At 50.3% G+C, this 53,247-nt stretch carries 55 protein-coding genes; 25 read left to right on the top strand and 30 right to left on the bottom strand.

Going from position 1 to position 53,247, the window contains the following annotated elements; genetic code table 11:
• The 9 genes from QWI17_RS05735 to QWI17_RS05775 form a co-directional block, all read left to right on the top strand.
• The coding region (locus QWI17_RS05735; protein WP_502553141.1) for an EF-Tu C-terminal domain-related protein at nucleotides 1-141 on the top strand (141 nt) is incomplete at its 5' end.
• A gap of 162 nt (nucleotides 142-303) precedes the next feature.
• A complete protein-coding gene (locus tag QWI17_RS05740) occupies nucleotides 304-1,350 on the top strand; it encodes a LacI family DNA-binding transcriptional regulator (protein ID WP_302721555.1) in 1,047 nt (348 codons plus the stop codon).
• 220 nt (nucleotides 1,351-1,570) lie between these two features.
• The gene (locus tag QWI17_RS05745; protein ID WP_302721556.1) at nucleotides 1,571-4,390 is read left to right on the top strand and encodes an ATP-binding protein; all 2,820 of its coding nucleotides are present in this window, start codon (nucleotides 1,571-1,573) and stop codon (nucleotides 4,388-4,390) included.
• Nucleotides 4,390-5,139, top strand: coding sequence for a response regulator transcription factor (locus QWI17_RS05750; RefSeq protein WP_302721557.1), 750 nt, complete (start codon nucleotides 4,390-4,392; stop codon nucleotides 5,137-5,139). Before QWI17_RS05745 ends, QWI17_RS05750 begins: the two co-directional genes overlap by 1 nt.
• 162 nt (nucleotides 5,140-5,301) lie before the next feature.
• Nucleotides 5,302-5,556: a hypothetical protein gene (locus QWI17_RS05755; RefSeq protein ID WP_302721558.1), complete on the top strand. Its 255-nt coding sequence runs from the start codon at nucleotides 5,302-5,304 to the stop codon at nucleotides 5,554-5,556.
• A 36-nt stretch (nucleotides 5,557-5,592) separates the two neighbouring features.
• Nucleotides 5,593-7,710, top strand: coding sequence for a pilus assembly protein TadG-related protein (locus QWI17_RS05760; protein WP_302721559.1), 2,118 nt, complete (start codon nucleotides 5,593-5,595; stop codon nucleotides 7,708-7,710).
• On the top strand, nucleotides 7,707-8,723 hold the full coding sequence (locus tag QWI17_RS05765) for a hypothetical protein (RefSeq protein ID WP_302721560.1): 1,017 nt from the start codon (nucleotides 7,707-7,709) through the stop codon (nucleotides 8,721-8,723). The genes QWI17_RS05760 and QWI17_RS05765 overlap by 4 nt, the downstream gene beginning before the upstream one ends.
• A complete protein-coding gene (locus QWI17_RS05770) occupies nucleotides 8,716-9,375 on the top strand; it encodes a transporter substrate-binding domain-containing protein (protein WP_302721561.1) in 660 nt (219 codons plus the stop codon). Before QWI17_RS05765 ends, QWI17_RS05770 begins: the two co-directional genes overlap by 8 nt.
• A gap of 136 nt (nucleotides 9,376-9,511) precedes the next feature.
• The gene (locus tag QWI17_RS05775) at nucleotides 9,512-11,707 is read left to right on the top strand and encodes an FdhF/YdeP family oxidoreductase (protein WP_302721562.1); all 2,196 of its coding nucleotides are present in this window, start codon (nucleotides 9,512-9,514) and stop codon (nucleotides 11,705-11,707) included.
• Nucleotides 11,708-11,739: 32 nt separating this feature from the next.
• On the opposite strand, the gene QWI17_RS05780 is transcribed toward QWI17_RS05775, so the two are convergent.
• From QWI17_RS05780 to QWI17_RS05810, 7 genes are all read right to left on the bottom strand, one after another.
• Nucleotides 11,740-13,455, bottom strand: coding sequence for a hypothetical protein (locus QWI17_RS05780; protein ID WP_302721563.1), 1,716 nt, complete (start codon nucleotides 13,453-13,455; stop codon nucleotides 11,740-11,742).
• A gap of 67 nt (nucleotides 13,456-13,522) precedes the next feature.
• Nucleotides 13,523-14,722 carry a BaiN/RdsA family NAD(P)/FAD-dependent oxidoreductase gene (locus tag QWI17_RS05785; protein WP_302721564.1) on the bottom strand — a complete coding sequence of 400 codons (1,200 nt, stop codon included), beginning with the start codon at nucleotides 14,720-14,722 and terminating at the stop codon, nucleotides 13,523-13,525.
• A gap of 66 nt (nucleotides 14,723-14,788) precedes the next feature.
• On the bottom strand, nucleotides 14,789-16,048 hold the full coding sequence (locus QWI17_RS05790; RefSeq protein ID WP_302721565.1) for a flagellar assembly protein T N-terminal domain-containing protein: 1,260 nt from the start codon (nucleotides 16,046-16,048) through the stop codon (nucleotides 14,789-14,791).
• Nucleotides 16,049-16,062: 14 nt separating this feature from the next.
• The gene (locus QWI17_RS05795) at nucleotides 16,063-16,647 is read right to left on the bottom strand and encodes an LPP20 family lipoprotein (RefSeq protein WP_302721566.1); all 585 of its coding nucleotides are present in this window, start codon (nucleotides 16,645-16,647) and stop codon (nucleotides 16,063-16,065) included.
• A gap of 183 nt (nucleotides 16,648-16,830) precedes the next feature.
• The gene (locus QWI17_RS05800; RefSeq protein WP_302721567.1) at nucleotides 16,831-18,027 is read right to left on the bottom strand and encodes a BamA/TamA family outer membrane protein; all 1,197 of its coding nucleotides are present in this window, start codon (nucleotides 18,025-18,027) and stop codon (nucleotides 16,831-16,833) included.
• Nucleotides 18,028-18,134: 107 nt separating this feature from the next.
• Nucleotides 18,135-21,701, bottom strand: a complete 3,567-nt coding sequence (locus QWI17_RS05805) for a 3-keto-alpha-glucoside-1,2-lyase-like domain-containing protein (RefSeq protein ID WP_302721568.1) — start codon at nucleotides 21,699-21,701, stop codon at nucleotides 18,135-18,137.
• A gap of 39 nt (nucleotides 21,702-21,740) precedes the next feature.
• Nucleotides 21,741-22,112, bottom strand: a complete 372-nt coding sequence (locus tag QWI17_RS05810; RefSeq protein WP_302721569.1) for a hypothetical protein — start codon at nucleotides 22,110-22,112, stop codon at nucleotides 21,741-21,743.
• A 506-nt stretch (nucleotides 22,113-22,618) separates the two neighbouring features.
• Here QWI17_RS05810 and QWI17_RS05815 point away from each other — a divergent pair.
• The 4 genes from QWI17_RS05815 to QWI17_RS05830 all read left to right on the top strand — a co-directional run bounded on the left by QWI17_RS05815 (nucleotide 22,619) and on the right by QWI17_RS05830 (nucleotide 25,115).
• A complete protein-coding gene (locus QWI17_RS05815) occupies nucleotides 22,619-23,185 on the top strand; it encodes a hypothetical protein (RefSeq protein WP_302721570.1) in 567 nt (188 codons plus the stop codon).
• A 98-nt stretch (nucleotides 23,186-23,283) separates the two neighbouring features.
• Nucleotides 23,284-24,408 (top strand): YaaC family protein, encoded by a 1,125-nt coding sequence (locus QWI17_RS05820; RefSeq protein ID WP_302721571.1) that lies wholly within the window; start codon nucleotides 23,284-23,286, stop codon nucleotides 24,406-24,408.
• A 204-nt stretch (nucleotides 24,409-24,612) separates the two neighbouring features.
• On the top strand, nucleotides 24,613-24,855 hold the full coding sequence (locus QWI17_RS05825) for a type II toxin-antitoxin system Phd/YefM family antitoxin (RefSeq protein ID WP_302721572.1): 243 nt from the start codon (nucleotides 24,613-24,615) through the stop codon (nucleotides 24,853-24,855).
• The gene (locus QWI17_RS05830; RefSeq protein ID WP_302721573.1) at nucleotides 24,852-25,115 is read left to right on the top strand and encodes a Txe/YoeB family addiction module toxin; all 264 of its coding nucleotides are present in this window, start codon (nucleotides 24,852-24,854) and stop codon (nucleotides 25,113-25,115) included. Before QWI17_RS05825 ends, QWI17_RS05830 begins: the two co-directional genes overlap by 4 nt.
• Before the next feature lie 486 nt (nucleotides 25,116-25,601).
• On the opposite strand, the gene QWI17_RS05835 is transcribed toward QWI17_RS05830, so the two are convergent.
• From QWI17_RS05835 to QWI17_RS05850, 4 genes are all read right to left on the bottom strand, one after another.
• Entirely contained in the window at nucleotides 25,602-26,018 is a 417-nt protein-coding gene (locus QWI17_RS05835; protein WP_302721574.1) for an MAPEG family protein, read from the bottom strand.
• Nucleotides 26,019-26,062: 44 nt separating this feature from the next.
• The gene (locus tag QWI17_RS05840) at nucleotides 26,063-26,656 is read right to left on the bottom strand and encodes a DUF938 domain-containing protein (RefSeq protein WP_302721575.1); all 594 of its coding nucleotides are present in this window, start codon (nucleotides 26,654-26,656) and stop codon (nucleotides 26,063-26,065) included.
• Nucleotides 26,657-26,768: 112 nt separating this feature from the next.
• Nucleotides 26,769-27,374 (bottom strand): redoxin domain-containing protein, encoded by a 606-nt coding sequence (locus QWI17_RS05845; protein WP_302721576.1) that lies wholly within the window; start codon nucleotides 27,372-27,374, stop codon nucleotides 26,769-26,771.
• Entirely contained in the window at nucleotides 27,374-29,404 is a 2,031-nt protein-coding gene (locus QWI17_RS05850) for a protein-disulfide reductase DsbD family protein (protein WP_302721577.1), read from the bottom strand. Before QWI17_RS05850 ends, QWI17_RS05845 begins: the two co-directional genes overlap by 1 nt.
• A 195-nt stretch (nucleotides 29,405-29,599) precedes the next feature.
• Between QWI17_RS05850 and QWI17_RS05855 the strand changes: the two genes are divergently transcribed.
• A complete protein-coding gene (locus QWI17_RS05855; protein ID WP_302721578.1) occupies nucleotides 29,600-30,865 on the top strand; it encodes a TonB family protein in 1,266 nt (421 codons plus the stop codon).
• Nucleotides 30,866-30,982: 117 nt separating this feature from the next.
• Nucleotides 30,983-32,803 carry a hypothetical protein gene (locus QWI17_RS05860; RefSeq protein ID WP_302721579.1) on the top strand — a complete coding sequence of 607 codons (1,821 nt, stop codon included), beginning with the start codon at nucleotides 30,983-30,985 and terminating at the stop codon, nucleotides 32,801-32,803.
• Between the two features lie 48 nt (nucleotides 32,804-32,851).
• Here the strand turns inward: QWI17_RS05860 and serA are convergent, their stop codons facing one another.
• The 3 genes from serA to QWI17_RS05875 all read right to left on the bottom strand — a co-directional run bounded on the left by serA (nucleotide 32,852) and on the right by QWI17_RS05875 (nucleotide 37,321).
• Nucleotides 32,852-34,081: a phosphoglycerate dehydrogenase gene (gene serA / locus QWI17_RS05865; RefSeq protein WP_302721580.1), complete on the bottom strand. Its 1,230-nt coding sequence runs from the start codon at nucleotides 34,079-34,081 to the stop codon at nucleotides 32,852-32,854.
• 128 nt (nucleotides 34,082-34,209) lie between these two features.
• Nucleotides 34,210-34,938 carry a tRNA (N6-threonylcarbamoyladenosine(37)-N6)-methyltransferase TrmO gene (gene tsaA, locus QWI17_RS05870; protein ID WP_302721581.1) on the bottom strand — a complete coding sequence of 243 codons (729 nt, stop codon included), beginning with the start codon at nucleotides 34,936-34,938 and terminating at the stop codon, nucleotides 34,210-34,212.
• A gap of 52 nt (nucleotides 34,939-34,990) precedes the next feature.
• On the bottom strand, nucleotides 34,991-37,321 hold the full coding sequence (locus QWI17_RS05875) for a methyl-accepting chemotaxis protein (RefSeq protein ID WP_302721582.1): 2,331 nt from the start codon (nucleotides 37,319-37,321) through the stop codon (nucleotides 34,991-34,993).
• A gap of 142 nt (nucleotides 37,322-37,463) precedes the next feature.
• Between QWI17_RS05875 and QWI17_RS05880 the strand changes: the two genes are divergently transcribed.
• Nucleotides 37,464-38,075 (top strand): DUF922 domain-containing protein, encoded by a 612-nt coding sequence (locus tag QWI17_RS05880; protein WP_302721583.1) that lies wholly within the window; start codon nucleotides 37,464-37,466, stop codon nucleotides 38,073-38,075.
• Nucleotides 38,076-38,159: 84 nt separating this feature from the next.
• Nucleotides 38,160-38,519, top strand: coding sequence for an SHOCT domain-containing protein (locus QWI17_RS05885; protein WP_302721584.1), 360 nt, complete (start codon nucleotides 38,160-38,162; stop codon nucleotides 38,517-38,519).
• Nucleotides 38,520-38,555: 36 nt separating this feature from the next.
• Here the strand turns inward: QWI17_RS05885 and QWI17_RS05890 are convergent, their stop codons facing one another.
• The 4 genes from QWI17_RS05890 to QWI17_RS05905 all read right to left on the bottom strand — a co-directional run bounded on the left by QWI17_RS05890 (nucleotide 38,556) and on the right by QWI17_RS05905 (nucleotide 41,758).
• The gene (locus tag QWI17_RS05890) at nucleotides 38,556-39,383 is read right to left on the bottom strand and encodes a DUF481 domain-containing protein (RefSeq protein ID WP_302721585.1); all 828 of its coding nucleotides are present in this window, start codon (nucleotides 39,381-39,383) and stop codon (nucleotides 38,556-38,558) included.
• A gap of 207 nt (nucleotides 39,384-39,590) precedes the next feature.
• Nucleotides 39,591-40,082, bottom strand: a complete 492-nt coding sequence (locus QWI17_RS05895) for a helix-turn-helix domain-containing protein (RefSeq protein ID WP_302721586.1) — start codon at nucleotides 40,080-40,082, stop codon at nucleotides 39,591-39,593.
• 161 nt (nucleotides 40,083-40,243) lie between these two features.
• A complete protein-coding gene (locus QWI17_RS05900; RefSeq protein ID WP_302721587.1) occupies nucleotides 40,244-40,777 on the bottom strand; it encodes a TFIIB-type zinc ribbon-containing protein in 534 nt (177 codons plus the stop codon).
• Between the two features lie 105 nt (nucleotides 40,778-40,882).
• Nucleotides 40,883-41,758, bottom strand: coding sequence for an AraC family transcriptional regulator (locus tag QWI17_RS05905; RefSeq protein WP_302721588.1), 876 nt, complete (start codon nucleotides 41,756-41,758; stop codon nucleotides 40,883-40,885).
• Nucleotides 41,759-41,836: 78 nt separating this feature from the next.
• Here QWI17_RS05905 and QWI17_RS05910 point away from each other — a divergent pair, with 78 nt between their 5' ends.
• Nucleotides 41,837-42,373: a carboxymuconolactone decarboxylase family protein gene (locus QWI17_RS05910; RefSeq protein ID WP_302721589.1), complete on the top strand. Its 537-nt coding sequence runs from the start codon at nucleotides 41,837-41,839 to the stop codon at nucleotides 42,371-42,373.
• A gap of 73 nt (nucleotides 42,374-42,446) precedes the next feature.
• On the opposite strand, the gene QWI17_RS05915 is transcribed toward QWI17_RS05910, so the two are convergent.
• The 3 genes from QWI17_RS05915 to QWI17_RS05925 all read right to left on the bottom strand — a co-directional run bounded on the left by QWI17_RS05915 (nucleotide 42,447) and on the right by QWI17_RS05925 (nucleotide 44,805).
• On the bottom strand, nucleotides 42,447-42,716 hold the full coding sequence (locus tag QWI17_RS05915) for a hypothetical protein (protein WP_302721591.1): 270 nt from the start codon (nucleotides 42,714-42,716) through the stop codon (nucleotides 42,447-42,449).
• Nucleotides 42,717-42,841: 125 nt separating this feature from the next.
• Nucleotides 42,842-43,135: a DUF1330 domain-containing protein gene (locus tag QWI17_RS05920; RefSeq protein ID WP_302721593.1), complete on the bottom strand. Its 294-nt coding sequence runs from the start codon at nucleotides 43,133-43,135 to the stop codon at nucleotides 42,842-42,844.
• A gap of 152 nt (nucleotides 43,136-43,287) precedes the next feature.
• Entirely contained in the window at nucleotides 43,288-44,805 is a 1,518-nt protein-coding gene (locus tag QWI17_RS05925) for a reprolysin-like metallopeptidase (RefSeq protein WP_302721595.1), read from the bottom strand.
• A gap of 454 nt (nucleotides 44,806-45,259) precedes the next feature.
• Between QWI17_RS05925 and QWI17_RS05930 the strand changes: the two genes are divergently transcribed.
• Nucleotides 45,260-45,469 carry a type II toxin-antitoxin system RelE/ParE family toxin gene (locus QWI17_RS05930; protein ID WP_370659606.1) on the top strand — a complete coding sequence of 70 codons (210 nt, stop codon included), beginning with the start codon at nucleotides 45,260-45,262 and terminating at the stop codon, nucleotides 45,467-45,469.
• A 36-nt stretch (nucleotides 45,470-45,505) separates the two neighbouring features.
• Here the strand turns inward: QWI17_RS05930 and QWI17_RS05935 are convergent, their stop codons facing one another.
• A complete protein-coding gene (locus QWI17_RS05935) occupies nucleotides 45,506-45,799 on the bottom strand; it encodes a hypothetical protein (protein ID WP_302721597.1) in 294 nt (97 codons plus the stop codon).
• 182 nt (nucleotides 45,800-45,981) lie between these two features.
• Between QWI17_RS05935 and QWI17_RS05940 the strand changes: the two genes are divergently transcribed.
• Genes QWI17_RS05940 through vapC form a run of 4 tightly spaced genes read left to right on the top strand, consistent with a single transcriptional unit; the run spans nucleotide 45,982 to nucleotide 47,260 of the window.
• Nucleotides 45,982-46,227 carry a type II toxin-antitoxin system CcdA family antitoxin gene (locus QWI17_RS05940; protein ID WP_302721614.1) on the top strand — a complete coding sequence of 82 codons (246 nt, stop codon included), beginning with the start codon at nucleotides 45,982-45,984 and terminating at the stop codon, nucleotides 46,225-46,227.
• Nucleotides 46,227-46,544, top strand: a complete 318-nt coding sequence (locus tag QWI17_RS05945) for a CcdB family protein (RefSeq protein WP_302721599.1) — start codon at nucleotides 46,227-46,229, stop codon at nucleotides 46,542-46,544. Before QWI17_RS05940 ends, QWI17_RS05945 begins: the two co-directional genes overlap by 1 nt.
• 60 nt (nucleotides 46,545-46,604) lie before the next feature.
• Complete coding sequence (locus tag QWI17_RS05950; protein WP_302721600.1) at nucleotides 46,605-46,835, top strand: type II toxin-antitoxin system VapB family antitoxin; 231 nt, start codon at nucleotides 46,605-46,607, stop codon at nucleotides 46,833-46,835.
• Nucleotides 46,832-47,260 carry a type II toxin-antitoxin system VapC family toxin gene (vapC, locus tag QWI17_RS05955; RefSeq protein WP_302721601.1) on the top strand — a complete coding sequence of 143 codons (429 nt, stop codon included), beginning with the start codon at nucleotides 46,832-46,834 and terminating at the stop codon, nucleotides 47,258-47,260. Before QWI17_RS05950 ends, vapC begins: the two co-directional genes overlap by 4 nt.
• A 10-nt stretch (nucleotides 47,261-47,270) precedes the next feature.
• Here vapC and QWI17_RS05960 read toward each other — a convergent pair whose 3' ends face one another.
• The 3 genes from QWI17_RS05960 to QWI17_RS05970 all read right to left on the bottom strand — a co-directional run bounded on the left by QWI17_RS05960 (nucleotide 47,271) and on the right by QWI17_RS05970 (nucleotide 48,586).
• A complete protein-coding gene (locus tag QWI17_RS05960; RefSeq protein ID WP_302721602.1) occupies nucleotides 47,271-47,438 on the bottom strand; it encodes a DUF7079 family protein in 168 nt (55 codons plus the stop codon).
• A 125-nt stretch (nucleotides 47,439-47,563) separates the two neighbouring features.
• Entirely contained in the window at nucleotides 47,564-47,935 is a 372-nt protein-coding gene (locus QWI17_RS05965; protein ID WP_302721604.1) for a hypothetical protein, read from the bottom strand.
• Between the two features lie 168 nt (nucleotides 47,936-48,103).
• On the bottom strand, nucleotides 48,104-48,586 hold the full coding sequence (locus tag QWI17_RS05970; RefSeq protein WP_302721605.1) for a GNAT family N-acetyltransferase: 483 nt from the start codon (nucleotides 48,584-48,586) through the stop codon (nucleotides 48,104-48,106).
• 258 nt (nucleotides 48,587-48,844) lie between these two features.
• Here QWI17_RS05970 and QWI17_RS23615 point away from each other — a divergent pair, with 258 nt between their 5' ends.
• Both QWI17_RS23615 and mazF read left to right on the top strand, forming a co-directional pair.
• The gene (locus QWI17_RS23615) at nucleotides 48,845-49,075 is read left to right on the top strand and encodes an AbrB/MazE/SpoVT family DNA-binding domain-containing protein (RefSeq protein ID WP_319835119.1); all 231 of its coding nucleotides are present in this window, start codon (nucleotides 48,845-48,847) and stop codon (nucleotides 49,073-49,075) included.
• Nucleotides 49,072-49,407: an endoribonuclease MazF gene (mazF, locus tag QWI17_RS05975; protein ID WP_302721606.1), complete on the top strand. Its 336-nt coding sequence runs from the start codon at nucleotides 49,072-49,074 to the stop codon at nucleotides 49,405-49,407. Before QWI17_RS23615 ends, mazF begins: the two co-directional genes overlap by 4 nt.
• 444 nt (nucleotides 49,408-49,851) lie before the next feature.
• Here the strand turns inward: mazF and QWI17_RS05980 are convergent, their stop codons facing one another.
• From QWI17_RS05980 to QWI17_RS06000, 5 genes are all read right to left on the bottom strand, one after another.
• Complete coding sequence (locus QWI17_RS05980; protein ID WP_302721607.1) at nucleotides 49,852-50,934, bottom strand: formylglycine-generating enzyme family protein; 1,083 nt, start codon at nucleotides 50,932-50,934, stop codon at nucleotides 49,852-49,854.
• A 214-nt stretch (nucleotides 50,935-51,148) separates the two neighbouring features.
• The gene (locus tag QWI17_RS05985; protein WP_302721609.1) at nucleotides 51,149-51,415 is read right to left on the bottom strand and encodes a Txe/YoeB family addiction module toxin; all 267 of its coding nucleotides are present in this window, start codon (nucleotides 51,413-51,415) and stop codon (nucleotides 51,149-51,151) included.
• Complete coding sequence (locus tag QWI17_RS05990; RefSeq protein ID WP_302721610.1) at nucleotides 51,408-51,662, bottom strand: type II toxin-antitoxin system Phd/YefM family antitoxin; 255 nt, start codon at nucleotides 51,660-51,662, stop codon at nucleotides 51,408-51,410. Before QWI17_RS05990 ends, QWI17_RS05985 begins: the two co-directional genes overlap by 8 nt.
• Before the next feature lie 188 nt (nucleotides 51,663-51,850).
• Nucleotides 51,851-52,252 (bottom strand): hypothetical protein, encoded by a 402-nt coding sequence (locus tag QWI17_RS05995; RefSeq protein WP_302721611.1) that lies wholly within the window; start codon nucleotides 52,250-52,252, stop codon nucleotides 51,851-51,853.
• A 136-nt stretch (nucleotides 52,253-52,388) separates the two neighbouring features.
• On the bottom strand, nucleotides 52,389-52,982 hold the full coding sequence (locus tag QWI17_RS06000; protein WP_302721613.1) for a pentapeptide repeat-containing protein: 594 nt from the start codon (nucleotides 52,980-52,982) through the stop codon (nucleotides 52,389-52,391).
• Between the last annotated feature and the right edge of the window lie 265 nt (nucleotides 52,983-53,247).

Genomic DNA, 53,247 nt, shown 5'->3' on the forward strand with positions numbered 1-53,247 from the left:
GAAATGGTAATGCCTGGTGACAACGTACAAATGACTGTTACTTTGATCGCTCCGATTGCGATGGAAGACGGTCTGCGCTTCGCGGTTCGCGAAGGTGGTCGTACTGTTGGTGCTGGCGTAGTTGCCAAAATCCTCGACTAATTCTACTTTGAATTAGCGTTGAAAAGAGGTCGCTTTCGAGCGGCCTTTTTTATTGCCTGTTGCCTAGGAAATGGCGTTTTCACGGTATTTATGGTATCAATGCTAGGCTATTGAGGTGTCGTAAGAGCACTCACTACATCTTCGAAAAGGAAGCCTGATTGAATGACTAGACCCCGCACCACTAAATCCAAAAAAGTGACAATGAAAGATGTTGCCTCCATGGCAGGTGTCTCCATCATGACGGTATCGCGGGTGTTGAATAACGACAAGGTCTCGGATCAAACCTATGACCGCGTGATGGAGGCGGTAAAAAAGCTTAACTATCGATTGAATGTTTCCGCCCGCAGTTTGTCGGGATCGCAATCATACCTGCTGGGCTTTTTCTACGACAACTCGCTCGGAAGCTATATCAGCCAATATTTAATTGGTGTGCTTAAGCGTTGTAACGAGCTAGGCTACCACTTGGTGTTAGAGCCTTGCTCTTTTGGTGAGGAAAACGTCGAAACAATCATCAGCGAGCTTTCCAGTCGCTATATGCTGGATGGTGTCATCGTGCCCCCGCCTCTGAGCGAATATTTACCGCTTCTGGATGCTCTGGATGCTGCCAGTATTCGCTATGTGCGGGTTGGCCCCGGCCTTGAGCTCGATCGCTCGGCGTATGTTTCCATAGATGACTATCAGGCCACTTTTGAAATGACTGAGCACTTAATTAATGAGGGCCACCGTCACATAGGCTTTATCAAGGGCGATAGTCACCAAGGAGTAGCGGCTAACCGATTTCGCGGTTTTAGCGAGGCTTTGCTAAAGCACGGTATTGCGATAGAGGATGCCGTCGTCGCTGAAGGCGATTTCAACTTCACGGGAGGCATGAAGGCGAGCGAGGAAATTTTAGATTCCGGCCGCAAGGTGACCGCCATTTTTGCCAGTAACGACGATATGGCAAGCGCCGTTATTGCTACGGTGCACAAAAGGGGTTTGCGAGTGCCAGAAGATATCGCAGTAGCTGGGTTTGATGACACCTCTATTGCTCGCAGTATTTGGCCTCAACTGACGACGGTTAAGCAACCCATTGACGATATGTCGGCCGATTCGGTTGATCTGCTGATTGAGGCTATTAAGGCTGATCAAATATTAGGCATTAAACTCAACAAGCGCGAAATATTGCCACACTCTATTATCGTGAGAAATTCAACGCGTCCGGTAACATAAGTACAGATGGGCTGGGCTCGACCGCGTGTATGTTCTGTGACTAACCATAATGCTACCGACCTCCAGTTTATCGGTATTACAATTCTGACCTTAGCCAATTCCCTTTGCGCCGCTCTGCCGTGTTGTTTGGGCTCACGTGTGCAATAGTGTTGCGGTTAGTCGCGGTTTAGCTGCGAGTGGGTTAAGCTTTCGGTAGGGCTCATTTTGGCGACAGGGAATTATGCGCGACCTCATTTACAGGCTATTTTCCCCAACAGTATTGGCAATCGCCGTGTTGTTGGCGCTCATTGTCTACACCGTGGCGCAGCAGCGGGCGGTACAAATGCCCACCGCGCCTCAGGTCAGTGACGGTAAAATGGTGGTGGGAGCTGATCACTCCTCCAGAATTGAACTCAAGGGCAATTGGCGATTTTACTGGCAGGAGCTGCTAACACCTGAGCAGCTGCACGATGACTATGGCCTGCTCTGGGTTCCCGCGCGCTGGAACTCCCCCGAATCTGGCCTGCCTTTACCCGGCAATGGCTTTGCAACCTATGCGCTCGACATCTATTTTGAACAGCCGCCGCGCAATCTGGGGTTGCAGCTGCCCATGCTGTATCGGGCCGCTAAAGTATGGGCCAATGGGGCACCTTTGGTTCAGGTGGGGCGCCCTGCTGCGAACCCGGCTGAAGAAATACCCCGCGATGAAATTAAGCTGGTGCGTCTGCCAGAGGGCATAGGTCACCATCTGCAATTGGTAGTGCAAGTTTCAAGCTTCCATCATGTCGATGGCGGTATACATAAACCTTTTGTTATCGACAATTGGGATGTGCTGGTAACGGCGGAAAAGTGGCGTACTGTTCGCGGAATTTTTCTGATGTCGTCGACACTCACCCTGGCAATTTATTTGCTGGTTATGTGGGGCAATGCCCACGCTGGGCGCGAGTATCTTTACCTGGGGTTGGGGCTCTTCTGGTACGCCGTTCGAATATTTGGCACGGAAAAACTGATCTATTATTTGTTCCCGGGTTTTTCCGCTCAGTGGTTATTGCGTGCCGAGTATTACGGTATGTTTCTTTGCATTCCTGCTTACATGCTATTTATTCAGGCACTCTATCCGCGAGACATTAACTACTGGGTGATGCGCGCTTTTTGGTGGGTGGGCGCAGCCGCGTCAATCATTACGACAGTGGTTGATGCGCGTTGGTATACGATGCTGCGCGATCCGTTTGAGGCCTTGTGCGTCGTTTACATCGTCTATTTTATTGGCTGTCTGATTATGATCACCTGGCGGCGGCGGCCCTGGAGCGGGTTGGTGAGTTTTTTGGGGGGCGTCATTGCACTGTTATTCGTCAATGAGGTGCTGTATTACCGCGAGGTCACAGCCATTCATCTAACCCCCTGGGTCTACATATTTGTCGCCCTGACCAGTATTATTTTTCTTGGGCAGCGGCTTAACGAACTGTTGTCGATCGAGTCCGAGCAGAAAGCAGTGTTGCAAAAAGCGGTTGATGATAGAACGTTTGAGCTGCAGAGGCGCCTGGAAGAACTGGATCAGGCGCGGCGTCACGCACTCGAGTTGGCGCAAAAGCGCAGTGAATTCATGGCCGAACTGAGTCATGAGATCCGCACGCCATTGGCGGGGCTGGTCGGTGCTATGCGGCTCATGGGGCGCAAAGGCGAGTGTGATAAGACACTCGCGGGGCATGCCGTTGATGCCGGCGAATCATTGCTGGCGGTTGTTAATGAATCTCTGAGTGCGAGTGGTAGCCGAAGTGTGCGAGCATCCCGCAACGAACGCTTTGATATGGCCGGTTTATTGCGCTCGGTGGTTACTATTATGGCTGTAGCGGCTACAGAGAAAAAGTTGGCGCTCGAATTTAACATGGACGAACGGCTGGAGGCAGGACTTTGGGTAGACAGCAATCCACTCAAAATTCGCCAAATACTGAGTAACTTGCTGAACAATGCAATCAAGTTTACAGACGCCGGGGTGGTTTACATCAACACCCGGGTTACAGCGCCCACGGGTGCAGGGCGAGTCGAGGTGTGCATCGAAATCGCCGATACAGGAATAGGTATTGATGCATCACAATTAGAGGCAATCTTTGACGAGTATGTGCAGCTTGATACGGGCTCACAGGTGGTCGGTAACGGCTTGGGTTTGGCCATTTGTCGAAAGCTGGTTCGAGAGTTAGGCGGTACCATTGAGGTATGCAGTAATCTTGGGGACGGTGCTACTTTCAGATTAGTTTTACCTTTGCAGGTGGTCGATGAAAGACGTGATGGCGCCCAGTTACAGCCGAACTACACAACTGAAGCGGCGCTGCACGTGCTGGTGGTAGAGGATGACCGGGTCAATCGAACCATTGTGGTGGAGCTTATTGGTGCCGAGGGGCACCAGGTACGAGCGACGCATCACCCCGTTGAGGCTCTTAAGCTTCTGCAGCAAGAGCATTTCGATTTATGTCTTTTTGATATTCGCCTGCCGGACATGTCGGGCCTTGAGCTACTTGAGCGGGCGCGCAACCTACCGGCAGCTGAGGCGACGCTTTTTGTGGCTTTGACGGCCAATACCAGTGAGAGTGATATCGCTCAATACCGCACCGCCGGTTTTGATTTTGTTATGGAAAAACCTGTCAATAAGTCACACCTGCAATTGGTGTTATCGCGCTCAGAGAGTGGCCCGGAGCCTACAGATACGTTCTTTTTGCACTCCGATTTGATTGAGGGCGAGGGGGCGCTATTGGTTGATCGACGCTTGTGGCAGGGTATTGTCAATGATTTGGGGGCGCCGCGATCCGAGGCTCTGCTGGAGGATGCCTATGGGTCGCTGCGCGAATACGCGGAAGAGCTGGAGGCGGCACTGGGGCGTGGCAATTTTCCCGATATTCGTCACTTTGCTCATAAAATGAAAAGTGCTGCAAAATCGGTGGGCATGATCAGCGTTGCGAATATTGCTCACCATGTCGAGGCGTCGCCCGAGAGAGCCTTTAGTGCTCTGGGAAATTTAAATAATTTAATTGAGACATCTTATCAACAGATGCGCCAGGGGGCGTAGTGGCTAACAATGATATGGCTGTAGGGGAAGCTCCCAAGGTATTGGTGGTCGAAGACGAGATCACAGCGCGCAACTTGCTGGTCGGTTATCTGGAGGAGCAGGGCTGGCAGGTGGATACATTACACAGTGCGGAACAGGTGCTGAGCTCAGTAGCCGAGCATGATTACGACCTGGTGTTTCTGGATATACGCCTGCCCGCTGGCGATGGCCTGAGTCTATGCCGGGAAATTCGTACCCGTTACAGCGCTGGCATTATCTTTACCACGGCTATAGATGACCCGATTGAGCGAATAGTGGGGCTGGAGGCCGGGGCGGACGCATACTACTCGAAACCCTTACCGATGCGGGAAATGATAGCGGGGGCCAAGGCGCTGCTTCGGCGGGTCTTGCAGATCAAGCGCCTTTTAAAAGGTGCGCAGGTTGCGGCTCATCGCCAGTACCATTTTGGTGGCTGGCGTTTTGACGCCGCGGGCCAGTTATTGAGCGGGTGCGAGGATGTCAGCCTGAGCCATAATGAAACGGTCGTCTTGCGCGCTTTATGCGAACGCCCGCGCCAGCCAGTTAAGCGCGATGATTTAATGCGAGCGCTGGGCAAGTCCGACTGGCTGCCTTTTGACCGGACTTTGGACGTTCTGATTGGTCGTATTCGCAGCAAGCTGAAAAAAGTGGTGCCTGATGGCGCCAACCTCATCAGTGCCCAATACGGCAAAGGTTATATCCTGAATGCCGACGAGCTGGCGGTGGATTGATTCAGACTTGCATGTGAAATGTAATAAATTGTTACATTTGTTGCAATTTGGTGAGTTTAATTGCCAAATCTGTCACAAAAAATCTGCTAATCTGGTTTAGCTTTGTGGATGCTTACAGATATTGGGGGTTAAGCGTCCATTTCAGTCATTCGGAGAATAGCTATGAAAATGCAACAAAAAATGAAGCAACTCGGCCAGGGTATGACCGAGTACATTATCATCGTGGCGCTGATTGCCATTGCGGCCATCACTGTTTACAACCTGTTTGGTGACACTGTACGTAACCAGGTGGGTGATATGGCGGCAGAGCTTGGCGGCGGTGATTCCACCAACGAAGCTCAGGCTACCGGTGGTGCCGCTCAGGGTGAGGGTGCAGCCGACTACGGTCTGGACGACTTCACTCAAGACGATACCTAATTGACTGGCCCACATTCTCGGGCCGCGCGTTCATAGATGAACTCAATTAGATCCGATAAAGGGCAGGCCTTTATTTTCGGCCTGCTCTTTCTTGCTGTCGTGGTTATGGCCTTATTGATCCTGTACAACCAGGGTCAGCTGGTCACTAATCGCATGCAGCTGGAAAATGCCGCCGATGCCTCTGTCTATACTCAGGCCAAGCTGTCGGCGCGCAACCAGAATTTTATCGCCTACACCAACCGCGCCATGGTGGCCAATGAGGTTTCCATAGGGCAGATGTTATCGCTACTGTCGTGGGCGAAGCGGTATCAAAATACTCAGTCCTTTCTCAATTACCCCGTTTATAAAATACCCATCGCACCGCCTTCCCCAACGACGTTCCAGCAGGCTCTGCAAGCCGTAACTGTACTGCACTCTACGGTCGGTAATGTTGTTACCCCGATGGCAAAGGCCATCGTAAGCCCGTGGACCACCGTGGTTTCCTATTTTAATGCCACCATGGGGGTGTTCCAGAAAATGTTCGCGGTTTCCACTCTAGCGGCGCAAGTGGAAATGGCAATGGGGGTGGTGGAGGATCACGAAGATGATCCCAGCAACGAGCAAATGTATATACCGGCAGTGGGCTGGTTCTTTTTTACGCAAAATGCGTTGCTAACGTATTTTGGCGATGCCTTTGACCCTGGTAATCTTGTCAGTGCTCTCGGGGAGAGTGACAGTGTCAGCAGTTTTACCGCGGATGACGCCGACTTGGTCAATGACTGGCTGGGCGGGCAGGGCCTTAGGCCAGAGACCATGATCGCCAATAATTCTCCGGCCAACAGTGGCTCTTCCAGTAGTGGTGGTGCTAATTCCAATCTCGATTCCACCGCTGAAACGGAAGACAATGCGGTGGAGGCCTATAAGCGCTATGTCGCCATTGTTAATGAAAACCGAACGGACTTTACTCGGGATCGTCATTGGGAGCTTGGGATTGGGGTAGATGTACCTATTCCTCGCCTCGAGCTTTCGCTGGGCATCGTGACCCTTACAATCGATCTGGATATCAGTGTTTGGGGTGGGTTTAAAGGCGATGGTGGCACAGCTTTTATGTCGAACTCTGCCCTGGAAGATAACAGCTCTCTGGAAAAGATTGGCTGGTCCGCGATTGATGTCTATGGCTTTGGTATCGATTTTCAGTTCGCGCTTTATGTGGAAATTGAGTTGTGTTTGCCAATCGTCGGCTGTAACTCGTGGACACTTCTGGATTTGGATATTGCTATCGAGCTGGGATTCCCGTTAGGCGGCGCGACCCATCAAATTGTGGCTAAAGCCACCGATGCGAAAAAGATCATTACCGACTGGGAATCCAGTCTTATTGCGCCGGATACCCCCAAGTGGGGTGGCGATCCTGAAGATGATGTCAACGACGGGGCATTCTCGCTTTTTCATGCGCAAGCCTTGGCTTACGGCTCAATAACACCATTGCCTTCGGGTATGTATGGCACCAATACAGCCAACGATGTGACAACTAATTACCCGGGACCGCCGTCGTTTTTCAGTCTTGGTGGGTCGTTCCAGGAGTCGGGACGCAGCTACGAGTTTACAACAGCGCTGGCAAAATCACTCGATGATGTGGTGACCACAGATCACGACAATATAGGCATAAATTCCAATGACAATGATTGGGATAATGGCGACATTCAGTACACCAATTTCGATGTAAAAACCCGCTCGCGCGCAGAGGGCGATGATTACGCTGCGAATTACCAGCAGTTTATTTGGAATGATGATCGCCCGATGATGACAATCAGTTCGGCGGAAACCTATTTTAACAACCCCATGCAGGCCGATGGCAACGAACCGGCCAGTTTGTTCAGTCCTTTTTGGGATGCGCGCCTGCGTGAGCCGAGCGCCATTGCCATTTTAATCGCTACCGGTGAAATAGATTTCGAAGAAATTTTCGAAGGGTTAGGCAGCAGTGCGGTGGATATGGTGGATTGGCTGTTGCACGCGATAGCCGAGCGTCTGGTCGATACCGGCGTGGATTACTTGTTGGCCGATGTGCCGGCCCCCATGGACGATATTATTGACGATCCCATTCGAGACGCCGCGCAAGATCTTACCAGTGATGCCGTAGACTCTGTGGTAGACGAGCTCGAGGACTTCCTGCCATGACCCGGTCCGCGTTAATCCCGGCAAAACGCAATGCGGGACAGGCGATGACCGAGTTTGTGGTTAGTGTGGCCTTTATTTTTATGGTGTTGTTTGTGGTGGTGCCGCTGTTTGGCAAGATCATCGACATGAAAATGACCAACTTGCAGGCCTCGCGCTATGCGGCCTGGGAGCGTACGGTTTGGTTGCAGAGCAACAACGCCTGGAATGATAGCGGTACCGATAACAGTGGCGACTTTGTCATAAGCTCCGATGAGTTTGAAAGTGTTGCCGTGCGCAGTGATGATGACCTGCTCAATACCCTGCAAAACCGTTTTTACAATGGACAGGGGCGCGGCGAAATCAGGCCTATTGATTCATCCGATGCCCTGGGGGTAAGCGGGGACACCAGCCCCGTGTGGACCTATCCACAGTCGAAAAGAAGCATGTTTGGCGACGTGCAGCTGGAAATAGCCGAAGAAGAAACCGATAGTATCGCTTATGACGTGATTGATGCTTTGAAGTCGGTAACGAATCCTGTGGCTAGCGCGCTGGGAACACTGACGTCGGCACTGGGTGGGAGCAATGAAGATTTGCTGTCTTTTGATTACAACCTTAAGGGCTATTACTCCCCAACGTTAACCACCAGTCTGAATACCGCCAACGCCAAAGGTGGCGGCAACGGCGAGTGGGATCGCACGGGCGGGAATTGGGGGAGCGGTATTGAAGACGCTATTTTTCAGCGCTGGGATGGTGAATTTGTATCAAATTCGGCCATATTGGCCGATGGTTGGAACGCACAAAGCGTGGGCTACTATAAAGATCGCGTGGATAACTATGTACCCAGTACGGTATTTGACAATGCTCTGTTCGACGCGATTATCGATATTTTGAGTTGCCTTGAGGGCTGCTTTGCCAATAGTGCCATTGATAAGCTCGACTTTGGCGATATTGAAGTTAACCCTATGCCATTTGATGAAGATTCAGGGGCGCCGCTGGATATCTCGGAAGATGGTGGATTCTATTATTATGACTAGCAGGCTGTTGAAAAACCCCGTACGTACTCAGACTCTCAGGCTGGTTCGTAATCTAGGCGCCACTTTGACGGTGTGTGCCCACCCATCGAAAAGTGGCAACGACGAGTACGGGCCAGCCTGGAAGTCCCGCAGTGCGAGGCCTGAAGCGCACATCTGCCGCACCTTGCCTCTAGCAAAGGGAACCACCCTGTCCGTCGAGATAAGGCTCGACATCTGCACTCGGGCCTCGCTGAGCATGCAGGGGTTTTTCAACAGCCTGCTAAGGGCCATAGGTGGTTATGGGTATGGAACCGCGCTAGAGCGTTATCTCGATGAACGCGCTAATAGCGAACGTATTACTATGGTGCATGGTGACCAACCCCTGGATGTGGGCTTAAGTATGCTACTGCGCCAACGGATTGATACGCTGGTAGAAGATGAAACGGTTATGCGTCAAAAACTGGCAAATGTCAGGGTGCAGGACAAGGTGCGTTTGGCGGGTTATGTGCCAACAAGCGATCGCTTTAGTAAGGTGTATATTGCGTTTTCACCGGTCAATGAACGATCGAGCTACTACGCTGAATTGCTCACGCAAAAAATGCAGCAAATGCGTGCTAGTGGTGAGTTGGAAGAAGTGCTGGCACGTTATCATGTCACCGATTGGCGCAAGTAGTATTTGCTCCCCCTGACGGGTTGATTGAGATGTCGTCTTTGGGGCTCGCTGTACCGGGCGGTCAATGGGACAAATAGCGTATTGCACGTACACGGTTTAGGGCCTAACCTGAGGGCATTGAACCAATGGTGCATTTATGTCTTATATTGATCAGGAGCGACCGCTAAAGATTGTAGGCGGTGGTCCTAAAAAAGTCCTCTATACCTTAAAGACCATTCATCGTATTGGCCTATTGGATTCAGCTAAGGCGTTGAAAAGCCGAAATGCCTGCAAGGCCTGTGGCTTGGGCATGGGGGGGCAGCATGGCGGCATGACCAACGAGCTGGATGAGTTCCCCTCTGTATGCAACAAAAGTATTCAGGCTCAATCCACGGATATTCAGCCGCCGATCCCCGAAGCAATATTCGACCATGAGCTAAAAGACTTTAAAGAGTTGAGCGCTCATGAGCTTGAACACTTGGGGCGTCTTAACACTCCGCTGTACAAACCAAGTGGCAGTGATAAGTACCAGGTCGTTAGTTGGGATGCCGCGTTAGATCTGGCTGCAAAACGCTTTACCAAAGCTGCGCCTGAACGCAGTTTCTTTTACTCATCCGGTCGCTCTTCTAACGAGGCTGGTTTTGTTCTGCAATTGTTGGCGAGGTTGTACGGTACTAACAACGTAAACAATTGTTCCTATTACTGTCATCAGGCGACTGGCGTTGGTTTGGGCAACAGCATAGGTACCGGCACCGCCACGGTTACCCTAGAGGATTTACAACATACCGATTTGGTCTTTGTGATAGGCGCCAATCCTGCATCCAATCACCCCAGATTTATTCATCAGCTTAAAAATTGTCGCGATCGCGGTGGCAAAGTGATTGTGATTAATCCTGCCAAAGAGCCAGGGTTGGTGCGCTTTGCTGTACCCAAAAGTCCCAGGTCTATGGTCAGAGGGGGCACCTGGATTGCCTCGACTTTTGTTCAGCCCAATATTGGTTCAGATTTAGCGGTGCTCAACGGCATTGCCAAGGCATTGCTAGAGAGCGGTCGGGAGTGTGGGGCGTTTATTGAAAAGCACACACAGGGTTTCGAGCAGTACGTTGAGCAGATTACCGCGCTTCAATGGCAGGATATTGTAGCCACTTGCGGCCTCACGCGCAGCGATATGGAATCGATGGCAAACGATCTGGCAAACTCAAAGTGCGCGATATTTGCCTGGGGCATGGGAATTACCCATCACCTCAATGGCGTAGATAATGTTGAAGCCATTGCCAATCTTGCGTTGCTAAGTGGCATGTTGGGTAAGCCTGGTGCCGGTCTTTTGCCTTTACGCGGGCACAGCAACGTGCAGGGAATTGGCAGCATTGGTGTCAAGCCGGTGTTGGCTGATGATGTATTGCGCGCTATGCAGGACACCTTCTCGGTGAGTTTACCTGCAGGGAGGGGTATGGATACTTTGGCATGTTTGAATGCCGCACACGCCTCGCAAATGGATGTTGCGCTGTTGATGGGGGGAAATTTATTCTCAGCAACGCCGGACCGTGATTTCGCCCGAAAAGCGTTGGATGCTATTGGTTGTAAAATCTACTTAACGACCACCTTGAATGAAGGTCATGTTAACGGTATTGAGTCCAGTGAGGCGATTGTACTTCCGGTAACGGCGCGCGACGAAGAGCCGCAAAGTACTACGCAGGAATCCATGTTTAATTATGTCCGTCTCAGTGATGGCGGCATTAGGCGTTTAGACAATGTTCGTTCTGAAGTCGCTATTCTGGCAGAGCTGGGGCAACGGATATTAACCCGTGCGCCTTTCGATTTTTCTGCTTTTAAAGAGCATCAATGTGTCCGGGAAGCCATTGCAGCTTGTATTCCTGGCATGGAGCAGTTGGCGGAGATAGATACGACTAAACAAGAATTCAGTGTCGGGGGGCGAATAAAGCATACGCCGGTTTTTTCTACCGAGTCTGGGCGCGCTACCTTCTTATTTCGTCATCGTGCGCAGTCGCAACGCAAGGACTTGCCCTACACTTTGGCGAGCATTCGAAGCGAAGGCCAGTTTAACTCGATTATTTATGAAGAATCTGACAGTTATCGTGGTGCTGAATCACGCTGGAGTGTATTACTTTCCCGACATGACTGTAAAACACTAAAGCTTAAGCGTGGCGATCGCGTAACTGTTCGATCGGCCCGTGGAGAAATGGTTGGCTTGGCTGTGGTTCCATTTGACTTGCCCGCAGGTAATCTTCTGGCGTATTACCCTGAGGCTAATGTACTTATCGATACCGAGCACGATCCGCGTAGCAAAACGCCTGCATTTAAATCGGTACCGGTTAGCGTTGAGCCGGCGTAAGATCTTTAGTATTGGTTTGCGGGCCGATTGGTTTACGAGACAATTGGTTTGATGCGCTTGTTGATTTTAGGTATGAGGTCCAGAGCATCGTTAAAGCGTTGGCTTTTCATGCAAAAAAACAAAGCGTTGGTGAAGCTCGCCAGCTCGATATTGACGGATTCCGTTGCGTTAAGTGTATTGTCTGCTAGTTCTCGCTGCTCTAAGGCCTGTTGAATTTTAGTCATTCCCTTCATATTGGCGGGGAAACTGCACCCCAACACATCTAAGCTCCATTGCCCCCAGTGCCAGGAAATGGGTGTTTCGTCTTCACTTATTAGTAGGGTGTGAGGGTTGATTGTGGGGTTTTGCAAAGCCGTTGGCAAACTTGATAGTTGTTGCCGTAGAGAGCTTAGGTTCTCCAGTAAATAGACTACGTCTTCTCTATTCTGATCGCTGCAGGCTAACAGTAGAGGGCGAAGTAATTCTTCGTTGAGTTTTTGCCAAAGCAGTGGGTGTGAGCGCAAATAAGGTGCCGTAATTGAATTGTCGGGCTGAATAATCGCAAGGTGCTGATGAAAGATTTGCGATAACTCCAAAAATTTTGTTCTTTCTTCCAAAGGTATAAAGCCGGCCGGGACACCAAGCACATGGACGTGAAAGCCATGCTGAATGCTAGTGTTTAACAACTCCGGTGCGGGCAAATTAGACGCTGTTGGGCATGCCAGGAGCGTCGCTTCGTGGATGCTCTGAGATTCCCGGGTTTTATCAAATATCTTCACAATACAGCTATCGTCACGGCTTTCGCTGGTAACCCAAAAGGCAAAAATGTTGGGTGTGCCTGTCTGTAACCAGCGAATATCACTAATTGAATAATTTGCGCCCGGCCAGTCAGAATTATTGAGCGATTCCTCAATCCACACGTTGCGGGTAGTCAACTCCAGTAGCGACCATATACCCTCGGAGGGCACGGGTATATGATTGAGTAAAACTTGATTGTGAAAGAATAGAGCAGAGACCTTTTCTCTGTTGCTTGCAGTGTTTGCCAAATCGGCGATGCTGCTTACCAGTTTTCCTGTTGCTTGTCTGGTAAGAATGATGGTGGCAATCGTCAGAATAATAGAGGGTGCTATAAAATACAGGTGATCGCAGACAATCAGAGCGAAAAGCAGTAAAAAACCAATATTGTTAATGTTCTGCAATGACTGCATCAATAGCTGGGGCTGCTGCAATTTTTGCGCTTGTGCCCTAAGGCCTGGAATGGCCGGGGCCACCAAGGTAATGGCGACAATAATAGCGATTGCGACAATGGGATAGGCGAACCCAAGAAAAATGAGAACCAGACATGTAAAGATGATGCCGGCCAGTGACGTCACAACTTTTTTATAGGTGTTGTTAGCGACCTGCTCTTGGTTTTCAAACAGCACGACTTTACCGGCTTGCTGAACAATGTCTCTAGCCGCTGAATTTACCAGATTGGTCGCGAGTTTCTCGCCCACTAAATAAATCACAAAGAACACTACTGCCAAACCACTAAGCGATAGAATCAACGACTCCAGCGACCACTGCTGCAAAAAGTCTGGCATATAGCTGGGCATACGGTCGACACCGAGTAGCATGACGACTTTAATCGGCAATAGCATACCGAGCATAAGCGCGGTTTGGGCTATTAACGTGAAAAGTATGGCTTGGCTGGAGCGAAACGGCGTCACCTGTACCAGGCGAATTGTGAGCGCTACAAGCCAGCGCAATGTACTGGAGTGTTCAAGCAAAAACAGTTTCCTCGGTCTGGTGGGTTGCGGGCAGTGTACCTAAGGCCGCAAACCTTGAGAAGTAGTGTTAAACGTGTTGCCCGCAGCAATAGCCGCTGGCCCAGGCCCACTGAAAATTATAGCCACCGAGCCGGCCTGTGACATCCAGCACTTCACCGATGAAGTACAGGCCCGGAGCTTTTTTCGCCTCAAAGGTTTTCGATGAGACGCCATTCGTATCTACCCCGCCGCGGGTTACCTCTGCAGTGCGGTAACCTTCGGTTCCGTTGGGTATCACCTGCCAGCGGTGTAGCGCAGAGGCGAGTTGTTCGATTTCATCTTTGCGCCATTGCGCCAGTTCTTTTTGCATAAGCCCAGTCAAACCCTGAAATTCGACCCACTGTTGGATAAAACGCTTGGGCAGGAAGTTCCCTAAAAGATTTGCCGGCAACGCTTTTTGCCCCTGCTGACGCCACTGCTGTGCTACGTTGGCGATGGATGCATTGGGCAGAAAGTCGATTTCCAGTGTGTCGCCCGGGTGCCAGTAGTTAGAAATTTGTAAGGCGGCGGGGCCGCTGAGGCCTTTGTGAGTAAATAACAGGCTCTCAGCAAACTCCTGTTGATTACTGGTCGCACGCACTGGCAATGACACGCCAGCCAGCGATTGGCAAAGTTTGAGCGCCTCACCTTTGAAGGTAAAGGGCACCAGTGACGCATTGCGAGCTTTGAGTTTTAGGCCAAATTGCTTGGCGATATCATAGCCAAAGCCCGTGGCGCCCATGGTGGGAATGGAAAGCCCGCCGGTCGCTATAACCAAAGACTGGCAGGCGAAGTTCCCCATAGAGGTGACCAGCTTATAGCGATGTCCCGCCTCTTGGGTGGTGACTACCGAGAGTATTTCACAGCGCGTTTGTATATCGGCATTGGCCTTGTCGCACTCAGCCAAAAGAATATTAAGGATGTCTTTGGCTTTATTATCGCAAAACAGTTGGCCTTGTGACTTCTCGTGGTAGGCAAGCTCATACTCACTGACCAGGGAAATAAAATCCCACTGGTTGTAGCGCGAGAGCGCCGACTTACAAAAGTGCGGGTTGTCGGACAGATAGTGTTCAGGGCCAACATCGTAATTGGTGAAGTTGCAGCGCCCCCCGCCTGACATCAGAATCTTTTTACCGACTTTATTGGCGTGGTCGAGGATAGCGACCGAACGGCCACGTTTGCCGGCGGTGGCCGCGCACATCAAGCCGGCGGCACCGGCGCCAATAATAATACAGTCGTAGGTTTGCATGACTCTGCCCGCAGTGGGCCGATGTGCAGCCCCCAAGTAAAAGGGGGCATTATACGGGACAGGCGTTTAATGTGCTGCGTTAGCTAACGCCATATATTGCAGGTGCGGTTGCAGGGGGCCGTCGAAGCGCCCCACGCTATAGGTTGGATAGGTTTGGGTGACGGTAAGCTTTACCTCAGTGGCATCCAGCTTTTTGTAGGACACCGGTGAAAGGGCCATGGTGCCGTAGTGCTGAATGTTAGCAAAGGGGGCTGAGCCCTGAGCGAAAACATTAAAGCTATCGCCAACATCTACCCCATTGTTGGCGCCGGCTAGCAAATATACGTGCTGATCATAGGCCGAAACTTTTAACGGCGCCATAAACGGCTGGCAGTGCACCTTGCGGCTGACATCGGCAACCGCTTGGTCAATGACCGTGCTGGCGGCCTGGCCGTAATCAGTTTGCCAGAAGCCCGGGCTGGCAAAACCGGTGCGGGCCGTGTATTTCGCGTCCCACAAGCCTTCGGCGCTGTAGGTTTTGTCGAATATGCGGGCCCCGGTCAGGCCGTCGTGCATCATTAAGCGAAAAGCAAATTGACGTTCGCGTATATCGTCGCGGTCAGCGCCCACCCAGCCCTTGACGGTGCTGGTGACTCGGTTGGTCGAGCCCGAGAGCAAATTCTGGCGGTAGTAGCCGTTGGGATTGACCATCGACATATCCATTACAGTACCGGTAATCACGTACTGAGCTTGATATTGGTTGGCGACTTGCTGCACCGCATTAAACAATTCGTAGTGGTTGCTCATTAACCGATTGCTGCTGGACAGCAACAGCTCGGGCTGCGTTTGTACCTGCAGGTTATGGTTGGGATAGAGCCGCTCGGCCAGCGCCTGCGGCAGCGCGCTATCGACATTGCTCAAATCTCCCACCCGCGTGGTAGACGGACGCTCTTGATTAAACGCAGTGACTAGCAGCGATTTACTGTAGCGCCCCGGACAACTGCCGGCGTCGGTCGCGGCTACTTCAGCTCTGATTTTAACGCGGTAAACCTCATGGTTATGGCTCTCACTGATGATGTCTAAGTTTTCAATGTGTCCTTGGGCACTGAGGTTAATGTCGTCGGCAACGGTAATACCCTGCTGTACCTGAGTGCGGCTGCTGACGGTGGCGCCGCTGTGCAGTAGTGCCTGGCGGGCCGCGTCAGCAATGGCTTTTTCGCGGGCGTCGGCTAAATCGCCTTTGATGGCACTTTTGCCCTCAGATACCACGCTTATGGCCAACGCCTGCGTCATTGTCAGGCTGAATACCAGCAGCAGGACTGCGGATCGAATCAGTGATGTGCCCATGTTTGCCTCCCGGATTACTCCGCTGCGCCCATATCGATATTGCTATCGGTCGTGGTGCTGGTGCGCACCGCAGTGTGATATTCGTTGTTGTACTTACTGGTAGCAGGTTTGTATATGTACTGCGCTTCACGCGTGCTGGTAGCCGGGTGATAGTTAAACTGCTGAAAGAAACGTTCACCGAGTGTCAGCGCCAGAGTTGTCTCGTAATATCCGTCTTCGCTCAAGCGTTGCGAACTGATCCGGGCGTTTCGCAATATTTGCGTATTGAGCATCGCGCTCATCTCATCGAAATCGGTAAAGAAGTCGTCGACTCTGGTGTTCGATGCCACCTCAACCCCACGGATTCGTTCTGCCAGTGTTCGATATGCCTCCACTTCTGAGGCGCGCATCGCCATCAATTTTTGTTGCGGCAGGTTGCTGGCAAGCTCGGGGTTCATGGCACCGTAGCCTGTGGCGGTGATGGTGACGGGCTCAATGATTTCCTGGGTGTGGTATTCGCTGTCGGTGTCGCCACAAACGTGACAGTGAATGAGCTCACAGCCACTGAGAGATAGCAGGCAGATGGCAAAAAGAGTACCGATAATATGGCGGCTTAACATGGTGATTTCCCTGCACGTGGGCGCACGGCCCAAATTAAAGATAAAAAGTATTCACATAGCAGGGTGTCGGCCGGGCGATGGAAATATTTAGCCGAATGATGAACCGGTGAGGTGAATGTGGCCTCTGGCGCCACCGATGTTAACCACAGCGGGCCATGGGCAGGCGCCAGTTACCGGATTGGCCTACCAGCTGGAGCCCGCTTGAATATAGAAGGCGGTTTCTTCTGGGCCGCGGGCGATATCCAGGCCCATGGTAAAGCCATAGCGCTTTGCCATCAGGTAGCGAAAACCCGCACCGATGCTACTGGCGTCGTCCGCGTCGCTGGTAAGCTCACTGACCGTCGCGGCGGTATAGCCGACACCGGTAAAGCCTTTGAGATGCCAGCGAGGGGTAATCTTGTAAGTCGCCTCAATTTCGGTGGTTACTACCTGCTCATCTTGATAGCGTGCCTTGGCGATACCGCGCAGGTTTATGCCGGGTAGTACGTAGGGGGGTAATGGTGAGTTGCCCTTCGGCTCAACGCCTTCATAGCTGAGGCGCCAGCCGAAATTAAAGCTGTCGGATAGCTTCCAGTAATTTAAACCGCTCAGCTGATACTGGGTGTATTCCAAATCGCTGCCAATAGCGTCGTTAAAGTCAACGGCACGCACTTTGTAGTTGAATCCCGCCTCTGGGTTCATCGGGTTATCGCGCGAGTCATATTCCACAACCAGGCCCAGGCCCGAGGTGTTTTGACTCACGTCGAGGCGACTTTCCAGAAAATTTTCCAGCCTGTCGTTCAGCTCTTCATTGGGTAATCGGTCGATATCCAGCTCGTTGGCCAGGCTCATCTCCATGTGCTGATAGGTTTGATAGGCGCCCACAAGCCAGTGGCTTTTACCGAGCCGAAACATAAGTGACTGTAAAATCGCCGGGCCTTTGATATTGAGCTCTATCGGACTGCTAAGACTCTGATTGGCAATGCTGTAGAAGTCGAGGTTCATATCCGGGTAACCAATACCGCCCTTATAGCGTACCGTATCACCGCGCCAAAACCCTATATGGCCAAGTCCGCCAAACTTACTGCCATTTTCAGTGGCGAAGCCGCCGGCAATTGTAATATTTTCGGGGATAATTCCGGCGCGATTTTTGTTTTTTTTCTGCGCTTCGGACTCGTGAAAAAATATTCCCATAAGACCTATGCCATTACCGACAGCGGGCTCGGTAATAACGACGGGCACCGGCAAAAAGCCCAGCATCCGCTGGCTTAGATATTGACTGGCATCGAGCATGCCGTCTTCGGGGTCGATAAACTCATCGCTGATGGCGTGCGCACCCTGCGCCAAAGCGCCTAAAATTATAGCTGCACACTTAACGGTAAAACTCGTTTGACCAGACATGCTCATTCCCTGCGTATTACATCAGTGGTCAGTCTAGCGAAAAAGTTCGCCGCTCGACAGGAAAATATGTAAAAGGGAGCTGGCCCCGTTGCCGGGGCCAATGAGTTTCAGGGGAGAGGACGAATCTTAATATCGCGGAACCAGACTTTATCGCCGTGATCCTGCAAAACGATATGCCCGTCAGGCGCTTTAGCAAAATGCTCCCAGTCGGCAAATTTGCTGGCGTCGATCAGCGCCTGCCATTGGGGCGACTGCGTATCAGCTTCCACCAGTTTGTAGCCATTGAGCCAGTGCTCAATCTTGCCTTGGTTGACGATCAGTCGCGTGCGGTTCCAGCTGTCTGCCGGCAGCACGGAGACAAACTTGGTCTTGATCAGGTCGTACAAGTCGGCCGCCCGGTGTTTCTCTATTTTTCCGTCTGGGTGACCGGGATTGTCCAGCAGTTGATATTCCAGCCCGGTTAAGTACGGGTACTCTAATTCTGGCTTTTCTTGCACCTGATAAATAATACCGCTGTTGCCGTCTTTGGCGACTTTCCACTCCAGGCGCAGCTCGAAATTTTCCACAGGCGTTGGTGTCAGTATGACGTCGCCGCCGTTGGGGGTGGTCCAGCCTTCATCTTCTGGGGTGCGGCCGGTTAAGTGCAACGCGCCGTTATCGACCACCCAGCGCTCGCCTAAACTATCGCTGTTGTAATTGCGCAGGCCCTCTAAAGTTTTACCATCGAATAACAACTGCCAGCCGTCGGCTTGTTCGCTGTCGCTTAGGGTGTTGTGCTCAACGCTGTAGGCATTGTTAATCGCAACGGGTTTACCCTCTGGTATGGCATTTAGGGTATACCAGGCCTCTGTCGTCCACAGCTCATTGTCGTTTTCGCTGACAAACGATCGCTTCACCCGGAAGTACACCATATGATTTTCTTGCAGGCCCGCCAGTTTAAATTGTGCTTTGGTGCGGTCGGCGGACAGGGCAAAGGCTTCTACCTCAAGTGGGCCCTTATCCAATTTGGGGCCACCGTATTCACTGGTGGGTTCATAGCGCCACTGAATCACCTCAAAATCATCGGCCGTGATGTTCTGACCGGTTGCCACAGGTTCGGTGAAGGTAATTTCAAAACCGTCGCTGCGGGCGCTTACACTCAGCATTTCAAAGGTCGTTTCACCGTTGTAAGCCATCCGCTGGAGGCCGTACCATTTTTTACCGGAGTGTGCCCAATTGCCGGGGTTGCCGACACCGCCAATAATAAGCGAGCCATCGGGTGCCCACTGCAAACGGTTAACGCCCGCTTCAAGCCCTTGGGTGAAACGGAACACCGCGCCCTGCAAGCGGCCATTCACGCGCTCAGCAAACACGCGTTTAATGCCGCCGTGGGTTACCTCGCCGTGAATCATTTGGTTTTGGTAGGGGCCAATATTAAGTGGTGCCGGTTCCCCCGGCGAGTTGCCAATTTCATCTTGGGGTAGCCACACCACGGGCAGAGTTTCGGTTAGGTTGGCAGTGCCTTCGAAGTCCACCGAGCGCGAGCCGTACCAGGCGCCTTCGGTCAGCTCGATTATTTTGCTGGAGGGTACCCAATCGCCTTGGTTGTCCGCGGTAAACAAACCGCCATCGATGCCAAAGCCAATGCCGTTGGGGGTGCGCAGGCCCGAGGCAATGGTTTCTACCTTACCGGTGTCTTTGTTGATTTTAATGGCGTGGCCGCGATCGGGTGCTTGCGGGTCAGCACTGGCGCCGCCGGGTAAAATGGCGGTTGCCAGCGCGCCGTAAAAATAGCCATCCTGGTACTCTAGGCCAAAGGCGAACTCGTGGAAATTACTGGTCACCGACCAGTCGTTGGCGACCAGTTGGTACTCGTCAACAATTTCATCGCCATTGAGGTCCACCAGTTTGGTGAGCTCTTGCTTTTGCAGCACATAAATATCGCCATCAACGACTTTTAACCCCAGCGGTTCGGCAAGCCCCCGGGCGATACGTTTTACGTTAATTTGATCGGCTGGAGCGTCCCAGTTAGAGACGATATAAACCGAGCCTTCCGGATCCCAGGTGGACACAACTAAGCGGCCGTCTGGCAAGTGATCAAGCCCGCCCACCATCGGTTCAAACGCTTCCGGGCGCGCCTGGTGTAAATCAAACGATGGGTGTACCCCGGCCACTTCACGCATATCTCCGGGCACGGCTTTTACAATATCGGGGTCGGTAATCACAGGTTCTACGATGCGCACATCCGCCTCGGTCACCACCAGCATGGACTCCGGTACCACTTCAAACTCGCCCGTCTGTGGATTTTTCCACTGCAGGGAAAGCGCCGCACCGGAGGTGCCCTGGAAATAAATAATTTCCAGCGGATGTATTCCCGCACTGAGTTTAATGTCGGCGTCCATCGGGTCCGGGCCGTGAAAACCCCAGTGGTTTATCGCCAGTTCATTATTAAGGTACAAATAGGAGCCGTCGTCACTGACTAGGCGCAAGGTGGTTGCCAGCGGATCATCCAGTTTTAGGTTGGTTTTGACCTGATACGCAAAGCGCTCTTTAAAGGGCTCGAAGGCGTCTGCCGTGGGCAGGTGAACTTGGGCGCTGTGTGCGGCCAGTGCCGGAGGCGTCGTGCGCATGACCTCAACATTGGGCTGGTCGCCGGAAAAATAATGTTGGTAAAACAGCGCGCCGGGTTGAGTCCCCTCAACACTCGGTGTGTCTGATTTTAGATTTACCGCAATGGCAGGTTGTGCCATCGGCCCCGCACCCGTTGAAGCGGGTTCAGTTTTGGGCTGCAAGGTAAAAATGTAGTCCACCATGGTGGCGGCATCGTCCTCGCTCATACTCATGTGTGGCGACATGGGCACTTGCCCCCAGTTGCCTGCGCCGCCCTCAATAATTTTTTGCGCGAGCATGGCGGTAGCGCCCGCCTCATTGGCGTAGCGTTGGGCAATAGCCACGTAAGATGGCCCCACCGTTTTCACCTCTGGGTTGTGGCAAGCCGCGCAGTCACTACCGGCAATCAACGCCTCGCCCGGGTGGACCTCAGCTGTTTCCTGTTCGGCTTCGGCATTTTGTTCAGGCAGTGGCGGGTAGTGTAAGGTCAGTACGGTTTCGCCCGCGCCGAGCGACAGTGTATTGCCATCAATCGAGCCGGCACCACTCACTGAAAATTGTTCGGGTAGTGCTAAGCCACTTAAAGAAGCGCTGCCGCCTTTGGTTTGAAAGGTACGGGTTAATGCGGCGGCTTCTCCCGCCAGAGTGTAGCTGGGAGTTTCTTCAATACTGATACTGTCATTGCCGTACAGCAGTATCGCTGTATCACCGTTTAATCGATGGCCGCGATACTCAATATCGCCTTGCCACTGCGCAGACTCGTTAATCAAGTACTCTCGTCCGGGTGCCTCTGGCTGGGGGCCGTGCTTTTGATCGTACACCGCACCGGAAAATTCTAATTGCCCATCCCACAGCTTATATAAAGTGCCTGAGTCTGTGTCGTAGGCGGCGCTTAACTCATCGCCCAGGCGCAGGGTCAGTATTCGCGGCTTGCCGTCAAGCACCGAGCGAAACGCCCGCAGCTCGCCATCCATCGAGGGGCTGGTAACGGTGGATTCGCTGGAAGTGTCTGGCTGGCAAGCGCTTAGCAAAGGTCCGGCGGCAATGATAAGCGCCAGAGTCGTGCGGCGTAGGGTTGGTTGCATGGGGGCTCTCCCGAGGTGCTTTTTGTTATTGGCTTGAGTTTAGTCAGTATAGTGTGCCATAAGTGCCAGCGATGAGAGAGGCAATGAATACGTTTTCAATGGCGTGATGTGGCGGTATTTACGTTTCTTGATGGTGGTGGGGTGGTGCTTCGCGCTTTGTTTTTTATTGGCCCGTGTCGCCGGGCGTTGCGAGGTGCTTTTCGTGTTTTCGCATCTGATTTCAGACGTCTGATATTCTTTTGTATTTTTGCCCTCTATCGCCGGGCGGGCGAAATCCTTTTCTGCTTGTCCAGAAAAGGATTCAAAAGAAGACACCCCGTATCTCAGCCCTTCGGGTTCCCTCACTACGGCAGATTTGGGCGGTCGGAAAAAATCGCGCTCCCACGCGTTTTCCCTTAATCGCGCGTCCATGCGCGATTAACCACCCAAATCTACCTACGTTCAGCTGGATACGATGGGGGAGGGCACGTCGTAGCAGGGGCGCGTATATGGATGTTCTGTAGTTGTGCGGCTTTATGACCTTAGAGCCATTTTTTAGCGTCCAGCGTCAGACGTCCGACATCAGACGCTCACCCGTTGCCAAACGGGTGAGCTTATGGCACTATTTTCCACTCAAAACATACGTTTATGGTTGTGTCGCAAATCAACTATAAAACGGTCGTGTAGCCAGGAGGCTGGGAACAGAACAGGGTAGTATCTAATCATTGACGCATGCCCTTCATTTTACGTTTCCAAGTTGCTTGTTTTTCAGGGGAGGCCGCTGAGCGGTTTGCTAGCAATAGCGAGCATCTGCCCTCTGAAGTTTCGGGCATGTTTATATCTAGACATGTCTATATAGGAACAGTTGGCCAAATATACACATAATGCCTATATATAACCATGCCTATGAATTAGCTGTTATGTTCTAAGGGGGATGCTTGGAATTTGATCATGAAAGCATTGCTAAGCGAGTGGTTGAGCTTTCTGGTGGTAAAGAAAAGCTGAATGAAGAGATGGATCAAAAACTCGCTCGGGTTAACGAAAAGTGGAATCAGGATGTCGGGGCAATTGGCCGCATTCTTCGGGCGCATCTTTTCGTCGAGTACTTCATTACCGAATGCCTGATAGCATTTAACCCAGCTTTGGGAAATCCGGATAAAGCTCGGCTAAGCTTTGCGCAAAAATTAGCGCTCATAGAGGATTATTCCCCAGAGCTCCAAGAGTTGGCGGGTGGTATTCGGCGCTTGAATAAGATCAGAAATCAATTGGCGCACAAATTGGAGGCCCAGATAACTGATCAGGACAGGGAGTCACTGTTGTCAGTCAAATCTTTCAGGGCGTTACGAGAACAGCTTGCAAAGCCAGGAACTCCGAGTGATAACGGCATGGACGTGCTGGAAGATTTCGCTAAGCATGTTGGGAGTCGTTTGAGCTCGTTGGCCGACCCGGACTCTTTGGCAAAACGCTTTCAGCAGGCTTTCCATGAATTCGAGAAAAGAACATAACCATGCCATGCACCGGATGCCAAAACCTCTGCTTCGCGCCGGTTTTGTCACCGGTGATGGCTGGCGTTAAGCTCAACAGAGGAGACTGAGAAATCACGATGGATTGGTATGATATAAAGTTTTTAGAAAGCCCAACCAATTTGAAATCTGTTTTGAATGAATCAACGGGCAGAACACCAAATACTAATGTCGCAATTGGAATTTCAACTTGTTTGCAACAAGGGCGATTCTTTTTTGAGGCGGCAGAAAATTCCCCTCTAGGAATAAGGCCCCTTCAGGTATTTTATGGTGTGGTAAGTTTCTCTAAAGCAATAGCTGCAGCGAGAAATGGATCATCTATAAGTGCGCTGTCTCAAGCCCATGGATTAAAGGACATATCTCTGGCCGACTCCCTTTTAGAGAATCTAACCGTTAAGGTCCAGCAGCGTGGTACGTTTCAAGATGTGAACGATGCGGTATGTAGTCTAGAGAGCATAAACTATTTTGGCGATGAAAATGAAAGATTGAAGATATTCAAGCCAACAGTTCAATCAAACGCGCTATGCGGCAAAGAACTCACCTTTAAGGAAATAACATCTAGACTCCCAAGTCTTTCGAAATTATATGAGAAAACATTTCGGGAGAATCCTAATAATCAATTTATATCGTTTTACCATCGTAATGGTGGGCTAGTTGATTTGAGGCTTGACCTACCGGAATATTTTCACTGCAGAGAAACGCTCGTAGAAATGGTAACTAGTCTGCGCGAAAAATACCCATTTCTAAATCAATGGTTACTTTTAAGCGCGCAGCGCTGCTGGGACAGCTCAATAATTCAGTTTCAAAATGAAAACCCCGAGGGAATCAATGAGTTTAGTGAAGATACGCTAGTTGAGATAGAAGGCAGGTTTGAACAGAGAGGTGTTAACGCTGCCATTATACCATTTGACGCAATACTCCCACCTTTATCAGGGGGCGTCGAGGATGGACACCAATCATACATCCATCCCATTGACGGACATGATGTATCAGAATACTCGATATTATATATGGGGATTTTCTTATTGAGCTCGTTGGTTCGGTATAGGCCTGAGATATGGATGCATGCAGTAAATGGGCGAAGTACTAATCAGAGAGGGCATGATGATCACTGCATGGCATTGATAGAAAGCTTATTGGGAAATACTCTTAGTTCTTATCCGCACTACGTTAAGAAGTGCCTAGAGACGAGCTTAATCGGGTAGCCGGAGGTGTCTAGCCTCCAGCCCCCACAACACCCTGAATAGTAGATGGGGGTCAGGCCTTACATTTCACATTAAAGTGTAAAATGTAAGGCCTGACCCGAATGGCATGCTTAAAATGTAAGGCCTGACCCGAATGGCATGCTTATATTCATTAATTGACGCGGCGTACGTATAGGCGTACGCTTATGGGCTGGAGGTGATTTTATGACCACATTAAATGCTACGGAAGCCCGTACCAAGCTCTATGCCTTGATCGATGAGGCCTCGATCAGTCATCAACCTATTGTTATCACTGGGAAACGGGGAAATGCCGTTCTTCTGGCAGAGGAGGACTGGAACGCTATAAGCGAGACTCTCAATTTGTTGGCCGTGCCCGGTATGCGTGAGTCTGTTCGTGAAGGTATGGATACACCGCTCGACGAGTGCGATCAGGAGCTTGATTGGTGACGTGGAAGCTCTACTATACCAAACAAGCTCAAAAAGACGCGCGTAAGCTCGCTTCGTCGGGCCTTAAGAGTAAAGCTCAGGAGTTGTTGCAGATTATCGAGCAAGATCCCTACCGCAAACCCCCACCTTATGAAAAGCTAGTAGGCGATTTGGCTGGTGCCTACTCCCGCAGAATCAATATTCAGCACCGACTGGTGTATCAGGTTGTAGAAGAGGACAAAGCGATTAAAGTTTTGCGGCTTTGGACTCACTATGAATAAAAGAGAGCACGATAAATCGAAGTGCCGCTATAAGATGCAATAATGGGACACTGATCGAATTGTTTCCAATAAAAAGTAGAAGCGAGAATCCGGCACCCTTTCCCCTTGAGAGCGTGCCGATTGGAGGACTATTTTTTGGGGGTAAGTGAACAGGACGTTCACGCAGGTATCGCCGCGTCAAGGACAAGGCGAATTGCACAGCAAGAGAGGGCGGCCTGGGCCGAGGCGTGTCGATACGGCCCTCAAAAATTGGCCGGAAAGAGGGGTGAGGTCTAGCGTTTGCAAAGCACTGCTTTGAGCGTAGCCGAACGACAGTAAGCTGTGCTTACTGGCCGGGCGCTTCGCGCCGAAGGGCCGTGAACCGGGTGTCCGCTTTTGAGCACTTTTCTGGACAAGCAGAAAAGTGCTTCGCCCGCCCGGCGATGACGTGAATGGATTCACTAAGATCGCGGGCGCATGGACGCGCAGGAGCGACAGAGGGCAAAATTAAATCAACGCAACCCCCACCAAACCCAAAATACCAATCTGCGCCAACAGCGCTATCCCAAAAAAGTAACTGCGCGGGCTGGGGTTCGTTTCCGTGGCGATCGCATAGTAAAGAATCATATGAACAATGCGTGCCACAGCATAGGTGATTACTAGTATCCCCAACCACTTGGCATGCGCTCCGCTAAAAACACCGAGAAATACTGAGCCGATAAACAGCGGCATGTTTTCCAGTGAATTCATAAAAGTGCGATGGGCGCGGAAAACAAAAGAGTTGTGGGAGAGGTGCTCATCGATTTTTCCGGGAATGGCGCCCGGTTGTTTGGCTTTGCTGGTGGCGGCCACCAATGCTTGCACTAGCAGTGTGACTAGTGCGATGTATGTCCCGATAAATGTCAACGAATAGTCATAATTCATAAGCTAGTACCTCTGCCGATGGTCTGTATGCGACTAAATATTAATTACTCAATTTTTACAAACACTAACAGCCGATTGTTGGCCGGCATGGGGTTGTCTTTGTTAAGCATTAGCTCACATGTTTCGGCCAGCGCTACTACCTCTTCAAAGTGACGGATACCGCTGTTCGGGTCGCGCTCACGTAGCATTTGGTCAAAGGCTGCATTGCTTTCGCTGGTGAATTTTCCCTGATAATTAAACGGTCCATACAGAGCGAACACACCGCCAACGGGTAAATTTTCTCCCACTTGCGAAAATAAGTTCTGTACCAGTGGCCAACTGACAATATGCGCTGTGTTGGCCGAGTAAGCCGCATCAATACCTTCGGGCCAAATCGGTTGGTTTAAATCAAAATCAATAGGGCGTTTTAAGTTGTCACTGGGCTTTGCATCAATCCAGCTATTGATGCCCTCATGATTTGCGGGAAGATCACTGGTTTGCCAAATAAGGTGCGGCAAATGTTCGGTAAAATACACCGCATGTTGCCCCGTACCCGAGCCAACTTCTAAAACATGAGTGCGGTCCGCAAAAGCACTTTTTAGTACCGCAAGAATAGGATCTTTATTGTTCTCACAAGCCTGAGAAAAGGGAAGTGTCATAAATATTTCGCTGGATAGAAAAGAAATGGCCACTCGCGAGAAGTGGCCGTAATAATTTGAACATCAGACATCAGACATCAGACATCAGACATCAGACATCAGACATCAGACATCAGTATTTAACACTACACCCATAAGCCCGGGTAGACGGCTCCGCAACAGGCTTGCCGGCCAAGGCGGCATCTAGTGCGGCTACAACGTAGTTATTGGATTCGGGGATCACCGCAGGGTTGGCGGAATCGTTATCGTCAATCGCGCCGGCGTAAACAACATCACCTTCGGGGTTGATGATAAACATGTGCGGTGTTGTCTTTGCGCCATAGTCGCGGCCCATATTGCCATCCGGGTCAAGCAAGAAAGGCGCACTGGCGTTTAGATTATGAATCTTCGCTTGGTTTTGCGCTTCCACCGGTCCTAAGTACCCTTGTTTACCTTCGGCGGAGGAAATAACGGTCAGCCAGTTCACGTCTTGTGCTGTGTATTTTTCTTGCAAAGACTGCATGTTGCCGCTGCCATAGTGCTTGCGAACGTAGGGGCAGTCTTTGTTAAACCACTCCAGTACCAGCCACTCGCCTTGATAGTCTGACAGCGCGTGCATTTCACCTGTGGCGTCTACCTCGGAAAAATCCGGTGCCGCTTCGCCAGGGGTGGCAACGGCAAATGCCAGCGCCGGTACGGTCAGTATGCTTGCCAGTAAACCTTGTTTGAGAATGTTCATCACTGATCTCCTATAGTGGGTTCGAATAACTCGGTAATCATGCGCTCTTGCAATAATTGGGGCAAGAGCTTGGGTGTGGTTTCGCCTGCTGCATACCAAGCGTATACCGGCACAGAATTGCGCCCAAGCTGCGCTAATGCCTCGGTAATACTGGCGTCGTGCCGGGTCCAGTCTGCTCTAATTGCTAATACGTCGTGTTGGCTGAAAAGCTCAGTGGTGTGCTCGGTATTGAGAACCAGTTTTTTATTGACTTGGCAGGTAATACACCACGCGGCGGTATAGTCGATAAACACGGCTTGCCCCTGTGCAAGCGCCTGCTCGATGCGGGCCTGATCATAGGGTTGCCAAACGTTGGCGCTTGTTTGACTTGCTTCAGCACCGCTGTTGTCGCGCAACTGCATTACCGCAAAGACTACACACGCTATGGCAACAATAGAGGCTAACAGGCGTAAGCCTTTACGCCCGAGTTGACCCAGCCACAAACAAAAGCTCAGCGCGAGTAACACGCTACCGGCCAATAGCCAGCCAGCGTCACCCATAATTCTTCCTAACACCCACATCAGCCAGAGCACGGTAGCGTATAGCGGGAAGGCGAAAAACTGGCGCAGTGTGTCCATCCACGGGCCGGGTTTGGGAAGGCGGTTGAGTAATTGTGGCGATACGCACAGCAGCAAAAAAGGCGCTGCCAAGCCTGCGCCTAAGCCGATAAATATTGCCATCGCCGACGCGGCCGGCAAGACCGCAGCCGCTCCCAATGCCGCGCCCATAAACGGGCCGGTACAAGGAGCGGCGACAAATACCGCCAGCACGCCGGTCGCGAATGAGCCGCCGGAAGAATGCCCGGCGAGTGTCATGAGTTTGTGGCCAAATTCGAATACGCCGCTAAAGGCCAGGGCCATTAGCCAAAACAGCACAATAAGGGCGAACACGACAATGGGCGACTGCAACTGAAACCCCCAGCCGATGGCCGCACCGCCGGCGCGCAGTGCCAGCAGTAATCCTCCCAAAGCGGCGAAAGTGGCCAGTACGCCTGCGCTGTACAGCAGGCCTTCGCGAGTTCGGGCACCGCCGCTGGCCGTTGTATTCATTAAGCCAAACAACTTAATGGACAGCACCGGAAAAACGCAGGGCATGAGGTTTAAAATGATGCCGCCGACAAAAGCTGCCAGCAGCAGTAGCACGATGGACTGCGATGGCGCCGCTGCGACAGGTGCAGACCCAATAGGTACCTTCGGGGCGGACCAGGCCTGGTCGTGATTGCTGATGACAAAGCCTGTGTCGGAAGGCAAATCCACACCCGGTTGGCGCTTAAAGTGCAATTCCCAGCCCGTTTCTGCGGCTATGGTTTTGGGTTCGCGCGCTGTTAATAAACTGCCGTCTAGGGGGAAAACATCGGGGGCTTGTTGTCCGGTGGCGGAAATGGACAGTGCCAGAGTTTGTTCGCCTAAAGGCCATAAGCTTGTGACTTGATAGGGGCTTGTTTCAAGGCGCTGCGGCACGCGTTGTTTGAAGGTGTCGACAATGGTTTTGTCTTCCTCGCGCCATTGGGTTTCGGGGGTGACAGGTAAGCTCAGGCTCATTTGGCCAAAGCCTGGTATGCAGTCCACTTTGCACACCAGCCATTCTAAATTGACGTCGAGGGTTACTTGCTGAGAGCCCACCTGTGGCGTGACCTCAAAAAGATAAGCCGTGTTGCCCTCATAGCCCAGGTTCGTGAGGTGCTCAATGGGCAAGCGCTTGGGGAATGGCCACTGTATAGGGCCTGCCTTGGCGTCATCAATGGTGATGTCAAAGCGTGGCGCCGCACCTGAGTCTCCGGCATTGCGCCAGTACACATGCCAGTGCGGATCTACCTCAAAATAAAACCCTAGCGTCGTTGTACCATCGGCACCCAGGCTTTGCGGGGCGAGCCAGGTGACTTTGACATGGTCGCCGTGCGCGCTTAGCGGATCTTCACCAAGGTTGGGTTGCGCGACACACACAGAAGTGGCTAAGAGCAATGCAAAAAATAGGGCGAAGAGCTTGGGCATAGAGCGGATCCGTTAAGTGTTCACGTTCGTGGTGTCAGTGTCGGAGCAAATATGGCACCCATCATGCCATAGCAAGCACAGAGCTGCAGGGAGCAGTAAATTGCCTTTGCGTAGAACTGTGCTGTCATAAAACGATAATAACTTTTTTTGATAATAAGCTACCCCTGATATTCAATTTATTGACCTTGAGCCGTTATGATTCGATATTTTCTGGCTATTGCCCTGTGCTTTTATTGTACGTTCAGCGCGGCACAATCGACGTCTGCGCCCAACGGTATTGCGCCCTATGTGGAGCTAGAGCGCGAAGCCTTTTTGATGGCATTGTATGTGCCAGGTGGTGCCAGCACCGCTCAAGCAGCCTTGGCGAGCTCTGGTGCGCGGGCGCTGGAGATAAAATTCACCGCAGATAAAATGACGGCGGGCAAACTGTCTCGTCTGTTTTTACAGAGCATCGCTATCAATGCCCACCCGGATGTACAGCGTACGAGTGCTGACTCGTTAGCGACCTTTTTTAATAGTCTGAAAGGCAGTTTACGTACAACGGATGTACTAACCATTAGCGAAAAAACCGATGCCAGTGGAGTTTATATTTACCTAAACGGTCAAAGTTTAGCCAATATCAATGATGCAAACTTCTTCAATCTAGTGCTGGTGGCCTGGGTTGGCGCCGTGCCTCCTAACACCGAATTCAAGGCCGCACTGTTAGGCGACTATAGGCCCGAAGACCTGGGCCGCTACCAAAGTATTACGCCTACCGAAGAGCGTCGCGCGGCAATAGCTGCATGGGTGGCGCCGGCGCCTTCGCCTGTTGTGGCGGAAGTAGAGTCAGAGAAAAAACAGTCTGTGGAAAAAACAGTGGTCGCTGGCGCTGTGGCCAGTGAAGCCGAGAGTGCGCAAGCACAGGGCGCCGTCGCTAGTGTCGCCGAGTCTGCCACTGAAAGTGTTGATTCGGCGGAGGCTACCCCTTTAGAAAGTACATCGACAGGGGAGCTGCCTTCGAACGCAAAGCCCGAGGACAGTGCAGAGCAGCGCGCTGACCTCGCGTTACCGGCAACAACGCCACCTGCCGCGGCAACCGGGCTGGCTGAACCCCACGCTATCGATGTGCCAGTACAAATAGAGCAAGAGCGGGAAGAGGACTTACCTAATTTTTCCGCTGAATCGTTAACGGTATTGCAGGATTATACCGCGCAGTTGGTGCTCTTAACGCACCAAAAAATAGAGTATCCGCGCCGTGCTATGAAGTTAAGGCAAACCGGCAGCGTACGCATGGGGGTGGTGATCAACCGTGAAGGTGAGGTCGTAGACATTCAGCCGTTGCTTGAATCCGGTTTTAAACAACTCGACCGTGCGGTTGAAAAAGCCATTAAAAGCGCCGAGCCATACCCGGCTCTGCCCGATGCGATTACCGCTGAGCGATTTGAATTTGTCTTCCCCATTACCTTTATGCTGGAAAGCTAAAGTCAACGGCCTGCTAGGTAATTCTCGTAGCGGCTCGGTTTTCCTTGTTGTTTTACGACCCCTAACGTCCAGAAATCGCTTATATGCTACGCTCTAGTTAGTTGAGGAGCGACAATAATGTATATTGGTGAAATAACCTTATTCTTCTTAATTCAATTTGCTATAACCGCTGTTGCGCTTATATGTATGCTGCTATATGCACTTCGACAGTACAAGAAAAGTTTGACTAGGTTAAAAGGAGCGTATGACCGTTTAAGGAAAGAAAGGTCATTGCATAAGAGTAGCCGAGCTGCTTTACCCCAAACCCAAGATACGTCGCCGATTTTAGCCATTGAGTCTTATTTGCAAGAATCTAAAGATCGCTATACAGCTCAAACAGGAAAAACTCATGTAGCTTACTCTGGTTCAGATTCTTTTTCGGGCCGCATGTCGGCTCTGCGGTACTTGTATTTAGAGGCGGAACAAGAGGCATCGCATGAGAACGCTAGTCAAGGAAAGTGGAATATACTTGAGAAAAAACTCTCTGTATTGGTTTCAGCTCTCGTGGCGCACATTAACGAATCTAAAACTACTCCCAAAGAAGTGGATAATACGCATCTACTTAAGCAAAGAATAACGGCTTTAAAAGATGTCGAAAAAGACAATGAGTCACTAAAAGCCAGAAATGAAATTTGTGTTTCCGAAATCGCGAGACTTAGGAATATCCGAAAAAATTATGAGAAAGTCCTGAAGGACTTTTCTCCTTTAGAGGTATCGACAGACGTAGACAATGCAGCCAGGAGTTCCATCGTCAGAATGGAAGCGCTGAATTCGACAAGTGAGCGCTGGACTGAAGTATTAGAAGGGATGATTGAAAGTAGTAATGGCGAAGGGTTTAATGGCGGGAGTGAAGATGTTTCAGAAAGGGTGAGCTCACTTAAAGAGAACGTTGACCAGTTCTCCGGCTATTTGAAAGATTTTAGTGGCGATATAGAGAATAAAAATGACAGTGATAAGTGGGGTATGGTCAGCCTGCTCAGGAAGAATAATAAAGATCAGCGAAATACGATTCTGGGGCTGAAGAAAGAGCTGAAGTCGCTGCAAAAGGCTATGCTTGATGGTGCAGATGGCGACGTCGATGAAGTAGCCAGGTTGGAAAAAGTGATTGCGGAATTCGAGTCGTGTATTGTCACATTGGAAAGTGAAGTAGATTATCTACATGGTAGGTTAGATGGCGATGGCGATGGCGATGGCGATGGAAAGGACGACCCGATCTATAACATTGTAATTAGTGCTGCATTGTCCTACACCCAGGCTCATAGTAATGCTGACATCAAGAAAGCTACGCAACAAGTGCTGGGTCAGCTGAACACTCCTTTCGCTTTAACTATGAAATATAAGAATTGGACCGCAGAAATTAACAGGTCGAATTCCGATCAAAAACAACTCGATTCGCTCTTTCAGCAATCGGCTTCTTCAGGACTAATTGAGGTTGATAACAACATATTTGTGTTCTCGAGCGATGTTATGAAGGTGTATGTCGATGGCTCAAGCGCTTTTGAATATGGTTATATCTCGAGGGTTGAATTACTTCGGCTATTTAACCTAGTTAGTGCGCTTGCGGCGGTACAGTTTGAGTACATTGCGGCTACCGCTGAGCTCGAGAATCATCTGCAAAAGCTTGATGAACTAGTTGAAAGCATTAGGCTAGGTGTTACAAATATAGATATTCAATACGCGTATAACACCGAAGAGACCAAGCGAGTGGTGGATAATCTGGTTTCGGAATTGCGAGAAATGGTGTCATCATCCGGTTTGGATGATGACGTTTCTCAGGTCTTTGAGGCCGCCATTGCCGAATCTAGTCAGCGTTTTTCGTTGATTTATGAAAGTGGCAGTGCTGTAGACAATGAGATTTCTAAACTATCGGAAACACTAGATAATTTAGATAAAAACTGAATTCTAGCCTCCGCAAGCTGAGAGGCTAGCTGTCAATGACCTTGCGTCTTAGAACAATACCCGGCAGCGGATGGTGCCTTCAATATTGCGCAGTTGCTCCAGCGCTGTTTCACTGTAGGGCGAGTGCACATCCAGTACTACGTAACCGACCTTGTCATTGGTTTGCAGGTACTGCGACGAAATATTGATATTGTTGTCAGAAAACACCTTGTTAATCGCTGACAGCACACCGGGGACGTTGGCGTGTACGTGCAGTAAGCGATGTGCATCCGGGTGTTCTGGTAGCGCCACTTCCGGGAAGTTCACCGAGGTAATGGTGGTGCCGTTGTCAGAGTAGCGAACCAATTTCTCGGCCACTTCCACGCCGATATTTTCCTGCGCTTCTTGCGTGGACCCGCCAATATGCGGCGTTAGAATAACATTGTCCAGGCCGCGCAAAGGGCTTACAAATTCGTCATCATTGCCTTTAGGCTCAACCGGGAAGACATCAATAGCGGCGCCGGCAATGTGTTTGTTTTTAACCGCCGTGGCCAGTGCGTCAATGTCTACCACAGTGCCGCGTGAAGCGTTGATGAGAATGGCGCCCTTTTTCATAAGGCCCAGCTCGCGCTCGCCGATCATATTTTTGGTGGAGCCGGTTTCGGGTACGTGCAAGCTTACGATGTCTGCGGTTTGCAGCAAGTTATCCAGCGAGCGAACCTGTGAGGCATTACCCAGTGGCAACTTGGCAATCACATCGTAAAACTTAACTTTCATGCCGAGTGATTCGGCCAGTACACTGGTTTGGCTACCGATGGAGCCGTAACCAATAATGCCCAGGGTTTTACCGCGCACTTCATAGGAGCCGGCGGCAGATTTCAACCAGCCGCCGCGGTGGCAAACAATGTTCTTTTCCGGAATACCGCGCAGCATCAGAATCGCTTCGGCGATAACCAGCTCGGCAACCGAACGGGTATTGGAATAGGGCGCGTTAAAAACGGCAACACCGTGTTCTTGTGCGGCCTGCAAATCTACCTGGTTGGTGCCGATGCAGAAGCAGCCAGCGGCGATCAGTTTATGGGCGTTTTCAAATACCTTGCGCGTTAACTGGGTGCGCGAGCGTAAACCGACGAAGTGAGCGTCTTTGATTTTCTCAATCAAATCTTCTTCCGACAGCGCGGTTTTCAGGTATTCGATGTTCTCGTAACCGGCGGCGTGCAAAGCTTCAATAGCACTTTGGTGGACGCCCTCGAGCAGCAGGAATTTGATCTTGCTCTTGTCCAGTGACTTCTTGCCCATTGTTGGTCAGACCTCAGTAGCGGCGGGTGAATAGGTGGAGCCAGGGTGGCCCGAAAAGAAAGGGGGCGATAATAGCATAATTGGGGTGGTGAGGGGGACGGTTTGTGGTGAACGGGGAGTGTAAAACGTCAGACGTCAGACGTCCGACGTCCGACGTTAATTACCACAACCTCCGGCGCTTCACCCTCTGCCAGTTCATAGTGCCAGGCTACATCCACATCCAGCAACGCCATGGCATAGCGGCGCTCTGGGTCCGGGGTTTGGTATTGCGGGCGCGGGTCTTGCGCCAGCAGCTGGGTTATCAGGGTTTGCAGATCTTGCTGTAGGCGGTCGCTGTGTTGCTGGCAGTTGCGCATTGCCTCCGGGCTGAAGCTGACGTTCAGCTGTTTGGGTGGCTCCGGCGCCAGAGTATTGCTGGCGTGCAGAATGGCATCGGCATAGGGAATATAGGGTTTGATATCGAGCACCGGGGTGCCATCGAGCAGGTCATGGTCGCTGATCTGCAGGCTCACCCGCCCTTGGTGGGTGGTTATGCTATCGAGCTTCACCACCGACAATCCCAGCCGGTTGGGCCGGTTGGGCGAGCGGGTAGCGAAAACCCCGACTGTGCGGTTGCCCCCCAGGCGCGGTGGCCGAATACGAGGGCGAAAAGGCGCGGGTTTAAACTTGTGGAAAATAAACTCCACCCACACGTGCGAGCTTTGCTCGAGCCCGGTAAACGCGTTCGGGTCGGCAAAGGGCGGGTATAGCTCAATAGTGGCGCGCGCAGCAGGCGCCAGTCCGCTTTGGCGGGGAATGCCAAATTTCTCGGTATAGCAAGAGTGAACCACGCCGATGGCTTCAAAGTTATAGGTCATCGGCGTATTTTACATGCTCACAGTGCATTCCAGGCGAGTATCTTGGTTCGCACTACAGGGCTATTTGTTGAGTGGTGTTAAGAGTGGTTTGCGCCACCTCTTGTTGGCGCGAGGCGCTGTCTGCCATGCTGCCAATAGATTGATCAGTATGCTCAACGGTGCGCAGTACATTGGCCAGTAGGTCGCGCATGGTACGGGTGCGTTCACATTCTTGCTCTGATGATTGCGCCAGTGCACCGATAATACGCTCCACCGCCTCAACGGTTTCCTGAATGCTGGTGAGGGCACCCTGCGCGGTGGTGGTGTATTGCACACACTGGCTGGCGCTGACTTGTTCTGTTTCCAAACCGCTGGCGGTGGATTGCACGGTTTGGCGCAGGCGGTCAATTAGCTGCTGAATTTCGCCGGTGGCTTCGTGGGTGCTGGCGGACAATCTGCGCACCTCATCGGCCACCACAGCAAAACCGCGGCCATGCTCGCCAGCGCGCGCCGCTTCAATGGCAGCGTTCAAAGCGAGCAAGTTCGTCTGCTCGGCCACGCCCTGAATAGTGTCCACCACAGCGACAATATCGTCAGCGGCAACGGTAAGCTCTTGCATCGACTGGCCAGAATGGGAGATTTGCGCTTGCAGGTTGGTGACCTGGCTGGCGACATCTTGCATGTGGTGGCGGCCAGTGCGGGCGGCTGTGCTGGCATCCTGCGTTTGCCCGGCCAGAGAATCCAGTTCGGTGCGAATGCTTTGTAGGGCATCATCAACTTGGTTGAGCATGGCGTCGACATTGCCCATTTCCCGGCGTTGGGTTTGTGCATCGCGTTGGCAGGCGGCACTGAGTTTTGCGTTTTCCGCGGCGCTGTCGGCGGTTTGGGCGGTTGACTCGTTCACGCTGGCCAAGGTATCGCGCAGGGTGCGGAACAGCTGGTTGAGGCCGCGGCTGATGTCTCCTACCTCGTCACTGCGTTGCGTTTCGAAATCCACGGCCAAACTTTGGCGGCGTGCTGCCTCGTCAATTGTGGCGGCTAAGCGCGCTAAGGGGTTTGCCAAATAGCGCGAGTAAAAAAAGGCGGCTATAGCGGCCAGCGCCAACAGCAACACTGCTGCGCCTGCCACACCGGTAATAATTTTTTGGCGCAGTTGGCTTAGGCTGGCGAATACCTCTTGGGGGGATTGCTGCACAATCAGAGCGTAGTCGCGATTGCCAAACCGAATGGGTTGCCAGCTGGTAAAACGTTCACGTGCCAGGTAATCGACGCCCAGCTCGGTACCAGATGAACCGCTCAGGGCAAAATTCACCGCATCGGTAGCGGGTTTAAAGTGCCCCGCCGTTGAGCCGTAACGGACAATGGCATCCGCGTCGCTGCGCCGGCCAATTTGTTCAAGCTGCTGCACCAGCTGGTCGGGGTTTTCGCTGTATTCGCGCAGCTCGGTTATCACAGTGCCATTGCCATCGGTCAGGTAAACATCGCCAGTTTCCCCCAGGCCCATATCCTGCCAGTGTTGCTGACTGCTGAGTAATTCAGAAAAAACCTGTGCGGGTATTGCCGCTATTAGATAGCCCACAGGGCGTTCTGGGCTGTGGGCGTCGTGGTACACACCGATACCCAAGTACATAATGAGTTCGTCATAAGCGAAGGGCGCGTGCTCGAACTCGGATAAAGAGAATCGCTGGGGCTGCTCGCTCAGCTGACTGGCCGTAGCTGCCAGCTGGCCCGTGGCAAAGGGGCCTTTGGTTAGTGATGTGCCCAGCTGCGCGCCTTTACTCGCTGAGTAAATAACACGTTTGCGAGAGTGATCTACCAGCATCAAATCGCTCAAACCAAAGCGCTCAACAATGTCGCGAAAACTAGAGTGAAATTTGCGGTGTTGCTGCCCATAAATGGTGGCGTCGGAGCGATCACTCATGGTTGCCAATTCATTTGGCCAGCCCGGGTTGGTTTGCAGGTAGTTGTGTTGTATTAATTTGGCTTCATAGGTCATGCTTTCCAGCCAACGGTCGACGGGAGGCGCACTGGCGCCGCTGCGTTTTTGGTGCTGGCTGATGTACTCGGTGCGGTACCATTGCAGCAATTCGTCGTTAAGAGCGGCTTTATCGGTAATGCCCGCCTCGTAGCGGTAGGAGTCAAATGGGCGTACAAAGCTATACACCGCTTCTTGCACCAAGCGACCTTTCGCCATAGATGCCAACATATCCTGATAGCTGCTAATGCGGTTGATGATCGCGTCTTCGCGGCTATTGGCCAGCGCTTCAAATTGATTGGTTAGGGCTTGCTCAATAGACTTGGATGAGCTATTCAGGGCAAGATAGGCGGTAGTCCCCGCTGCGCCTATCACTGCGATGACGGTCAGCGATAATGCACCGAGCATAAGGCGGGTTGAGATTTTCACAGTACGTCTCCTTTGCTAAGGGGACCAAAATAAGACGGATTTATGACGCTTCGGTTACAAAGTGACGTCCGTCTTATGAAGAATTTGGCGACACGATGATAGTTTGACGTCTGTGTGATTTTGGTGATTTGAAGGAGAGAAAATGTCAATTTTTTGTGGCGCAAAACGAGCGGCTGTAAAGACGCTTATCGCCCTGCCCCTGTTGGTTGTTAGCACCCTGGCGCAGGCTGAAGTGAGAGAGACCATCGACTACGTATACTACGAAATTGCTGATCCGGCGATAAACGGAAAAACCTTAAAGCACAGTTTGGATACGGCCAGCCCTGTGGTAAAGGCGGGCGTCAAACGCCATGGTGAAAACCGCTGGTTGATGCGCTGGAAGCCGCAGACGCAAATTGCAGGGGACGTCTGCAAAATCACTGACGTGGTGGTGGATCTGGACGCGCTTATATTGCTACCCGAGCTCGCTTCGCAAGACGACGCCGTACAGCAAAAATTTAATGGTTATGTGGAGCTGCTGCAAGAGCATTTATTGCTGCATTATATTATTGCCATACAGGCGGCGAATAAAATTGAGTTAGACATTACCAACCTTGAGCCAGGCGTCGACTGCGATAGCTTGCTTCAGCAGGCTGACGATACCGCCAAAGCCATTGTGGCGCAGTACCGGGAAAAAGAGCAGGGGCTGGATGAAATGACTAACTTTGGCGCCGAGCAAGGCGTGGTGCTAAAAGATGACCCTAAGGAACACTAAGTTGTATTTGTTTAGACAAAATTGAATGGCAGTAATTGGGTGAATGCCAGGCAGGCAGTCGGATCGATAACAAGGAGTAATTTCATGAGATTTTCAGGTTTTTCTCGTCCCAGTAAACCCTTATCTTGCCTTGGGTTGGCTGCTGCATTGGTCTTTGTGGCGATTGGTTGGCTACAAGTAATACCCAATGCAGGTGTCTTCGGGTGGATTTGGACAATCGGCGCGTTAGTGATAGCGATTTATCACGTATTTAATATTGTTCTTCCTCAGGGCGTGCCTGAAACGACGTACGATTTCGCCTCTGGGCAAGGTAATCTGTTAGGTGGGCGCTCCACGTTAACGGTTGAGGAGCGGCTTGCGCAACCTAGAGCATTGCGGGCAAAGGGCGTTGTTAGTGAGCAAGAGTATCAGCACCAGCGACAAAGAATTTTGGCCACGCTATAACGGTGCCAGTGCCATCAATGAGTTCTGTGAAAAGGGCTAAAATCTTGCGACAAGTTGAACAAACGCGCCGGTCATCCTGTTCTCAAATTCTAGTTTGTAATTGGCCGTGTCTTCGCGCAGGCGAATCGTGTTTGTACCGATGCCTGCACCAACGCCAATATTGGGGGTGAAGAAATAATCCATGCCCAACCGATTGTCGGTATAAACGCCGCTCAAATTATCAAAAGACAGAGCAAATGCTGACAGGTTGTAAAACCAACGCCAGTTTTCAGTGATGTTGTACCGAAACCCTATCGATGCCACTGGCAGCGGTAAAGTGGTTTCTATTTTTTCTGCCTGAGCTCCGGTGTAGATTCCCTCGCCATTTATGGCGAATTCAATCTGGCTGATATGTAAACCGCCGCCCGCGTTCAGCTCGACCTTGTCCGTTTTATAAAAAGACCATAGGTAGCCTATTTGAGCGGTGGTATAGGTTAAATCGGAGTCAACTTGGGCGCCCACCGGAATCGTTATTTCATCACCCGCCGTATTCACCCAATTTATATCTCTATTGAGCTCGACAGAACCTTGTGAACCTATACGATACACTGAGTAGGTTAATGAGTGATTTTGATTAAAGTGAAAGCGTCCATCAATTTTGAGAATGCTGCTATCTTCTTCCATATCGAGCGTATCGTTCAGCCGCACAGCGGCGCCAAAGCCTGACTCTCGCTCGGCGACAGACATGGTGCCCTCAAAGCGATCGACCAGGTATGCACCCACCCATAGCTCATTCTTATAGTCAGTTGCACCAGCCGATACGCAGGCAAATGTTGATGTAAGTAGAACGGTGGCACATACGGGTAGGCGAGCAAAGATCGTCAAAGCTGGGGTCCTCTGGAATTCATATTCTCAGCTTGGTGCATCGGAGGCTGGATAGTACCTTGTTTTCTGGTTAAAAGGGAACTTCAAAAGAGAGAGTGCGTGTAAGCTACCCGCATCTTCACGGATAGCGCCATTTTGTAGTATTGATTTTGCCGCTGCCTCTCAAAATCACGCAGGCAGTGCAGTAATGAGTGCGGAACGTGATTTTTACGCTGAAGTGGGTGTCTGCCCGCTAAATTGATGTCGGAGACGCAGTGTAACCGAAACAATATAGGCACAAAGCAGAGCCGAAAATGCGCTGAAGTGCAAAGCATCGGTGGTAGTGACATGGCCAAAGGAAAACTCCACTCGTGGCACAGCAAAGGAAGCCGCAAAGGCAAATAATGCATACGCAACCAGTATGACTTCATGCCTTATTAGGTCAGAGTGCCCGAGGCTTCGGATTGAAGGCAGGCTTAGTAAGAGCCTTACCCAGAGTGGCTTTTCAACGTAATCATCTTTTGCTGTGCTCATGGCGTATAGCTCCCGCTCTAGTAAGTCGACGTCAATTTCAAAAGTCGTCGCCAGAGCCCGAAGTGAGGCATAACTCACCCGGTGGCCCGCCTCAGCACGCTGAACCGTGCGCAGGCTTAGACCGGTGGCCTCAGCCAATCGTTCCTGGGAAAGGCCTATGTCTTCCCTTAGCTTTCTAATCTGCATGCGATTCTCCGGTGGCGACACGTCAAACATAGCCCGGTTGACCCACTGTCGGTGACGACAGTAGCCGCCAAATTACCCGCCACCTGTACAATTTCGAGAAAATTCAGCTTGTTTATAGTAATTTAGCCCAAATTGGTGCAAATGCAGATTTATGTTAGCTCCTAAGACTTGCCCACAAAGAACAATATTTCAGCTCTTCTGGGGTGGTCTTTTATCCACAGCCTAAATTGATTGGCCTTTTCGGTATCTTCAGAGCCCAAAATTTCAGTAAATCGTTCAATGTGTTTCGCTTCTGATATTTCTTTTCGTACCTTTCTTTGCCATACATCGCTGAAAACAGCAGGGAAATTCTTTGACAGCTTTAATGACTTGAGCAGCTCCCACTCACCACCATCAATCCAGGCTTCATCACAGCTGCCGCATAGGTCCAGCTTATTATTTGTGGAGCCTGAAATGGTGTATTTGGTCATCAATCGTTGACACTTTGGGCAACTTAAGGCGGTTTGACTGTCCTCGGGCTGTTCAACGGACACCTCCGAGTCAATCTCATCGTTGTTGGCGGACCTTTCGGCCCAGTCACGATAGTACAAAAGGGACACCAAAGTGCCACCGCAGTCCCTGCATCCTAGAACCGGAAGCTCCTCATCAAGTTTGGTGGGGCTCAAATTATTGTTTTTACAGGTTGGACATTTCATATTATCTTCCTTGTTTGGTTTCACACATTAAGTAGAGCGGTTTTAGTATTTACAAATCTGTGCCTACTGCTGCAATGGAGTTAGGCCTACTGTCAGTTTAATAGACTACACCTTACCCCGCCGCACTTGCCCTGGCCGCAAGCCAAATTCCTTGAGGAACGCCCTGCTAAAAGCCGCTTCTGATCGGTAGCCAACGGCAAAGGCAATGTTCAGTAAAATGTCCCCATCTGACAATAAACTCCAGGCCTGTTGCATGCGCCACCATGTAAGATATCGCATTGCCGTCCAGTTGCTTTGGCTAAAGGTTTTTGCAAACACAGTGCGGGACATGTTGCATTTTAGTGCCAAAGTTTCTAGTGTCCAGCTCCGCTCAGGGTGCCGATGTATGGCCTCCAGTGCCGGGCGTATCTTTTCCATACTGTATAGCTTTAGAATTCCGCCGTTGTTGGTGCTGACGGAAAATCCTTGTAGTACGTAAATGAAAATAAGCTCGCATAAGCGATCCAGCACCAGGGGGTTAGGCTGTACCGAGTAACTTTCTCGGCGGATAAGTGTAAGCAGTTGGGGCAGCCAGCTCTTAGAGTCATTGGCGCTCACTATTAGGTGAGAAGGCAACGCGTCTAGCAACGTAATGTGCGCTCTATGTTCAAAAGTCACCTTGCCACATAGCATCGCCACAGCATTATCCTGAGCCAGACTGTAGGGCAGGTGTTGCTGTTGTCCCGTCTGTGGCTTGGTGGGGAGCATTGTATGACGCGTCTCGCGGGGGAATATCACCATGTCCCCGGTTTGCAGTAATTGCTCTTTTTCTCCGGGAATGAGCAGTAGGCATTCGCCTTCCACCGGAAGGTGGAAGCAAGTTTGCCCCAACTCGCTTTCGGGAATGAGCCAGTCACCACATACCTTGGCATTATGGTAAACCTCTGCCCTCAGGCGGAGCAGCTTGAGTAGTTCACACAGCATAATAGTACGATAGGTCATAAAATAAGTATTTTAGGTGATTAATCGTGCCGTTAGCTAGGTTTAAACTGCGTTTTCCAACTTACCAGGAGAATTCAGATGACCACATTCAGTTCACACAGTATTGACAGCCTTGACGGCGAAGCCCGGGAGCTGCTCGAAGGTGTAAATCAAGCGTTCGGCTTTGTTCCCGAGCTGTTTTCTTACATGGCTGAAGCGCCAGTCACCATAAAAGCTTACCTGCAATTGAATCAGTTGCTGCAGGAAACGTCCTTTAGCAACCAGCAATTACAGGTAGCATTGCTCGCTGTTTCACTGGAAAATAACTGTAAATTTTGCGCAGCAGCCCATACTTTTTCGGCGAAAAAGCATTCGGTTAATGTGCAAACACTGGATGCGCTGTTGGCAGGTGGCGATATTGCCAACCAAGAGGAGGCGGTGTTGGTGAGTACCGTGCGCGCAGTTGTAAAGCAGCGTGGCTGGGTAGATGCCAAAGTCTTAGAGGATTTTTTCAATGCAGGGTTTTCTCACAAGCACTACCTGGAGCTTCAGATCGTGGTGGCAATAAAAACGCTATCGAACTACATTAACCATCAGATAGAGCCCGACATCAACCCAGAGTTCTTGTCGGCATAACCGCTCTTCAGTATCGCACGCAAGTATCACAATGCCGATGCTTGTGTGCTGGTATTGTCGATATGATGGTTAGCTAGCTGTCGAGTGCAACCCCGCAAAAAGGGCAATAATGTATTGGGATAACGGTGTGGTAGGTTATCTCATCAACATACTCGGCTTCGCCCATTCTGACTTCCTCCTCCGCGGCATAATGTATATTGTGCAAGTGCCAAAGGTTCTGAGATTCGCCTTCAATCTCCGTGCAGTGGGCGATACGGTCATTGCGTGGGAATTCATTTTTATTGCAGATATGCTCTGCGTCGTAAATGGCCCCTGCGCCATCGCCTAGCTCGTTTAGTTCCATGGCTTTTCCTTACGGGCTCTTATCGCTTTTCGTACCGTAGATTGTTGTCGAACTTGATAAGAGGCACGCCTTATCAAGCCGTTGCCAAAAAATAAAATTATTTAAATATGACCAGTTTCGCCAAGCTAAAGGCATCCATCAACCTTCAGTATTCGACCAGTGGTTGAGCGGTTAAAAACATCTATGAGCTCTGACTTTGATCTTTCCTGGATAAAGCCATCGGCAGCTTCTGTGGTGGGAAATTCAATGACGACGGCATATTGAGGTATTGAATCACCATCGCGTATTACTTCGGGTTCTGCGCCTTTTACGATGTACCTTCCGCCATGTCTTTCTATAAGCTCGGGAATGCGCGTGGCGTAATCCATAAAGCCTTCCATTTCTTTAATATTTACATCGACAAGGATGTAGCTGCGCATTGTTATTTGCCTTTTGTACCGATTTTTAACTGGATTGTGGTTGTAGGGGGGGCATGTTCGCCAACTATTTTCTGTGGCGCTTGTTGCCCAAACAAGCGTAACCCCAAAGTTCAGTCTGCGCCGCTCTTCGATCTTCGTTAGCCGCGCGGGGTTTACGGTGCTGGGGTCACGTTTGCGGCGAACTGCCCACCGGTTTCCACCCGAAAGCCAGGGTGAAGGGTAATCGACTCGTTCGCATTAAACGTTACGTCTGCCGTGGACGTAACGACATAGCTTGGGCCGGCCTCTATCGCGCATGAGGTTTCGGTAACCACTCCCGGCACCGATGCATTCTCCAGCGTAAGAGTTTCCTCGGGCGTGCATCCCTCGGGTACCACCGTATCCCTGAAGGCTGCAACTTCAAAGCGGACGTTGTTGATCGAACGCACATTGTCCGCCGCATCCGGGTCGGGGTCCGCGATGCCGCACGGCAACTGATCGTCACAGTCTATATTGGGGGTGGAGAAGAGCGTGACCTCGGGGTTGTAGTAGCTCATCACCGTGCCGAACACCTGGTCGAATCCATGTCCGTAAGAGTAGGAAAATACCGGATTGGTGCTGGTGTGGTCGCGATCGTGAGTGCTGCCCATATTGTGGCCCAGCTCATGAGCCAGTGTAAGATCGCTACAGAAAGAATATTGGGGGCCGCCGTCAATATAATCGAGACCATCTGACGTTACCGAATAGCCGTAGTCGTCGTCGCCGACGACGGTGCCAGCATTGTTGAAGCCGTTTACCCAGGCAACTCCACAGCCGCTATGTTCAGGATACTGGTACCGCCTGATTAAGGCGACAAGATCCGCCCCGTAAGTGTTGCGCAAGGTGGGCAGGTCCGATAGCGATGCCGGTGTCGTAAATGCCGGCGTCAGGGCATACAAAGCGGTTGAATTGCTTTCCGTATCGCTGTAAGCGACTTCTACGGTATGCACAACACGCAAACGTTGGTAGATTCCGCTATCCTCGTAGGCCTGATTGGCTACCGCGATCAGATAGTCCAGGCGCGCCTGCAGCCCTGCCCCCAACTCGGTGGCAAGCCCCGTTGAATAGGCCAGAAGTACGTCGATGGTCGCCACGTCTGTGGGCCCGGCATTCTCGTAAACCGGGGTCGACTTTTCGGCACGAGGGTCTGCCGAACGCGACGAGCGCGCCGGAGGCATCGCTTCGTCATATTCATAGGACAGCACCTCCATGCCAGCGGTCCTGGGGTTTACCAGTTCCTGAACACCGCTAACGGTGCGCAGTAGGTACTCACCGTCTGGGGTGAGAATGCGCCCGAACACATGTTCTCCGTCATCGGTGATAATCGCTTTGTAGTGTTGCGAGGCGCCCGCAAGCTGCCCTACCCAGGTCATGGAGCCGCTGGGATTGCGTTTACGCTTCTCGAAATTGAGTATTACAGTCGTTCCGTCCGGCAGTGGCACCCGGACTGGGCTCCCCGCGCTCAGAGATGAGCGGGCCAGAGCGCTGTTGTAATTAATGTGCCGCACACCCAGCACCGCTGGCTTGGCAAATTCAGCGCCATTTTTACCGGTCACCGGGGAGATAAGGGACGGTATCTCCGGAGGCTGCGCGGCTGCCGGGCCGACAGCCACCCCAAAGACCATAATAGCTGCAAATAATACCTTCTTCACCAAATCTCCACCTCCACCCAACTCTATGGAACCCACCTCCGAAGCAGGGAACCCAACAGACATCTTATTTATCGATTATAGTACTTTGGGGGAGCACTTTTTATAACATTATCGACTAACAAATCGTTGTTTGCTACGAAGGGCTCAAAATTGACGATCATGCAGGTATTGAGCTAAAACATGGCGGGATCTAGGTTGTTGCGTGCTCCCCAACTCCAACTCTGGGACACTCATAGACTCGCGCGACCGGAAACCAACTAGCAAGGCTGTTGAAAAACCCCTTGCATGCTCAGCGAGGCCCGAAGCGTGCAGATGTCGTGCCTTGTCTCGACGGACGGGGTGGTTCCCTTTGCTAGGGAGCCTCTGATCAAGTCTCCAGTGGTCTCTGCGCGAGCCAAAAGCGAATTGAAGGCTATCGCTAAATTTACAGAGACTCGCTGGGGACGAGCGCAACATTTACATTAAGCAGTTTGATGAAGCGTTTCATATGTTTGCAGACTCGCCCACCATTGGAAAAAACTGTGATTATATTAAGGACGGGTATCATAAATTTCCACAAGGTAGCCGTATAATATTTTATAAGTTCGATCCCGAACGACCTCTACAAATTATTCAAATACTTCACAAGAAAATGGATGTAAATTCGATACTTGGTGGCTCATAACGCCTGCTCACCTGCACATACTGCGGTTTGTTATGTTTAAAGTACATTAGTCGACCACCCTGAGGGATCAAACAATACAAACTCTCCATTATTGTTTAAAGACTCCATTAAATTTTTTCCACAATACGGACAATGAGTAATTTCAGCAACAAGTGACCACATCACCTCTCCAACCTCTTCAAGGTAGTGATTGTTTTCAAGATCTTTCTCTGTAGCTTCTCTTGAAAAAGTAACCTGCCAAGTAAATTCCTCTTGAAACGTATCTCGGCTAAATTCAACACGGATTCCAACGGGTTGATTTCTACATTCATGGACGCTGTATTTACCCATAAAAAGTTACTCGCATGACCGAAACATAACGGCCGCAATTACCGACCGTAACGTAGTTGGTTGTTTTGCGGTAGCGTAGCGCCAAACCGAAAAACGAGCAACGTAGTGAAGTTCCGGTAGATTGCTTTGTTAAATGCTACATTGTAATCTATGCGCATACCTATACGCATGAGTACACATTGATGCATTCTTTATATGACCTAAACGCTCCCAAAAAACCAACAAACCTGAGTATAAACAGTGATTTACTCGCCAAGTCACGTAACCTTAATGTGAATTTATCCGCCACTTTAGAGCAGGCCCTTAAGCAAAAGCTAGCCGAGAAGGGTGCGGAAATCTGGAGACGGGAAAATGCCGCTGCCATAAAAGCTTACAATAGCTTTGTAGAAGAGAACGGCTTATTTGCCGACGAATATAGGCCATTCTAATGGCTCAGTTTGATGTATACCCGAACTCCAGCAAGACTACAAAAAAGTATTTGCCTTACTTGCTTGATATTCAAAATCCTTTTCTGAGTGATCTCTCGAGCAGGATCGTAATTCCTCTAGGTCTCAAGACGGCGTTTAAAAATGAAGCCTTAGATAGATTAACCCCCGAAGTGTCTTTTGAGGACACGCAACTTTTAATCCTAACGCCTCAGTTGTCTTCAGTTCCAGCTTCAATTTTAAATAATCCTATTGGTACCTTATCCCATTTTAGACGTGAGATTATTGGTTCGCTCGATTTTGCGATTTCGGGGATTTAGCGACCGCGTAAAGCGCGCGAGGTACGAGCGTCGCCTTTGACTCGCTTGTTATGTGTATATATGCTGAGATCGATACACATTGATAAGGTTGCGGCCATGCGAACCAATATTGAAATTGACGACAAACTGATGAGTGATGCGCTTAAAGCTACGGGCCTAAAAACTAAGAAGGAGGCTGTAGAGCAAGGGCTTAAGACCCTGATTAGGCTGAAAAAGCAGGAGGGAATCAAGCGCTTTAGGGGCAAGTTAGAGTGGTCAGGTGACCTGGACGACATGAGGAGCGCTTCGTGATCCTTGTGGATTCCAGCGTCTGGATTGACTACTTCAGTGGCAACGACTCCACAGAGGCCGATTTTCTCGACCACACCTTGGGCACCCGCGCAGTTGCTATTGGCGACCTGATACTCACTGAGGTACTTCAAGGGTTTAGGCACGAAAAGGACTATAAAGTTGCCAAGAGTTTGCTGGAGGAACTTACCGTATTTGAGCTTCTCGGGAAAAAGATGGCTATAGAGAGCGCGGATAATTTTCGAAAGCTGCGCAAGAAAGGGATAACTATACGAAAAACCGCCGACGTTATCATTGCTTCGTACTGTATTGAGCATAATCTTCCTTTGCTGTTCTCAGGCAAGGATTTCCAACCTTTCGTAGAGCACCTGGGCTTGCGTAACGCGGCGGGCACACATAACGAGACTGTAGACCGGCAAAACTTCTAAGATTATCCTCCTATATAGGGTAAACCTCGTACCAGAGAATTTCTTCTGCTTCTGATAGCGAAAGCCCGCACTCGGAAATGGTGCGAGCAATGTACTTAAACACATAATCTTCTATTTCAGTATCTAGAAATAGATCCGATAAGGCTCGCCACACTTTAAGTCGATCTTCGGTGCTCATCCTGATGATGCCTAACGAGACTGTAGAAATACATTTTTGAGATACATACCACTCGGCTGAAACGTAGCGAGGAACGAGCGAAGTGTAAGCCGTCCCAGCCACAAAGTGGCGACATAATACGCTTGTTAAGTGGGATTGCAGGATGGCAACTGTTTTGGAATAGGGCTTATGCGATTAGTAACACCGCTTTTGCTACAAATAAGAAAAAGGTTCCCTTTAAGAAAAGCATTGGTGCTTTGATTCGTAACCAGCTCGGTTTCACCAGCTGGACTTTTTAACACCGTAGATACACCCGTAGGGGAGCCAATTACTTCCAGCGTATACCCTCCGTCGAGCTCCACTGTTTCCGTAAACTCTGAAGTGACTTCTACGTTGTACATTTGCGTGGACGCAAATCCTTCACTTTCATATGCGACCAAATAAGTAACATTTTTATTGGCTGAATACGCAGAAAAGCCAGCCAGCAACACCACTACTGCCATGAGATATTTATACATAAAAAAGCTCCTTTTAAAAAATGACATTATCCTGCAAAATAATGAACTGAAGCTGAACCGCACTTAACGCAGAGCTAAACGGCGCACAAAAGAAGCGGAGCTTTGGGCGTCCAGTGGAGGCCACAGGCCGGAACGGTGTTTTAGCGTTTTGTTATGCATATTACTTCGCTAGTTATAAATAACCATTCGGGAGTATATACCCGGAAAATTATCTGGTAGAGCAACAGCCCCACACGATTTTTCATAAAACTCCGTAGAACTTACCCAACCTATTATTGCGTAAGCGTACCCCTCCATTTTCATTCCTTCGAAACACTTATTTAGTAAAGCTTTTGCTATTCCCAAATTTCGATAAGCCGACGACACACCAATAGGGCCAATCATGCCTTTAGCAGTTCCATCATAGCAAGCAAACCCCACTACATTTTTATTTTTTATTGCAATAAAACAACTAGTAGGATGCCTATACAAAGTTGATTCACACTCTTCCACCCATCCTGGGCATATTTCTGTAAAGTTGTGCTCAACAAATTCACAGATTTTGGCTTTATCTATAGCCAACGCTCTTTGTATGTGTATATTTTCTTTTTCAAATGGAAAATCCTTCGGTAGCTTACTTTCCTTATATAAATCTACGACCATATCAGTCATTACTATTCCCTTACTTAAATTTTACTTGTGCAACGCCCGTGTATGCAGAGCCAAACCGGGAGCGTAGTGAAGCGCATAAAATGGCCGAAGGCCATGCGCGAAACGAAGCGTAGGTTTGGCTTCGATATGGCAGATTTGTTATATTTGCATGCATAGATATGCACATTTGTTATAACAGATCATCTCCCCGAGATTGACAGAAACGCTTGCGTAGCTACAATGTATACACACCACTAGATAACCTGAAGTGAGGTTAATATGACTGCATCTATCGCCAAATGGGGAAATAGCGCAGCCATTCGACTACCCAAGAATATACTTGATGCGCTATCTTTGCACATTGGAGATCAAGTGAACATAGTCCAAAGAGGTCGCTCGGTTGTCATAGAGCCATGCAAGCCCTCGCTAGACGATTTGCTGGCAAAAGTGACACCCCAAAATCACCACGATGAAGCCTTCATTGACCAAGCCGGGCGTGAGCTCCTATGAGCCGAGCTCCAAATGTGGGAGACATCGTGATTGTTGACTTTGACCCCCAAGCAGGTCACGAGCAAGCGGGTAAGCGTCCTGCTTTAGTATTAAGCCCAGTAAACTTTAACAATGTTACAGGGTTCACTTGGGTCTGCCCTGTAACAAATCAAGAAAAAGGATACCCTTTCGAAGTTAAAGTTAAGGGAACCAAAAAGACAAAAGGCGTCATTCTCACCGACCAATTGAAATCACTAGACTGGTCAGCAAGAAACCTTCACAAAGTAGACAAAGTTAACGCTGAATGTTTAACGGAAGTTAAGAGTTTGGTTTCGACCATTTTGGGAATATAACGCCCGTAGCACCGAGTTAAATTGTAGCGAAGCGGAAATTTAATCCGAGTGCCTGCGCTTGTTAGTGGCTGAAAAAAATCTCTTACTCCTAGACATTAGAAAAACGAATCCCCAAAAAACAATGGAATAGGCAACAATCGCTAGCATATTTCCATATATGGTTGGATAGTGCCAACCTATATCAGCAGAAAAATCAAAAAAGGGCTCACCCAGAAACCAAAGTGGGGCATAGTAGCTAAAATAAAAGACCAGTCCACGCAAATCATCCGTCGCGTAGTAGGCGGCTACTGGAAATATTAAAAGTAACACCCAAATAATGATTAGCTTCCACATTTCAAAGCTCACTAAAAGAATAGCGAGGACATATATGGACGCTCCATAACTGTCCTTTTTATTGTTTTTTGCGCCGTATTAACTTTTCCGAAAAGCCTGATCTCTTCGGTTTTAATGCAAATCCTGTGCAAGCCGAAAACCCATCAGACTATAGCGCATGGCTGGGTTGTTGATAAAACGGAAAGCGACACGCAGATCCCCTCTGTGGAAGTACCAGGAACCCCCGCGCGCAACCCGGTTGGCACAATCACCTCCATTTTCTTCCTCCCACGCCTCTCCGTTCACCGGTGCGTCAATGTAATTGTCATGCCAGCAGTCTTCTGTCCACTCCCAGACATTGCCGTGCATATCGTGTAAACCAAAGGCATTGGCTTGAAAGCTGCCGACAGGGGCCGTGAACACATAACCATCATCGCAGGCGACCCATTCGGGCCAAGCGTGACCCTTTGGCAGAGCAGTCTGGTCGCCGATATTGCCATAGCGGCACATGGCGGTCACATCGGTACCATGGCTGTATGTGGTGCTGCTACCGGCCCGTGCGGCGTACTCCCATTCCGCTTCCGTAGGCAGGCGATATGCCCGTTCATCGGGCGGCAAGTGGGTTTCGTTGAACCAAGTGATGTAGGCCAAGGCATCCTGCCGGCTCACACACGGTACCGGATGCGCGTCGCTGCCCTGCTCCAACCCATAAAGTGTCGCGTTGCGCCAGTTCTGGTTCGCCGACCAGCCCCAATTACCGTTGCCATCATCACGCACATCGAGAGTAAGGCAGCCCCTGTCCGCCTCCTCCTCTGCTTGAGTGAGGTAACCGGTCGCATCCACAAATGCCCTGAATTGGCCACGCGTGACTTCATGTTTGCCCATGGCAAAGGCCTTGGCCAGGGTCACCTTATGCTGCGGGCCCTCGGCTTCGCTGCGCCCCTCTTCGGAAGCTGGGCTGCCCATCAGAAAACTGCCCGCCGGCACCACGATCATTTCCGGGCAATTGTCGCAGGCCCTATACGCAGTACCTGCCACGTGCTGTGTTCTGTCGGATGTGGAAGAGGTGTCAGACTCCTGCTCAGCACAGGCGCTCAACACCAAGCAAGCACTGACAAACAATAAAGAAAAGCGATTGCGGATACGCATGACAAAGGACTCCTTGAGTTCGAAAAAATTGCGACGAAGCTGCTCTTCCACATAGAAAGTAGACATTCCCAAGATGGCCAGTGTCTGTAGCGCTTTTGACTTTATCCGGCCAAAAGCGTACCTCAAAGTGTCTACTTTTCTTGGGGAACTTGGATGCTTAACGCCGTGCTAAGCCGGCCGAACCGAGAGCGTAACACCGTGTGTACAATTGCGCAGCAATACGCTGGGTGGAGCGTAGGTGAAGGTTCGGCTTGAGCACCTTGTTGGGTGCCAGACTTGTTTAATGAGAATAATGGTAGCGGCAAGAAATAATAGTTAATTGTATATTTTTTACAGCATAAACTAAGCGATTCGTTTCATCGATTCGACGCGACCAAAAACCCGAGAGGTTTTCTTTTAGTGGTTCAGGCTTGCCGATACCCTCGAACGGAGAGCGAATCGTATCCCGAATTAAAAGGTTAATTCGCTTTAACGTTTTTTTATCTTGCCCCTGCCAATATATGTAGTCTGACCATGCAGCTTCAGTCCAGCTCAGAATATCAATCATCGGTAAGACTACGCTCCGCAACCTGACCATTTTTGAATTGCTCAATAGACTTCGTTAAATGGGCAACATTGGCGGGGCTCCGCAGGAGGTGAACCGTTTCCATAAGACCATTAAACTGATCTAAAGACATGACTACTGCGTCATCAGCGTCCCTACGAGAGATAATCGTGTAGTCAGCGTCGTTAACTACTTGATCTAAAACACTTTTTAGTGAGTTTCTAGCCTCAGTAAAATTTACTACTTTCATAACAGAATGCACCTGTACAATATTTTGAACAAGTATAACCTGTCCTATATATTGTGCAACTACTATTTACTATGGGCTACCATCACCCAACGCCCGGCTAAATTGCCGGAACGGAGTTGGTTGTTTTGTGCGAGCGTAGCGGAAAAGCACAAAACGAACAACGCAGTGGGGTCGATTTGAGCCGTTTGTTAGTTGCTCTCTGGCACGAGCCTACGTACCACTTTAAATGTCCAGTCTTTGGCGGATAATGTAACGTCACCAAATGAACCTACCAAATGAAACTGGCCATTGCCGATCTCAAAACTGTCAATTGTGTCGTAATCTGGTATCTCGTTTTCCATAACTTCGTTAGCATTAACTTGATCTATTGGCAATAACCCTCTTATTTTGTAAGGACTTCGAAACAATAGCCGTGCTTTTTTGTAGCATGTATGCTCGTTTTTTTCTGGAGCTTCATAATCCGGATGCCCAGGCCAAAGGCTAGCTTCCATATCTATGAAAAATGTTTCATCTGAGCGTTTCCACCCAATGACAAAACTATCTTGTAGATCAACATTATTGAATACGTCTAATTCATTCCATTGCTTCATAATTACTACTGACAACTAACGCTTTGCTCACCTGCACATAATGCGGAGAGCGTTTTTGTGTAAAATGGAGCTACGCGACATACACAAAAACGAGCGTAGCAGTATGTGTCAGTGTGCAGCAATTTGTTATGCAATTTTAAACTAGCTCTATCTCTAAGCAACCAAGCAGTCTAATTGCCTCGAAACGATCAAATTTTGCTTTTTTAATTTTATTTCTAAAAATATCAATATCGAAATCGGTTGCACCTGAAAAGTCTGCGCCCGATAAATTCGTATCAGAGAAAGAGGAACCGCTAAAGTCAGTATTCATGAAATTAGAGCTACTAAAATCCCCATCCCTAAAATCAACATTGTGAGCTACACAGTTTTCGATAATTAGATCTTGTAGTGATAACCCATAAAATGAACTTTCACTTACAATACAATCATAGAACTGAATGGGCGAGCTAAATATCAGCCTAGGCCAAGCAATTTTAGCCCAGTCAATACCAATCAGCTTCGAATCTCGGAAAGTAACATCTGAGAACTTGCTGTATTCCATTTTTACTATGCTTAAGTTGCATTTTGAAAATTCACAATCATAAAATTTAGACCTACTAAAAATAGCTCCAGAAAAATTACATCCTATAAAAGTACAGCCATCGAACTCCGTTGAAGATATCCTACTTTCCGAGAAATCTTCACCATCAAATGTTTTTGACCAATACTCCTTTTCCTCTCCAATACTCACTTTATATCCTCGTTACTCCATGATGCATAACGCCGCAAGCAGCTGCGGATTTGTAGTGGATTGTTTTGCGGTAGCGTAGCGTTAAACCGCAAAACAAGGAACGGAAAAGCCGTCAGACTGCCTTGCCTTGATACTTATGATGACCTCCTCCTCTAGATTCCGGAGGAACCTTCTAAACTTAGAGTGCGAAAAAAAGTTAATCAAGAAGGAGATCATCTCATGAGATTTTATACCAAATCCCACAAATATTTTTGCGGAATCGATT

The sequence above is a fragment of the Gilvimarinus gilvus genome (assembly GCF_030518155.1).
GTDB lineage: Bacteria > Pseudomonadota > Gammaproteobacteria > Pseudomonadales > Cellvibrionaceae > Gilvimarinus > Gilvimarinus gilvus.

Bases quoted from the DNA above. Each gene is read 5' to 3' on its own strand.
- QWI17_RS05790 (WP_302721565.1), bottom strand. From the start codon at position 16,048: ATGGGCACATCACTGATTCGATCCGCAGTCCTGCTGCTGGTATTCAGC.
- tsaA (WP_302721581.1), bottom strand. From the start codon at position 34,938: ATGACCTATAACTTTGAAGCCATCGGCGTGGTTCACTCTTGCTATACC.
- QWI17_RS05835 (WP_302721574.1), bottom strand. From the start codon at position 26,018: ATGAATTATGACTATTCGTTGACATTTATCGGGACATACATCGCACTA.
- QWI17_RS05880 (WP_302721583.1), top strand. From the start codon at position 37,464: ATGTCAATTTTTTGTGGCGCAAAACGAGCGGCTGTAAAGACGCTTATC.
- QWI17_RS05915 (WP_302721591.1), bottom strand. From the start codon at position 42,716: ATGGAACTAAACGAGCTAGGCGATGGCGCAGGGGCCATTTACGACGCA.
- QWI17_RS05845 (WP_302721576.1), bottom strand. From the start codon at position 27,374: ATGAACATTCTCAAACAAGGTTTACTGGCAAGCATACTGACCGTACCG.
- mazF (WP_302721606.1), top strand. From the start codon at position 49,072: ATGAGCCGAGCTCCAAATGTGGGAGACATCGTGATTGTTGACTTTGAC.
- QWI17_RS05775 (WP_302721562.1), top strand. From the start codon at position 9,512: ATGTCTTATATTGATCAGGAGCGACCGCTAAAGATTGTAGGCGGTGGT.
- QWI17_RS05755 (WP_302721558.1), top strand. From the start codon at position 5,302: ATGAAAATGCAACAAAAAATGAAGCAACTCGGCCAGGGTATGACCGAG.
- QWI17_RS05795 (WP_302721566.1), bottom strand. From the start codon at position 16,647: ATGTTAAGCCGCCATATTATCGGTACTCTTTTTGCCATCTGCCTGCTA.
- QWI17_RS05860 (WP_302721579.1), top strand. From the start codon at position 30,983: ATGTATATTGGTGAAATAACCTTATTCTTCTTAATTCAATTTGCTATA.
- QWI17_RS05760 (WP_302721559.1), top strand. From the start codon at position 5,593: ATGAACTCAATTAGATCCGATAAAGGGCAGGCCTTTATTTTCGGCCTG.
- QWI17_RS05980 (WP_302721607.1), bottom strand. From the start codon at position 50,934: ATGTCTACTTTCTATGTGGAAGAGCAGCTTCGTCGCAATTTTTTCGAA.
- QWI17_RS05840 (WP_302721575.1), bottom strand. From the start codon at position 26,656: ATGACACTTCCCTTTTCTCAGGCTTGTGAGAACAATAAAGATCCTATT.
- QWI17_RS05985 (WP_302721609.1), bottom strand. From the start codon at position 51,415: ATGATTGATATTCTGAGCTGGACTGAAGCTGCATGGTCAGACTACATA.
- serA (WP_302721580.1), bottom strand. From the start codon at position 34,081: ATGGGCAAGAAGTCACTGGACAAGAGCAAGATCAAATTCCTGCTGCTC.
- QWI17_RS05935 (WP_302721597.1), bottom strand. From the start codon at position 45,799: ATGGGTAAATACAGCGTCCATGAATGTAGAAATCAACCCGTTGGAATC.
- QWI17_RS05900 (WP_302721587.1), bottom strand. From the start codon at position 40,777: ATGAAATGTCCAACCTGTAAAAACAATAATTTGAGCCCCACCAAACTT.
- QWI17_RS05785 (WP_302721564.1), bottom strand. From the start codon at position 14,722: ATGCAAACCTACGACTGTATTATTATTGGCGCCGGTGCCGCCGGCTTG.
- QWI17_RS05765 (WP_302721560.1), top strand. From the start codon at position 7,707: ATGACCCGGTCCGCGTTAATCCCGGCAAAACGCAATGCGGGACAGGCG.
- QWI17_RS05745 (WP_302721556.1), top strand. From the start codon at position 1,571: ATGCGCGACCTCATTTACAGGCTATTTTCCCCAACAGTATTGGCAATC.
- QWI17_RS05905 (WP_302721588.1), bottom strand. From the start codon at position 41,758: ATGACCTATCGTACTATTATGCTGTGTGAACTACTCAAGCTGCTCCGC.
- QWI17_RS05805 (WP_302721568.1), bottom strand. From the start codon at position 21,701: ATGCAACCAACCCTACGCCGCACGACTCTGGCGCTTATCATTGCCGCC.
- QWI17_RS05960 (WP_302721602.1), bottom strand. From the start codon at position 47,438: ATGAGCACCGAAGATCGACTTAAAGTGTGGCGAGCCTTATCGGATCTA.
- QWI17_RS05940 (WP_302721614.1), top strand. From the start codon at position 45,982: ATGCATTCTTTATATGACCTAAACGCTCCCAAAAAACCAACAAACCTG.
- QWI17_RS05810 (WP_302721569.1), bottom strand. From the start codon at position 22,112: ATGGACGCGCGATTAAGGGAAAACGCGTGGGAGCGCGATTTTTTCCGA.
- QWI17_RS05825 (WP_302721572.1), top strand. From the start codon at position 24,613: ATGACCACATTAAATGCTACGGAAGCCCGTACCAAGCTCTATGCCTTG.
- QWI17_RS05885 (WP_302721584.1), top strand. From the start codon at position 38,160: ATGAGATTTTCAGGTTTTTCTCGTCCCAGTAAACCCTTATCTTGCCTT.
- QWI17_RS05920 (WP_302721593.1), bottom strand. From the start codon at position 43,135: ATGCGCAGCTACATCCTTGTCGATGTAAATATTAAAGAAATGGAAGGC.
- QWI17_RS05820 (WP_302721571.1), top strand. From the start codon at position 23,284: ATGGATTGGTATGATATAAAGTTTTTAGAAAGCCCAACCAATTTGAAA.
- QWI17_RS05950 (WP_302721600.1), top strand. From the start codon at position 46,605: ATGCTGAGATCGATACACATTGATAAGGTTGCGGCCATGCGAACCAAT.
- QWI17_RS05910 (WP_302721589.1), top strand. From the start codon at position 41,837: ATGACCACATTCAGTTCACACAGTATTGACAGCCTTGACGGCGAAGCC.
- QWI17_RS05995 (WP_302721611.1), bottom strand. From the start codon at position 52,252: ATGAAGCAATGGAATGAATTAGACGTATTCAATAATGTTGATCTACAA.
- QWI17_RS05800 (WP_302721567.1), bottom strand. From the start codon at position 18,027: ATGTCTGGTCAAACGAGTTTTACCGTTAAGTGTGCAGCTATAATTTTA.
- QWI17_RS05990 (WP_302721610.1), bottom strand. From the start codon at position 51,662: ATGAAAGTAGTAAATTTTACTGAGGCTAGAAACTCACTAAAAAGTGTT.
- QWI17_RS05770 (WP_302721561.1), top strand. From the start codon at position 8,716: ATGACTAGCAGGCTGTTGAAAAACCCCGTACGTACTCAGACTCTCAGG.
- QWI17_RS05970 (WP_302721605.1), bottom strand. From the start codon at position 48,586: ATGACTGATATGGTCGTAGATTTATATAAGGAAAGTAAGCTACCGAAG.
- QWI17_RS05965 (WP_302721604.1), bottom strand. From the start codon at position 47,935: ATGTATAAATATCTCATGGCAGTAGTGGTGTTGCTGGCTGGCTTTTCT.
- QWI17_RS05850 (WP_302721577.1), bottom strand. From the start codon at position 29,404: ATGCCCAAGCTCTTCGCCCTATTTTTTGCATTGCTCTTAGCCACTTCT.
- QWI17_RS05855 (WP_302721578.1), top strand. From the start codon at position 29,600: ATGATTCGATATTTTCTGGCTATTGCCCTGTGCTTTTATTGTACGTTC.
- QWI17_RS05740 (WP_302721555.1), top strand. From the start codon at position 304: ATGACTAGACCCCGCACCACTAAATCCAAAAAAGTGACAATGAAAGAT.
- QWI17_RS23615 (WP_319835119.1), top strand. From the start codon at position 48,845: ATGACTGCATCTATCGCCAAATGGGGAAATAGCGCAGCCATTCGACTA.
- QWI17_RS05945 (WP_302721599.1), top strand. From the start codon at position 46,227: ATGGCTCAGTTTGATGTATACCCGAACTCCAGCAAGACTACAAAAAAG.
- QWI17_RS05895 (WP_302721586.1), bottom strand. From the start codon at position 40,082: ATGCAGATTAGAAAGCTAAGGGAAGACATAGGCCTTTCCCAGGAACGA.